Source organism: Gammaproteobacteria bacterium (assembly GCA_009845905.1).
GTDB lineage: Bacteria > Pseudomonadota > Gammaproteobacteria > Steroidobacterales > Foliamicaceae > Foliamicus.
On record VXYS01000003.1, the window covers coordinates 113,726 to 171,396 of the forward strand.

The 57,671-nt window shown below is 66.0% G+C and carries 48 protein-coding genes (2 of these 48 running past the window's edge); 33 read left to right on the forward strand and 15 right to left on the reverse strand.

The features are described 5' to 3' along the window. Window positions 1-765, forward strand: the 3' portion of a protein-coding gene (locus tag F4036_00615) for a formylglycine-generating enzyme family protein (GenBank protein ID MYK36244.1). It extends 135 nt beyond the left edge of the window; 765 of the gene's 900 nt are visible here — the last part of the coding sequence; its start codon lies off the left edge, out of view; its stop codon occupies window positions 763-765. Between the two features lie 179 nt (window positions 766-944). Here the strand turns inward: F4036_00615 and F4036_00620 are convergent, their stop codons facing one another. Then, a complete protein-coding gene (locus F4036_00620; protein ID MYK36245.1) occupies window positions 945-1,607 on the reverse strand; it encodes a hypothetical protein in 663 nt (220 codons plus the stop codon). Between F4036_00620 and F4036_00625 the strand changes: the two genes are divergently transcribed. The 3 genes from F4036_00625 to F4036_00635 all read left to right on the forward strand — a co-directional run bounded on the left by F4036_00625 (window position 1,555) and on the right by F4036_00635 (window position 6,763). Continuing rightward, complete coding sequence (locus F4036_00625) at window positions 1,555-3,276, forward strand: carboxylesterase family protein (protein ID MYK36246.1); 1,722 nt, start codon at window positions 1,555-1,557, stop codon at window positions 3,274-3,276. The two genes, F4036_00620 and F4036_00625, sit on opposite strands and share 53 nt — an antisense overlap. A gap of 31 nt (window positions 3,277-3,307) precedes the next feature. Continuing rightward, window positions 3,308-4,306: an alpha/beta hydrolase gene (locus tag F4036_00630; protein ID MYK36247.1), complete on the forward strand. Its 999-nt coding sequence runs from the start codon at window positions 3,308-3,310 to the stop codon at window positions 4,304-4,306. 63 nt (window positions 4,307-4,369) lie between these two features. Beyond that, the gene (locus tag F4036_00635) at window positions 4,370-6,763 is read left to right on the forward strand and encodes a TonB-dependent receptor plug domain-containing protein (protein ID MYK36248.1); all 2,394 of its coding nucleotides are present in this window, start codon (window positions 4,370-4,372) and stop codon (window positions 6,761-6,763) included. A gap of 7 nt (window positions 6,764-6,770) precedes the next feature. On the opposite strand, the gene arsC is transcribed toward F4036_00635, so the two are convergent. Continuing rightward, the gene (gene arsC, locus F4036_00640) at window positions 6,771-7,115 is read right to left on the reverse strand and encodes an arsenate reductase (glutaredoxin) (protein ID MYK36249.1); all 345 of its coding nucleotides are present in this window, start codon (window positions 7,113-7,115) and stop codon (window positions 6,771-6,773) included. A gap of 91 nt (window positions 7,116-7,206) precedes the next feature. Between arsC and F4036_00645 the strand changes: the two genes are divergently transcribed. From F4036_00645 to F4036_00660, 4 genes are read left to right on the forward strand one after another with little or no spacing between them, the layout of a single operon-like run. Further along, entirely contained in the window at window positions 7,207-8,253 is a 1,047-nt protein-coding gene (locus F4036_00645; GenBank protein MYK36250.1) for a hypothetical protein, read from the forward strand. Next, window positions 8,165-9,310 carry an amidohydrolase gene (locus tag F4036_00650; GenBank protein ID MYK36251.1) on the forward strand — a complete coding sequence of 382 codons (1,146 nt, stop codon included), beginning with the start codon at window positions 8,165-8,167 and terminating at the stop codon, window positions 9,308-9,310. The genes F4036_00645 and F4036_00650 overlap by 89 nt, the downstream gene beginning before the upstream one ends. Then, window positions 9,307-9,786 carry a hypothetical protein gene (locus F4036_00655; protein MYK36252.1) on the forward strand — a complete coding sequence of 160 codons (480 nt, stop codon included), beginning with the start codon at window positions 9,307-9,309 and terminating at the stop codon, window positions 9,784-9,786. The genes F4036_00650 and F4036_00655 overlap by 4 nt, the downstream gene beginning before the upstream one ends. 27 nt (window positions 9,787-9,813) lie before the next feature. Next, window positions 9,814-11,955: a TonB-dependent receptor gene (locus F4036_00660; GenBank protein MYK36253.1), complete on the forward strand. Its 2,142-nt coding sequence runs from the start codon at window positions 9,814-9,816 to the stop codon at window positions 11,953-11,955. Window positions 11,956-11,991: 36 nt separating this feature from the next. On the opposite strand, the gene F4036_00665 is transcribed toward F4036_00660, so the two are convergent. From F4036_00665 to smpB, 7 genes are all read right to left on the reverse strand, one after another. Then, window positions 11,992-15,198, reverse strand: a complete 3,207-nt coding sequence (locus F4036_00665) for an efflux RND transporter permease subunit (protein ID MYK36254.1) — start codon at window positions 15,196-15,198, stop codon at window positions 11,992-11,994. Window positions 15,199-15,201: 3 nt separating this feature from the next. Next, window positions 15,202-16,365: a hypothetical protein gene (locus tag F4036_00670; protein ID MYK36255.1), complete on the reverse strand. Its 1,164-nt coding sequence runs from the start codon at window positions 16,363-16,365 to the stop codon at window positions 15,202-15,204. A gap of 88 nt (window positions 16,366-16,453) precedes the next feature. After that, on the reverse strand, window positions 16,454-21,028 hold the full coding sequence (locus F4036_00675) for a hypothetical protein (protein MYK36256.1): 4,575 nt from the start codon (window positions 21,026-21,028) through the stop codon (window positions 16,454-16,456). Further along, window positions 21,025-22,209, reverse strand: a complete 1,185-nt coding sequence (locus F4036_00680; GenBank protein MYK36257.1) for an efflux RND transporter periplasmic adaptor subunit — start codon at window positions 22,207-22,209, stop codon at window positions 21,025-21,027. The genes F4036_00675 and F4036_00680 overlap by 4 nt, the downstream gene beginning before the upstream one ends. Further along, window positions 22,206-23,969 (reverse strand): hypothetical protein, encoded by a 1,764-nt coding sequence (locus F4036_00685; GenBank protein ID MYK36258.1) that lies wholly within the window; start codon window positions 23,967-23,969, stop codon window positions 22,206-22,208. Before F4036_00685 ends, F4036_00680 begins: the two co-directional genes overlap by 4 nt. 72 nt (window positions 23,970-24,041) lie before the next feature. After that, on the reverse strand, window positions 24,042-25,148 hold the full coding sequence (locus F4036_00690; protein ID MYK36259.1) for an outer membrane beta-barrel protein: 1,107 nt from the start codon (window positions 25,146-25,148) through the stop codon (window positions 24,042-24,044). Further along, complete coding sequence (gene smpB / locus F4036_00695; protein MYK36260.1) at window positions 25,016-25,495, reverse strand: SsrA-binding protein SmpB; 480 nt, start codon at window positions 25,493-25,495, stop codon at window positions 25,016-25,018. The genes F4036_00690 and smpB overlap by 133 nt, the downstream gene beginning before the upstream one ends. Window positions 25,496-25,602: 107 nt before the next feature. Between smpB and F4036_00700 the strand changes: the two genes are divergently transcribed. Then, window positions 25,603-26,040, forward strand: coding sequence for a type II toxin-antitoxin system RatA family toxin (locus tag F4036_00700; GenBank protein ID MYK36261.1), 438 nt, complete (start codon window positions 25,603-25,605; stop codon window positions 26,038-26,040). Next, a complete protein-coding gene (locus F4036_00705; protein MYK36262.1) occupies window positions 26,033-26,323 on the forward strand; it encodes an RnfH family protein in 291 nt (96 codons plus the stop codon). Before F4036_00700 ends, F4036_00705 begins: the two co-directional genes overlap by 8 nt. Here F4036_00705 and F4036_00710 read toward each other — a convergent pair. The 4 genes from F4036_00710 to F4036_00725 all read right to left on the reverse strand — a co-directional run bounded on the left by F4036_00710 (window position 26,301) and on the right by F4036_00725 (window position 29,848). After that, window positions 26,301-26,678 carry an outer membrane protein assembly factor BamE gene (locus F4036_00710; GenBank protein ID MYK36263.1) on the reverse strand — a complete coding sequence of 126 codons (378 nt, stop codon included), beginning with the start codon at window positions 26,676-26,678 and terminating at the stop codon, window positions 26,301-26,303. The genes F4036_00705 and F4036_00710 overlap by 23 nt on opposite strands. A gap of 113 nt (window positions 26,679-26,791) precedes the next feature. Then, on the reverse strand, window positions 26,792-27,205 hold the full coding sequence (gene fur, locus F4036_00715; GenBank protein ID MYK36264.1) for a ferric iron uptake transcriptional regulator: 414 nt from the start codon (window positions 27,203-27,205) through the stop codon (window positions 26,792-26,794). Further along, window positions 27,202-28,998, reverse strand: coding sequence for a DNA repair protein RecN (gene recN, locus F4036_00720; protein MYK36265.1), 1,797 nt, complete (start codon window positions 28,996-28,998; stop codon window positions 27,202-27,204). The genes fur and recN overlap by 4 nt, the downstream gene beginning before the upstream one ends. Continuing rightward, the gene (locus tag F4036_00725) at window positions 28,916-29,848 is read right to left on the reverse strand and encodes an NAD(+) kinase (GenBank protein ID MYK36266.1); all 933 of its coding nucleotides are present in this window, start codon (window positions 29,846-29,848) and stop codon (window positions 28,916-28,918) included. Before F4036_00725 ends, recN begins: the two co-directional genes overlap by 83 nt. Before the next feature lie 46 nt (window positions 29,849-29,894). Here F4036_00725 and F4036_00730 point away from each other — a divergent pair, with 46 nt between their 5' ends. The 10 genes from F4036_00730 to F4036_00775 all read left to right on the forward strand — a co-directional run bounded on the left by F4036_00730 (window position 29,895) and on the right by F4036_00775 (window position 42,976). After that, window positions 29,895-30,482: a nucleotide exchange factor GrpE gene (locus F4036_00730; GenBank protein ID MYK36267.1), complete on the forward strand. Its 588-nt coding sequence runs from the start codon at window positions 29,895-29,897 to the stop codon at window positions 30,480-30,482. A gap of 164 nt (window positions 30,483-30,646) precedes the next feature. Continuing rightward, window positions 30,647-32,587 (forward strand): molecular chaperone DnaK, encoded by a 1,941-nt coding sequence (gene dnaK / locus F4036_00735; GenBank protein ID MYK36268.1) that lies wholly within the window; start codon window positions 30,647-30,649, stop codon window positions 32,585-32,587. 146 nt (window positions 32,588-32,733) lie between these two features. Beyond that, a complete protein-coding gene (dnaJ, locus tag F4036_00740) occupies window positions 32,734-33,861 on the forward strand; it encodes a molecular chaperone DnaJ (GenBank protein MYK36269.1) in 1,128 nt (375 codons plus the stop codon). Continuing rightward, entirely contained in the window at window positions 33,858-34,664 is an 807-nt protein-coding gene (locus F4036_00745) for a 4-hydroxy-tetrahydrodipicolinate reductase (protein MYK36270.1), read from the forward strand. The genes dnaJ and F4036_00745 overlap by 4 nt, the downstream gene beginning before the upstream one ends. Then, window positions 34,664-35,788 carry a glutamine-hydrolyzing carbamoyl-phosphate synthase small subunit gene (gene carA / locus F4036_00750; GenBank protein ID MYK36271.1) on the forward strand — a complete coding sequence of 375 codons (1,125 nt, stop codon included), beginning with the start codon at window positions 34,664-34,666 and terminating at the stop codon, window positions 35,786-35,788. The genes F4036_00745 and carA overlap by 1 nt, the downstream gene beginning before the upstream one ends. A 4-nt stretch (window positions 35,789-35,792) precedes the next feature. Beyond that, entirely contained in the window at window positions 35,793-39,014 is a 3,222-nt protein-coding gene (gene carB, locus F4036_00755; GenBank protein MYK36272.1) for a carbamoyl-phosphate synthase large subunit, read from the forward strand. Further along, window positions 39,011-39,487 (forward strand): transcription elongation factor GreA, encoded by a 477-nt coding sequence (greA, locus tag F4036_00760; GenBank protein MYK36273.1) that lies wholly within the window; start codon window positions 39,011-39,013, stop codon window positions 39,485-39,487. The genes carB and greA overlap by 4 nt, the downstream gene beginning before the upstream one ends. Window positions 39,488-39,494: 7 nt before the next feature. Further along, complete coding sequence (locus tag F4036_00765) at window positions 39,495-40,076, forward strand: RlmE family RNA methyltransferase (GenBank protein MYK36274.1); 582 nt, start codon at window positions 39,495-39,497, stop codon at window positions 40,074-40,076. A gap of 318 nt (window positions 40,077-40,394) precedes the next feature. Then, the gene (locus tag F4036_00770) at window positions 40,395-41,054 is read left to right on the forward strand and encodes a peroxiredoxin (GenBank protein MYK36275.1); all 660 of its coding nucleotides are present in this window, start codon (window positions 40,395-40,397) and stop codon (window positions 41,052-41,054) included. Beyond that, complete coding sequence (locus F4036_00775; GenBank protein ID MYK36276.1) at window positions 41,051-42,976, forward strand: ATP-dependent metallopeptidase FtsH/Yme1/Tma family protein; 1,926 nt, start codon at window positions 41,051-41,053, stop codon at window positions 42,974-42,976. Before F4036_00770 ends, F4036_00775 begins: the two co-directional genes overlap by 4 nt. A gap of 72 nt (window positions 42,977-43,048) precedes the next feature. On the opposite strand, the gene F4036_00780 is transcribed toward F4036_00775, so the two are convergent. Together F4036_00780 and F4036_00785 are read right to left on the reverse strand one after the other, a co-directional pair. Further along, a complete protein-coding gene (locus F4036_00780; GenBank protein MYK36277.1) occupies window positions 43,049-44,440 on the reverse strand; it encodes an aminotransferase class V-fold PLP-dependent enzyme in 1,392 nt (463 codons plus the stop codon). A 4-nt stretch (window positions 44,441-44,444) separates the two neighbouring features. Beyond that, the gene (locus F4036_00785) at window positions 44,445-44,678 is read right to left on the reverse strand and encodes a hypothetical protein (protein MYK36278.1); all 234 of its coding nucleotides are present in this window, start codon (window positions 44,676-44,678) and stop codon (window positions 44,445-44,447) included. Window positions 44,679-44,737: 59 nt separating this feature from the next. On the opposite strand from F4036_00785, the gene F4036_00790 reads away from it, so the two are divergent. The 13 genes from F4036_00790 to F4036_00850 all read left to right on the forward strand — a co-directional run. Next, window positions 44,738-45,388 carry an O-methyltransferase gene (locus F4036_00790; GenBank protein ID MYK36279.1) on the forward strand — a complete coding sequence of 217 codons (651 nt, stop codon included), beginning with the start codon at window positions 44,738-44,740 and terminating at the stop codon, window positions 45,386-45,388. After that, window positions 45,385-46,680: an MBL fold metallo-hydrolase gene (locus F4036_00795; GenBank protein ID MYK36280.1), complete on the forward strand. Its 1,296-nt coding sequence runs from the start codon at window positions 45,385-45,387 to the stop codon at window positions 46,678-46,680. The genes F4036_00790 and F4036_00795 overlap by 4 nt, the downstream gene beginning before the upstream one ends. A 200-nt stretch (window positions 46,681-46,880) precedes the next feature. Continuing rightward, window positions 46,881-47,600, forward strand: coding sequence for a hypothetical protein (locus tag F4036_00800; GenBank protein ID MYK36281.1), 720 nt, complete (start codon window positions 46,881-46,883; stop codon window positions 47,598-47,600). Then, on the forward strand, window positions 47,536-48,912 hold the full coding sequence (locus tag F4036_00805) for a DNA polymerase Y family protein (GenBank protein MYK36282.1): 1,377 nt from the start codon (window positions 47,536-47,538) through the stop codon (window positions 48,910-48,912). Before F4036_00800 ends, F4036_00805 begins: the two co-directional genes overlap by 65 nt. A 19-nt stretch (window positions 48,913-48,931) precedes the next feature. Beyond that, window positions 48,932-52,063 (forward strand): DNA polymerase III subunit alpha, encoded by a 3,132-nt coding sequence (gene dnaE / locus F4036_00810; protein ID MYK36283.1) that lies wholly within the window; start codon window positions 48,932-48,934, stop codon window positions 52,061-52,063. 73 nt (window positions 52,064-52,136) lie between these two features. Beyond that, complete coding sequence (gene rpsP, locus F4036_00815) at window positions 52,137-52,826, forward strand: 30S ribosomal protein S16 (GenBank protein MYK36284.1); 690 nt, start codon at window positions 52,137-52,139, stop codon at window positions 52,824-52,826. Between the two features lie 46 nt (window positions 52,827-52,872). Continuing rightward, complete coding sequence (rimM, locus tag F4036_00820; GenBank protein ID MYK36285.1) at window positions 52,873-53,355, forward strand: 16S rRNA processing protein RimM; 483 nt, start codon at window positions 52,873-52,875, stop codon at window positions 53,353-53,355. 38 nt (window positions 53,356-53,393) lie between these two features. Beyond that, window positions 53,394-54,158, forward strand: coding sequence for a tRNA (guanosine(37)-N1)-methyltransferase TrmD (gene trmD, locus F4036_00825; GenBank protein ID MYK36286.1), 765 nt, complete (start codon window positions 53,394-53,396; stop codon window positions 54,156-54,158). Next, window positions 54,151-54,495: a 50S ribosomal protein L19 gene (locus F4036_00830; GenBank protein MYK36287.1), complete on the forward strand. Its 345-nt coding sequence runs from the start codon at window positions 54,151-54,153 to the stop codon at window positions 54,493-54,495. Before trmD ends, F4036_00830 begins: the two co-directional genes overlap by 8 nt. Beyond that, a complete protein-coding gene (locus tag F4036_00835) occupies window positions 54,492-55,337 on the forward strand; it encodes a hypothetical protein (GenBank protein ID MYK36288.1) in 846 nt (281 codons plus the stop codon). Before F4036_00830 ends, F4036_00835 begins: the two co-directional genes overlap by 4 nt. Next, window positions 55,324-56,349: a C4-dicarboxylate ABC transporter gene (locus F4036_00840; GenBank protein ID MYK36289.1), complete on the forward strand. Its 1,026-nt coding sequence runs from the start codon at window positions 55,324-55,326 to the stop codon at window positions 56,347-56,349. The genes F4036_00835 and F4036_00840 overlap by 14 nt, the downstream gene beginning before the upstream one ends. A gap of 35 nt (window positions 56,350-56,384) precedes the next feature. Beyond that, window positions 56,385-56,900, forward strand: a complete 516-nt coding sequence (locus tag F4036_00845) for a TRAP transporter small permease (GenBank protein MYK36290.1) — start codon at window positions 56,385-56,387, stop codon at window positions 56,898-56,900. A gap of 4 nt (window positions 56,901-56,904) precedes the next feature. Continuing rightward, on the forward strand, window positions 56,905-57,671 hold the 5' portion of the coding sequence (locus F4036_00850) for a TRAP transporter large permease subunit (GenBank protein ID MYK36291.1). Its footprint extends 487 nt past the window's final position; only the first 767 of its 1,254 coding nucleotides appear in the window; the start codon lies at window positions 56,905-56,907; its stop codon lies beyond the right edge, outside the window.

A 57,671-nucleotide genomic window follows, 5' to 3' on the forward strand; every position in this document is an offset into this window, starting at 1 on the left:
ATGGGCGCCAACGACGGCCTGCCTTACGAGGGTCCGGCGCACACGGTCGCGCTCGATGATTTCCTGCTGGACCGGCACGAGGTCACGAACGCCCAGTACGCCGAGTTCGCCGACGCCACCGGCCATGTCACGGAGTCCGAAAGGCTGGGCTGGTCCGGTGTCTTCGACCCGCGGCGCGGCGGGTGGACCCGGGGCGACGGCGCCGACTGGCGCCATCCTTCGGGACCCGGCTCCTCACATCGGGACATGGACGATTACCCGGTCGTGCACGTTTCCTGGTTCGACGCCGCCGCCTACTGCGAATGGCGCGGTGCCCGGCTTCCTACCGAAGCGGAATTCGAATACGCGGCGCGCGGCGGAGTGGCCGACGCCCGCTATGCCTGGGGAGACCAACTCACGCCCGGCGGAGCGCACCAGGCGAACCTCTGGCAGGGCGAGTTTCCGGTCCGGGACGGGGGACAAGACGGTTTTTCGGGCCTGGCGCCGGTCGGGACCTTTCCTCCCAACGGGTTCGGGTTCCTCGATCTGACAGGCAACGTCTGGGAGTGGGTCCAGGACTGGTACGCAGCGGATTATTTCCTGTATTCGCCGAGAAAGAATCCGAAGGGCCCCGCCGGCGGAACCCAGAAGGTGCATCGGGGCGGGAGCTGGCTGTGCAGCGAGAACTACTGTCGCGGATACCGCCTGGAGGCCCGGATGATGACTCCCCCCGACTCGGGCCTGAACAACCTGGGATTCCGTTGCGCGGCCGATCCGCGAAGCTGAGCCGGTGATACGGGTTCGCTCCGAGCCCGCCCTTCATTGCCCTCTTTCCTCCGGGGGACGCATGACTACTTGAAGCTTGCCCCGGAGGGCAAGAACCCATCCATGGGGCTCGGCGGCGGCTCCTGCCGCCGACGCCCCCGGAAGAAAGAGGGCAATGAAGGGCTCGCGTATGCGTGTTCCTACCAGGGTTTTGCGGTTCCCAGGTAGGCGGCGATCAGCACCATCGCGAGGATGCTGTGGCTGCCCCATTGGGCCCGGCGTAGCGTGGCGATCAGTTGCTGCGGGTCGGGACCCGATTCGGCGGCGGCGTCGACGGACGCGAACCGCACGGCCCGGGTCTGCCAGCGGATCCAGCCGCTCACGACCAGGACCAGTCCGAACAGCAGAACCTTGGCGGCCAGCCAGTTCGTCTGGATCATGCCCTCGCCGGTAAAGCCGACCACGGCGTCATAGACGTTGCCGAGGCCGATGACGATGCGCAGCACGCACTCGAACTTGTAGATGCGTTGAGCCAACTTCGAGGCACCGGTCAACTCGGACATCAGCGCGATGGCCAGCCAGACCAGGCCGACCACCCAGGTGGCGATCAGCCAGCTCGAGGACATCAGCGTGTAGACGCCGAGATCGGTGGCGATCTGAACGCCCAGGGGCAGGAGCAGGACCAGCATGATGGCGGAGACCGCGTCCGCGTAGCGCTTTACGCGCACCGCCAGGGAGCGGGTGGCCTGGCTGCCGGACGGCCCGCCGGCCAACCGCAACGCGTACAGCGCCGGGAGTTCGATACCGACGATGACCGCAAACACCAGTACGTGCAGAAAGTTGAAGATGCCGTATGCAATCATGTTCCGGTCCTGTTTTCTCGCTCGCCGGCATTGTAAGACGAAGTGGCGTTGCAATCGCTTCGGCGCCGTATCGGTTATCGTTTTGCATCGCCGCAGCTTTACGGCCGGGAACATGAACCCGATGAAACGACTCATACCGGCGCTCGCCCTGGCTCTCCTGAGCGCGCAGGCGCTCGCCCAGACGGGGCCCATCGCGGAGATCGGCCAGGGCCGGGTTCGCGGCTTCAGCGAAGACGGGATCCACAACTTCCGAAATATCCCGTTCGCCGCTCCGCCGGTTGGCGAGCTGCGCTGGCGCCGCGCCCAGCCCGCTCCGGGCTGGGCGGACATTAGGGACGCCACGGCTTTCGGCGCCGTGTGTCCGCAGCGCCTGATGCCCGGGCGGAATGCCGAGGGGGTGCAGGACCGGCCCATGAATGAGGATTGCCTGTATCTCAATGTCTGGACGCCGGACCTGAATCCGCCGGAGCCGCTGGCCGTCATGGTCTGGATCCTGCCGGGAGGGTTCACTTTCGGCGACGCGGGAATGCCCGTATATAACGGATCCGGGCTGGCCGGGCAGGGCGTGGTCGTGGTCACCTTCAACCAGCGTCTCGGCTTTCTCGGCCAGTTCGCGCACCCGGCCCTGAGCGCCCTGGAGCCGGACCACGCCATCGGCAACTTTTATCTTTCCGATCAGGTTGCGGCGCTCGAGTGGGTGCGCGACAACATTTCGGCTTTTGGCGGCGATCCCGACAACGTCACCATATTCGGAATGTCCGCGGGCGGCGTGGCGGTGAACTACCTGCTCGCATTGCCGGCCGCCGGGGGGCTGTTCCACAAGGCCGCTTCGCAGAGCTCGAACGTTCGGCCGTACCGGCCCAGACAACTATCCGACGATCGCGACGGACGGCCGTCGCTGGAGACTTCGGGCCAGGACATGGTCCGCAGTCTGGGCGTGGAAGGGTCCGGGGAAGAGGCCGTTACGGGGTTGAGAGCCCTTTCCTGGCGGAAGATATTCGATTACCAGGATCAACTCCCGCTCGGATCGATGAACCCGGCCGTGGACGGCAGGTTTCTGCCGGAAGCGCTGGGTCCCGTGTTCTCACAGGGGCGTCAGCATGACGTTCCGTACCTGACGGGCGCGACCAGCTGGGAAGGCAGCCTGCTCATGCGGATGAACAACGCCGACGTCCTGCTTGACGCGCTGGACATCAGCCGCGACGAGATTCGCGATCTGTACGGCGAAGTGGATGAGCGCACGATCCTGAACAACCTGGAATTCGACACGTTCTTCGGTTCGCAGCGCTGGCTGGCCAGGCAGCACGCCAGGGCCGGAAAGCCCACGTTTCTCTATCATTTCGACTACGTTTACGAGAAGCAGTACGGCAGCGTTCCAGGCGCCTTTCACGGCGCGGAGACCGCACACGTGTTCAAGACACTGGACACGCGGGCGCCGGATGGGCCGACCGAGCAGGATTGGGCGATGAGCGAACTGGTGAGCGCCTACTGGGTGAGCTTCGCTAAGACCGGCGATCCCAACGGCGGCGGACGGCCTGTCTGGCCGTTGCACACTACCGATTCGGACATTCTTCTGGACTTCGGCCAGGACGGCGTGAGACCGGTCATCGGGCTCGAACGGCGGCGTATGCAGTTCATGGAGAACCGCTACGATTCGGGCCGGATGTAATGTTTGCGCCGGGGGCGCGGGAGGGCCGCACATGAGATTTCTGAAACGCATATTGATCTGGACGGCCGGTTTCGTGGCCGCCGTGGCGCTGGCCGTCGCCGGGCTCGTAACCTGGTTCACCGTTCGCGGCGAACGACAGATCGCCGCGCAGGAGATCGTCGACCGGCATGCCGAGGCGCCGGGCCTGTTTCTGAATGTCGGCGGCCACGAGTACCACGTCGTTATACGCGGCGACCTGTTCGCCGATCCCACGGGCGCTCCCATCCTGCTCATTCATGGTTTCGGCCCTACCGGCAGCAATGTCATACTTCCGCTGGCGAATGACCTCGCCGCCACCCGTTCCGTGATCGTGCCGGACATGCTGGGTTTCGGCTATTCCGAGAAAGTGGCCGAACCGGGCGCCCATTTCACGGTCGAGGGCCGCGTAGCGGCGCTTCTGGGCCTGCTTGAGGCTCTTGGCGTGGACGAGTTCGACGTGGTGGGTCATTCCTATGGCGGTTCGGTTACGGGCCGTCTGGCGTTGACGGCGCCGGATCGGGTTCGGCGCATGGTGTTTGTGGGCCCGCAGATCTACCCGCAGACCACGCCGGGGAATTTCATCGCGTATCTTCCGAAGTCCGTGGCGCGCGTCGCCATCTGGGGGTCGCTGGGCGGCGGGCCCAGCAGCTTTACCGGCCGCGCATGCGCCGCCGATCCAGGCGCATGCGACGCACACCGCATCGCACGGGTTGAAGGTACGGTCGATGCCTTGTTCGCGATCAACAAGACGCCCAGGGCGCGAGCGCTTCCGGACGAACTGCCCAATGTGCAGCCTCCGGCTCTTGTGATCTGGGGGGACGACGACGCCATCGTGCCGCCGGAATCCATCGCCCGGGCCGCGGCCGCCATGGACGCCGACACCTTGATAGTCCCGGGCGGCGGCCATTGGCCTTTTGCGGTCGATCCGGCCGGCGTAACGGAGCGCATCCGGAGCTTCTTCGCCGCGGGCATCAACCCGGATGCCATGACACCGGCCGAATCAATGCCATAATCGGGGCCGTGTCCGACCAGGGCACTTTCATCGCGACTCTTGTCTGGGCCAAAAGGGGGGCTTATGTCAAAACGCGCAATCGTCAGCGTGGCCGCGCTCTGCGCCGCGCTCGCCGGTTCCTCGATAGTCATCGCGCAGGAAGCCGTTATCGAGGAAATCATCGTTACCGCCCGCAAGCGGGCCGAGAGTTTGCAGGAAATTCCGCTGTCGGTCACCGCGTTGTCGATCGACTCCATTCGGCAACGCAATATTCAGACCATCTACGACATCGCGGCCAACACGCCCAACTACCACGAGCGCAAGCAACTCGGCCGGCGGCTGGACGCCCCGATCATTCGGGGGCAGGCGGGTCCCAGCGTTTTCGGTGAACGCAACGCTTCCTACTTCGTGGACGGCGTTTATGTTTCCGGCAGCGTCACGTCGTCCACGTTTGCGGTCGTAGAGCGCGTGGAAGTGATCCGCGGTCCGCAGTCGGCGCTGTTCGGCCGCGCGACCTTTTCGGGCGCCGTGAACATGATTACGCGGCAGGCCTCCGACGAGCACGAGGGCAGTTTCAGCGGCCGTGTGGGTTCGCACGAGGACTACCAGGCCGCGGCCTGGTTTTCCGGCCCGATCATCGAGGACCGGCTTTACTACCTGGTTTCGGCCAACTGGGAGAACTATGGCGGTGAGTGGAACAACGGCCTGCTGGAGGGCGAGGCGCAGAATCCGCGGCTGTTTCCCTCCCCATTCGCGCCGCATATCTTCAGCAGCGCGCCCACCCGCGGGGACGACAGCCCGCTGGGCGGCGAATCGTCCTGGGACGGCACGCTCCGGCTGACCTTCCGGCCGAACGACAACCACGAGTTCAGTTTCAAGTACTCCTATCAGGGGAGCGAGGACGATCATTTCGCCGACCTGCTGTTTCCGCAATCCGGGCTGAACTGCTTTCGGCCCGGCGAACCGGGCGCGGGCCCGATGGCCCGCGGGTATTACTGCGGAACAATGGACCCGGCCGGCCTGGTGCCCAAGATCAACATTCCTGACTTCGAGGACGGCGTGACGACGTTTTTCGGCACGGCCGAGCCATCGCCCATTATCGGCAAGCGGCGCAACATCATTCGCAGCTATCTGCAATACGTCGGCAACTTCAATGGCTGGGAAGTCATGGGCCGTTATGCGCGCAACCGCGACCAGAACACGGACGGCCGCGATCTGGATCGCAGCCCTGCGCGCCCGGTCTTCGGTCTGTTCACGGCCCTGGAGGACAACCACGTCAGGGACTGGTCGCTGGAAGCGCGGCTGACTTCGCCTTCGGATCGGGCCCTGCGCTTCCTGGTGGGCGCCTACTGGCTGGACATCGAGGGCAAGGGCCGCGACCGCCGGTTCACAGGGCCGGGGTTCACCGGACATTTCTTCCATGACGACGGCGGCGACTTCGATGGCCGCGAAGTGCAGAACTCGGCGGTCTTCGGTCAGCTGGAGTATGACTTCGCCGACAACCTGACCCTGGCTGTGGAGGGGCGCTATTCGAAGGACGAGAAGTCCGTCTACAACTCCGGGCTGATCGAGGCGGGATTCGCCCAGGGTCTTGAAGAAGACACGACGGCCTTTACGCCGCGCTTCACCCTGACCTACAGGGCGAACGACGACGTGACGGTTTATGGCCTGGTGGCGAAGGGCGACAAGCCGCTGGACTTCAACCAGGCGTTCTTCGACGACGACACACCGGTCAGCACCATCGATGCGGCCATTGCCGACGGCCGGGCCATCATCCGGGAAGAGGAAGCCTGGACGTATGAGGTGGGCGTCAAGTCCACGCTGATGGAAGACCGGCTCCTGTTCAATGTGTCGGGGTTCTATATCGACTGGACCAATCAGTCCACCAATGGCCTGACAATCATCCAGACCGTCAATGGCCCGGAACCCAACAACGTCGTGCTGTCGGTGCCGGGGGCGGAAGTCTGGGGCTTGGAAGTGGAGAGCAGTTGGGCGGTCAACGAGAACCTCCTGCTCACGCTGGGTTACGGTCTTGCCGATCACGAATTTACCGACTATCTGGACCTGGAGGCGGCGGCCCAGTTCGGGAATGACGGCGACCTGAAGGGCAACACGACCGGCGGCACGCCCAAGCACTCAATGAACCTGGCGGCCACCTACCGGGATGAACTGACGGCGGATATGGACTGGTTCTTCCGCACGATCGCCAACTACCACTCCAGCGTCTATTCGGCGGCGTTCAACCTGGCCGAGACGGGCGCCCCGCTGATCGTCAACGCCAATCTGGGGATCGAGACCGACCGCTGGAACCTGACCCTGTACGTGGACAATGCGCTGGACGACGATACGCCGTTCAATATCGGCCGCTTTACGGACTTCTATGGACCGCTGCTGCCCAACAGGCAGTATGCGTTCCAGTTCGGGATGATCCCCCGGCGCGGCAGGGCCTTCGGCATCCGGGTCTATTATTCGTACTGAAGGCGCGCTAAATCAGCTCCAGCACGCGTTCGGGCGGCCGGCCCACCACGGCTTTCCCACGCGCGACGAATATGGGCCGTTCGATGAGAATGGGGTTCTCGGCCATCGCCCGGATTCGTTCGTCGTCGGAAACGTCGGCGGCCTTCAGTCCGAGCTCGCGGTAGCGGGCCTCGCCGCGGCGCATGAGTTCAAGCGGCGTAAAGCCCAGTTGGCCCAGCAGATCGCGCAGCGAGGCTTCGTCGGGCGGGTTTTCCAGGTAGCGCAGGACTTCAAGGTCAATGTCGCGCTCCTGAAGCAGCGCCAGGGCGGCGCGTGACTTGGAGCAACGGGGGTTGTGGTAGAGAACGGCCATGGCGAATCCGGTTGGTTGATTTCAGTGCGGGGCAATAGTACGCGATGCAGCGCGTTGTAGACTTCGCCGTACAGGGGAGGGACTTGAGTTCATGCAGCACTTGATGCGGCGGTTTGGCGCGGGCCGGCGACAGGCAGTCGCGGGCCGGATAGCGGTGTTTCTGGCTGTTGCCGCCGCCGCCGGCTGGCCGGCGGGCGCGTATGCGGAAAGTGAGCCGGCCGCCTACAAGACGGCATCGGGGCCGTTCGGCGTTCAGGTGATCGACAATCACGTCCTGCCGGCGGAAACCGGCCAGCGCAGCCTGCGCGCGCGCATCGCGTTTCCTCAAGGCGAGGGGCCGTTCCCGCTGGTCGTGTTCTCGCATGGCTTCGCCTGCTACCGCGAGAGCTATTCGGGATTGACGGACCACTGGGCCTCGCATGGCTACGTGGTGGTGCAGCCGGAACATCCCGACTGCCCTACTTCGCCGGTCAGGTTGAGACCGCAGGACGCCACACGCGTGCACTACATCCGGATTTCCGACGTCGAGCGCGTGCTCGACGCGCTGTTCGCGCCCGGCGAGGAGATACCGGGGCTGACCGGCAATATCGACTTCGGCCGAAAGGTTATGGCGGGTCATTCCTTCGGCGCCATGATCGCGCAGATCATCTGGGGGCAGCCGCTGAAGGACCCGGAGACCTCCGAGGCCGTGAGCCATGCGAGGGACTTCGATGCGGCCATCATCATGAGCGGGCCGGGGACGATGCCGCAGATGGCCGATGGCGCATTTGCCGCGATGCGCGGGCCGATGCTGGTCAGCGGCGGAACCCGGGATACCCGCAACGCCGGCGATGGCGTCATCTATCCCTGGGAGTGGCGCCTGCAGGCGTACGAGCGCAGCCCTCCGGGCAACAAGTACTCGGTGGTGCTCGAGGAAGGCGATCATTACCTGGGCGGGCTCATCTGCCGTGACGACCGGGGCGGCCCGCAGAACCGGGGCGGCGCGCCCGATGTCGAAGGCCAGACGATCCTGGCCGGCGTATCGACGGCATTCCTGGACGCCTGGCTGAATGAGGACGCGGCCGCACGGCGGTTCCTGGAAGAACTCGATCGGCATGCCGGAATCACCGGGGGCCGCGCCCGCTTCGCGCGGAAATAATCACTACCTAGGAGGAAGCGTAATGAAGTTCAGGCATTGCATCATTGCGACTGTCGCGTTCTGCGCCGCCGGATGGGCCAGCGGGCAGGAAAGCATGGGAGTTGCCGTCAAGGGCGAAAGGCTTGCCGTGATCGACATGCACCTGCATACCGGAACCTGGGCCGGGACGCCGCCCCGCTTCAGGAAACGCCTCACGGACCGCGTGCCGACGGGTTTCAAGTGGACCATGGGCGTTTTCATGAACAGCCGTCTTGACGGCGAGAGCATTCTCGGCACGCTGGACGACGCCGGCATCAGCGCCGGAGCGGTGTTCGCTCTATGGAGCCCGGCCACCACCGGCATCGCCACCAACGACCACGTCGCCGAACAGGTCGCGGTGAACCCCGACCGTCTGTTCGGTTTTGCGAGCCTGCGGGTCGACCACTGGAACCAGGACGGACCCGAGCAACTGCGGCAGATGGAAGAGGCGATCGAGAAGCACGGCATGGTCGGCATCAAGCTCGCGCATGGGCACCAGCAGGTTCGACTGGACGATGAGCGCTTGTACGGGGTTTACGAGATTGCGGCGCGGCAGGGCACGCCCATTTACCTGCACACGGGAACCAGCCCGAATCCGGGAACGCGCACCGAGCCGGCGTATTGCGATCCCGCCTACCTGGAGGAGGCCATCCGGCTCTATCCCGGCGCGATATTCATACTCGGCCATTCCGGCTACGACAGTTTCAACCGGGCGCTCACGCATACCGACGCGGCGATCGATCTCGCCCGGCGTTATTCCAACGTGTACCTGGAACCCGGCGCTCTGGGCGCCGAGCGGGCGGAACACGTGCTGAACGACTACCTGGAACGGATTCGGGCCGGCGGCGTCATCGAGAAGCTGATCTACGGATCCGACGGCCCGCAGCTTCCCGGCTATGTGCAATCGCATCTCGACGCGTTCGTGGCGGGGATGCAGGAGGTCGGTTACACGACCGACGAGATGCGCCTGATCCTGGCCGACAATTTCACGCGTGTCTTCGGCATGCCGAAGATCGTCCTGGAGGATCAGGGATCATGACCGCACGGATAAAAAAGACGATTCCGGTATACCTTGCCGCGCTGTGTTTCGGCTGCGCCGGCGAGGATCCGCCCCCGCCGCCGATTCCGGTGGACCTGTCGGTAGCGATAGGCGCACTCGAGGACGTGGATTCGGCGGCCACCGTTCACTTGTCCGTCTATCACGCCTGGACCGGCACCGGCGAACTGCGCTATCCGCTGGAAATCGTCGAGCGCTGGGAGACGAACCTGGGTTCCTCGAACTTCAGTTTCGACTACCCGGCGGAACTCGGCGAAGGCCTGATCGTCTACGCGTGGGTCGATTCGGACGGCGACGGAGCCAACTGCACGCCGACGGTACGCGGCGACCTGGCCGATCTGGTCGAGGTCGAGGCGTTTCCCTCGGAGCAGGTGTCGGTTTCGTTGCTGCTTGACGCGCCCTGCGCGGGGCCCGACTGGTTCTTCCCGGGACCTGAACCCGAAGGGGATGTCTGGTAGAGTGGCGGCTTCGACTGCGGGGGGGCTATGAATAAAGTCTACTTTTTCTGCCTGGCGCTTGCGTGCGCGCCAATGGCGCAGATGGCGACGGCCCAGGAAGAGAGCGGGGCCGTCATCGAGGACATTGTCGTTACCGCGCAGAAGCGGGAACAGTCGCTGCAGGAAGTGCCGATCGCCATTACCGGTATCGAAGGCGACGACCTGATCGCCAACGGGGCGGACAATCTGGGCGATCTGAGCGGAATAGCGCCGAATGTTTCGATCGGCGACCTGTTCGTTCCGAATGTCGCGCAATTCTCGATACGCGGAATCGCTTTCGGCGATCCGGACGCCAACGCCGAGTCGAAGACGGGCGTCATGGTGGACGGCGTGCCGCGCACCCGAACCATGGGGCTGCTGACCAACGCGTTCGACGTCGAACGGATCGAGATTCTCCGCGGTCCGCAGGGCACGCTGTTCGGACGCAACAACCTGGCGGGCACGGTCCGGATCGTCACGCGGCGGCCGGGAGAGGAATTCGGCGGTAATTTCAGGTTTGCGCTGGGCAATTACGACTTGCGGAAAGCCCATCTGGCGATCGATACCGGAGCGTTTGCCGGAGGGATGTTCAGAGCGCGGTTGGCGGGCGCAAGCGTGGACCGTGGCGGTTTCTACACCAACTCATTCAATGGCAACGAACTCGGCAGGAGGGATTCAAGAGGCATCAGGGCAACCCTGGATGCGGATTTCGGGGCGCTGGACGCCACGCTGATTCTGGATTCCGAGCAACAGGACAGCATTGGCGTTCCCCTCAATAATTTCGTGCTGGAGCCGGACGGCACGCGCCTCGACGGGGACCCCTACACCGTGCGCCACGATTACGACGGATACGGCGAATCCGACAGCAGCGGCGTTACTTTCCTGTCCAACTACGAAACGGAATTCGGGCTCTTCTCGCTGGTCGCTTCGGCCCGCGAACTGGATTTCGCGACCTACGCCGATTACGACGGCCGCGCTGGTTTTTCGCCGCCGCCCCCGCTGCCGCTACACGTGGGTTTCGTCACCGCGCACGAACAGCGAAGCGCCGAGGTGTATTTCAGCGATTCGCACAGCGAGCGATTCGACTATGTGCTGGGTCTTTACTTCGTCGAGGAGGACCACGTAACCGACATCCTGCAGGCCATCCTGATCCCGCCCTTCGACCGCATGGTCCCGGCCACCATCAACAGGCAGGACGCACGCTCGCTTGCGTTTTACGCACAGACGGACATCTGGCTCACCGACCGCCTCGCGGCCGTTCTCGGAGGCAGGCATACCCGCGACGAAAAGGACTTTGATTCCACGATATTTTTCCCGAGAAGGACGCAGGAGTTCGCCCGGCAGGCGGATTGGAGCGATTCGACCTGGAGGGCCGGCTTCAATTACTTCGCCAGGGAAGACCTGATGCTGTACGCGAATGTGTCAACCGGCTACAAGGGCGGGGGATTCAATTCCCGGGCCACGCTGCCGCAGAACCTGGGACCCTATGATCCCGAATACGTGACCAACTACGAAGCGGGCATCAAGGGCACCTTGCTGGAGGGGCGCCTTCGCGTCAATGCAGCCGCGTTCATGATCGAATACGAGGACGTCGCCGCGGTGATCCGACGGCCGGGGCTGACCCGCAGCGGCACGGACTCCATCCTGGAAAACCTGGGCGAGGCCGAAATGTCCGGCCTGGAACTGGAAGCGCAACTGGCGATCAACCGCAGACTGGCCGTCAGCTTCAACGCGGCATACCTGAAGTCCGAGTGGACCGAGTTCATGGCCGATCTGAACAACGACGGGGTCGTGACGGACAATTCGTTTTTCGAACTCCCCGCCGCGCCCGAATGGAGCTTTTTCGGTGCAGTGGACTTCCGTACACCGATGAACGCCGGCGTTCTCCACTGGCACCTGGAAGCGCGCTACAAGTCACGCCAGGCGATGCTGGCCCAGACCAATGCCGCATTTGCGCGCCGAGCCGCGCACACCCTGATCAACGGTAACGTTGCCTGGGCGCCGCAAAGCGGCCGTTACCGCGTGTCGGTCTATGGCAGAAACCTGACGGACGAACTCTTTCGCGGCTCCGCCTATCTTGGCCTGTTTCCGCTGAATACCTTCAGTGCGCCACGCACTTTCGGCGTGGAGGTGCAGTTCAACCTCTTCTAAGGTCCGGCTGATACCGCTTGCGCGGGCGGGTGCTTGTCAGGCCGTGAGGCCCGGTCCGACCTCGCCTTCGGAAGGTTCGCGCTGGCCGGGGCCCAGGATCGCCTCGCGGGTTCCGTCCACGATCAGCACCAGGGCGGGGACGAAGAACAGCAGGGCGGCGCTGGCCGCGATCAGTCCTCCCACCATGCTGATCACCATGGGCAGCAGGCCCTGGGTCACTTCGCTCTTTCCGTAAATCACGGGCATCAGGCCGACTATGGTCGTGATCGTGGTCAGGAAGATCGCGCGGAAGCGTTGCCGGGCGGCCGCGCTCACTGCGGCGATGGCCGGCGTGGCGGCGGATTCCGCCCGAATCCTGTTATACCGGTCCATGAGGACCAGCGTGTCGTTCACGACCACGCCGCCCACCGCAACCATGCCGAACACGGACGTTATCGACAGATCGTAGCCCAGCACCAGGTGAGCGAGCAGACCGCCGGCAATTGCGAAGGGCAGTCCGGCCAGCACCAGTGCGGGCTGCCAGTAGCTGCGCAGCTGCACCGCCATCAGGAAGTACATGAACAGCAGCGCCAGCGGGACCGTAAAGCGCAGGATCCTGTTGACCTCCGATTGCCCTTCTCCCCGCCCCTGGCGGACCACCCTCAGGCCCGGATACTTGCTTGACAAACGGGGAGCCACATCGTTCTCGACTTCCGCCATGACGGTGTTGGGTGAGGACAATCCACGATCGACGCGGCCGCTGACGGTTGCCGCACGAACGCCATCAATCCGCGTCAGGGTCGAATAGTCTCGGGTTTCCACGATACGGGCGACGGCGGACAGCGGAATCTGCGCGCCACCGGGCCGCAATATGCGTTCGTCCAGCAATTCACGGACGCTGCGGCGGCGCTCCTGCGGATAGCGCGCCATGACCCTGATTTCGTCGCGGCCGCGCTGAATGCGCTGTACCTCGGCGCCGTAGAAGCGGTTCCTGAGCTGCACGGCCAGTCCGGCGGGCGACAGTCCGGCGGCGATGCCGGCCTCGGTCAATTCCAGGTCGAACTGCCGCTTGCTCTCGCCCAGAGAATCCTCGACCTGGAACAGTGCGGGCATGTTGCCGAACGCGCTCCGCAGCTCGCCCGTCGCCGCGACGACGGTTTCTTCATCCGGATGCACGAGCGCGTACTGGATCTCGGCGTCGTTGGGGATCAGCGCCGTGTTGTAGCGGATGCTCTCCACGCCCCGGACCTGTCCGGCATTGAGGCGCCACATCGTCTCGAGTTCGGCCGGCCTGAGCGACCGCTGCGATTCGCCCCTGATGTGCATGGTCACGGAAGCCAGGTGGGTCCCGTAGGTCGATCTCTTCGAACCCTGGATCCGGTAGGCGCCGAAGTGATGGCCCACTACCGCTGCGACCGTGGTGACCGGATCGTCGCCGGCCTGCCTGTTGGTCGCATGGGCGGCCTCGATCAGCTGCTCCGCGGCGGCCCACGTGGTCTCGTAAGGCGTTCCGGTGGGAAAGACGATGTCCGCCTGAATGCGATTCGCGTCCGCCGTACGCAGGAACATCCACTGCGTTCCCGCCATGGCCACAAGCACCACTGCTACGACCAGTACGACGCTGGTGACTATGGTGAGGTAGGGTCGGCGCACGGCCGAAGCGATTGCGCCCACGACCCATCGGTCACGCAGGTTGTTCAGGCGGCTTCGCACGCTGCCCTGTATGCCGGTCAGGGGCGGCCTGCTCCATGGAGAACTGTGCGACAGGTGCGCAGGCAGAATCAGGAACGCCTCGATCAGTGAAACGGAGAGCACGAGGAAGATGATCAACGGCATCGTATTGAGCATTTGCCCGGTCGGGCCAAACGTGAATGCGAGCGGAACGAAGGCGATCATTGTCGTCAGCACGCCCACCGTGACCGGCGCCACGACCGCGTGCGCCCCCGCAATCGCCGCCCGGGACCCCCGCAGGCCGTTTTCCCGCTGCGTCGCGATGCTCTCGCCCACAACCACCGCGTCGTCCACGACGATGCCGACCGCGAGCAGCAGAGTGAACAACGTGACCACGTTCAGGGTCAGCCCGAAGGCCGGGAAGAACAGCAGCGCGCCCAGCATCGAAGTGGGGACGCCGATGGCTACCCAGACGGCTATCCGAAAGTCGAAGACCAGGGAAAGGAACAGGAATACCAGCGCGAACCCGAGCAGCCCGGCGCCGATCACCGTCCGGAACTGCACCCCGGTAAGCGCCGTGTTGTCATCCCAGACGAATACGCTGGTGCCCGCGGGAGGCTCGTAGTTCTCGATCAGGTTCCTCGCATCGGATGCGAGTTGCGTCATGTCATGAATGTCCGCGGCGCGGATGTTCAGGAACATCGCCGGAACGCCGTCCACTTCCCCGTCCACGTCCACGTCGGCGAAGCCGTCGATGACCGTCGCCACGTCCCGCAGCCTCACGATCGTGCCGTCGATGCTCGCGATCAGCACGACGTCCAGGAAGTCTTCGCCCACCATGCGTTTCTGGTCCGTGCGCAGGATCAGTCCGCCCGCATCCGTCCGCAGTTCTCCCGAGGACACGTTGAGCGAGGATTCGCGTATCGCCCGGGCCAGCTCTGAAATGGTCAGGTTGTTGCGCCGCAGCTGCTCCTCGCTAACGACAATCGAGATTTCCCGCTCCGCCGCCCCGAAAAGGGAAACCATGGACAGCGAGGGCAGCGCCAGCAGGTCTTCCTGGACCTGTTCGGCGGCGGCCCTCAGTTCCGTTCTGCCCAGCACCGTGGAGGTCACGGCAACGGTCATGATGATCCGGTGCGCCTTGGACAGGACGATTTCCGGTTGCTCGGCATTGAGAGGCGGGAATCCTTCGATGCGATCGACCGCCGACGTGACGTCGTCGAGCACGGTGACCGGATCCGCGAACGGTTCCAGTTGAACGGTGACGGTGGCCAATCCCTCGGTGGCCGTGGACGTTACCCGCCTCACCCCCTCGACGGCGATCAGGTTTTCCTCCAGCCGGCGGTTGACGCTTTCCTCGACTTCCGCGGGCGAGCTGCCCGGGAACGGGACCGTTATCGAGATCTGCCGCGAATCCAGGTCCGGATAGTCCTCGATTTCGAGATTCGAGGCGGCAAAAAGCCCGCCGCCCAGAAGCAGCAGCATCAGCAGATTGCCCGCTACGGTATTTCGCGCGAAAAAGGCGATGATGTCGTGGAAGGGGTTATTCCCCTCGGCGCCGGGACCGCCCGGCGTTTGCGCCGCCTGATTCACGCCTTATTCCCCCCGGAAGTTTCGTGAGGTATCTACAACCGTCACGGAAACCCCGGGTTCCGCCGCAGGGACGGCTCCCAGCACCACGCCATCCCCGGTATCGAAGTCCGAAACGATCCAGCCGGCCTCGGTGCGGCCCAGCGATCGGGGCGTCACGGCTTCAAGCACGCCGCCGCGAACCACCCACACCGTCCCGTTGGCTTGCTCCGCCGCTTTCGGAAGCAACAGCGAGTTCTCGAATGCCGGTCCCTCGATCGACAGGTTGACGAAGGTTCCCGGCGCCGGAATGTTTGCCAGCGGGACCGAATCGGCAAACTTTACGTATAGGCGCACGAGGCGGCTGCGCCGGTTGACGATCGGCGCCACGCGATCCACAAAGGCGGGGAAGAACTCCCCATTCGCGATAACCTGCACTGCTCGTCCCTCGGCCGGATCCAGGTAATCCAGGTCGTCCAGGGAAATGGGCGCCTCCACTTCCAGGGACTCTCTCGAAAACGCCAGGCCGAACGGCTCCAGCGGACCGACGAGTTGTCCCCGCATTGCGGTCGTCTCCACGATCCGCCCGTCGAAGGGCAGCGAGTAGCGGGTGCGCGCCAGGTTCAGTTCGGATTTCTCCACCGCCGCCCTGGCCGCGTCCACCCGGGCCTGGTAGCGTGCGATTTCGGTTTCGTTGTTGACCAGCGGCGGAACCGGCCGGCCCGGGTTCTGGCTCTGAAACTCTTCGCGTTTTTCCTCGGCCCGCAATTCCCGCCAGCGCAGGCGCGCCTCCTGCTGCTGCAGGAGGGCCCTATTGATCTTGAGGTCGATCTCGAAGTCCATCGGGTCGATCGTCAGCAGTGTCTGTCCGGCGCGAAAGGTACCGCCTCCCCGCAATGCGTCGGAAACGGAAAGCACACGCCCGGCAACCTGGGTACGCAGGCCCACCTTGCCCTGGGCCCGCACTTCGCCGGTCAGCGATACGTTGAGGGAATGTTGCCCCCTGACCGGATGCGCAACGCCGACCTCCGGATCCTGCAACTGGGATCGCGCGACGGATGTCTGCGGGCCGCCCATTTCGGGAGCCCGGGCAAAATATACGGCTACGGCGAAAACCGCCAGCACCAGGGCCGTCTGCGCTAATCCGGCGAAGCGCCGACGCCCGCCTGTATCGTTGCCGTTGCCGTTCATTGCCCAATCCCCCCGAGCTCAGGTGCCGGTTGATTCTATATGGGCGACCAACAGCTTTCAATTGCCGGCATTGGCGGCGCGCCACGCCTTACCCGGCGAATGTCCGATCCAGGATACGGGCGCTTACGAGGGCGGTTTCCGCGATCAGATCGCCCAGTTCGTCAAAATGGCCGACGCCGCATAGGTCCGCGATCCTGGCCTTCTGATCGTCGGAGGCGGATTCGGGATCGAAAGCTTCGCCGCTGGTCATCTGGAAAAACCCTTCCAGGTTTTGCCATAGCGTGGCGGCCTCGACCAGCCCGGATGCGGCTCGCGCGTCGATAAGCTCATGCTTGCCTGCAGCTTCGAATGTCGGAATAAGGCCACGCACCAGCACTTCGGGGGTATGGCGGGCATGCATGAGCTGCAGGAATTCGGCCGCCAGCTCCAGTTCGGCCAGGCCGCCCGTTCGGCGCCGTATCTCCCAGGTATCGCTGTCCTTGTGCCGTTGCGCCAGGCTGCTGCGGACCGCGGCGATGTCGGCGGCGATGGCGCCGGCGTCATGTGAGCGTGTCAGCACCGAACGCCGGAACGTCTCGAACCGGTCGCCGAGGTCGCCTTCGGCCTCGAAGACACGTGCGTGGACCAGCATGCGCAGATCGGCCGAATCCGCGGATTCGTCGAAGTGCCGGCCGGCGGCTGCCAGTGTCGGGGCGAATGTTTCGCGACCTGCGCTTTGCAGGGCGTAGGGGGGCACAGGCCTGAGCAGGATGCCTTCGGCGGAGAATTCACGAATCAGCCGCGTGAAGAACTGCACGAACTGTGCGTGCCAGGCAGTGGGATTGAGTGTTGCGGTGGTCGATGCCCGGTCTTCCCGGTCGCAGACGAACAGCAGTTCCAGCGGGCCGCCGGCCACGAACTCGCGCCGGCCCGCGGGGCCCAGCGCCACCAGCGCTATGCGGCTGCCGGAAATTTCGCCGTGCTGCGTGGTGAATTCGGACCTGGCCGCGGGCAACAGCGACGCAAGGCAGGTCTCCAGGATGTCGGTCAGCGGTCCGGCGGCTTCCACGGGTGCCATCGTCCCGCCGGCAATGTGGGCGCCGAGCTGGAAGGTGCGCTCTTCCGCCCAGGTTCGGGCCTCGCTGACGGCATCGCTGACGTTCGGCGCCCTGGCGGCGACGTCGCCGAGCTGCGCGCGCATTTCCCCGATGTCGAACTCGCGCTGGTAGTACACGCGCACCAGGCCCTGGCGTGCGATCTTCTCCATCTCCGGATCCAGGTCGAGGTCTTCCGGCAACTGGAGGTCGGTGAATTCCTGCGCTCTCAGGCTTTCCTGCACGTAGGGATAGCGCGCCATCCATTGGGACAGTCGTGGCGAAGCGCCGATCACGCCGGCCACAACCCTGTCCGTGACGCGCCGGGTGCCGCCGGAAATGTCCAGCAGGACCAGCCACAGGGCCGGGACGAACAGCAGCGCGGCGACCGAGGAAAACACGACGCCGAAGGCCAGCGAGGCAGCCATCGGCACGAGCGGCTGAGCCGGAACGCTGTTGCTCAGCATAAGGGGCGCAACGCCGGCAAAAGTGGTGACCGTGGTAATCAGTATCGGACGGAACCGGGAAACGGCGGCGTTCAGCAGGGCGTCCTCCATACCGTCGCCGGCGGCCCGGAAACGGTTGACACCGTGAATCAGGACCAGCGTCGAGTTCACGACCACGCCGGAGGCGGCCACGATCCCGAAAACCGAAGCCATCGAAAGACCCACGACGGGCCCGAACAGTTTCAGAATCACGTGTCCCCATACCGCCCCCACGAAAGCGAACGGCAGCACCGCCATGATGATCAACGGCTGCGAATAGGAACGCAGGGGCAGGGCCAGCAGCGCGAATATCGCGAACAGGGCCAGGAGAAACAGCGGTCCGACCGTGGCGACCGTTTCCTGCTGCTCGCGGGCGCTTTCGACGGTGAATGAAACGCCGTCGTAGCGGCGCAGGACCTGGCTCAGGAACCCGGCGTTCAGCTCGGCCATGACGGCTTCCGCGGATGTGAGCCGGGGATCCACTTCGGCCGATACGTCCACGGTGCGCGACCCGTTGGTTCGCTGGATCTCCGCCAGTCCCCGCCCGCCGCTCACTTCGGCCACCGTTGCGAAAGGAACTTCCCCGCCCTCGGGCGTCCGGACCCTCAGCGAGAAAAGCGAATCCAGCGAGCGCCTTTGCTCTTCGGGGTAACGCACCATCAGGCGGACGTCGTCCCGGCCACGCTGTATCCGCTGGGCCTCTTCGCCGTAGAACGCCTGCCTTACCTGGCGGCCCAGATCGGCCAGGGTTATCCCCAGGGCTTCGCCGGCCGGAGTGACCGAGAGCTCCAGTTCGGCCTTGCCGTCGCGCAACGAATCGGCGATGCCGAACACGCCCGGGTACTGAAGCAGCTCGCCGCGAAACTCGTCGGCGATGCGTCTCAGGTCGCCGATGTTCTCGCCCGCGAACCGGATCCATATTTCCGGATCTCTCTCGATCCGCTCCGTAATGAAGCTGAGCTGGTCCGAGGCGGCAGAGGAACCCGCGGCCTCGCGCCACATCCTGCCCACTTCCTCGGTCCGGATGTCGCGCTCCTCGCTCGGATTCAGTTGTATCGTGACTTCGCCGAGGTGTGCTCCGGACGGCGCCGGAATGGCGCTGCCGGGCTGCGCCGTGGAAGGGTGCCCGCCCATGGCTTCCACAATGTGCAGCACGATCGGCTTTTCCTGGTCCTCGGCCAGTTGCTCCCTCAAGTCCCGGGCGGAATCGGCGAGTTGCTCGATGATCCCCTGCGTCGTCGCCTCGCTGGTTCCCAGCGGCATCCGCAAGCGGGCGGTGACCGTGTCTCCCTGTATCGGGGTGAAGAACGTGAACGGCAGGTGCCCGCTGAGAACGATGCTGATCGAGACGATCAGGGCAGCCAGCGAAATGGCCAGCGTCAGGACACGGTTCCGGTATGCGGCGCGGGCCAGTTCGCGGAAACGACCCTGGACAAGCGCCTCCAGCGCCGATTCGAACATGACCTGCACGCGCGCGAAACGGGCCCCCAGCCGGCCGAGAGCACCGGTTATGTGAGCCGCGTAAACCAGCGACACGCCGCCGATGGCGACGCCGACGGCGGTACGCGGATCGGGTGTGATTGCAAACGCCCCGATCACGACGGCCGCCAGGACGGTCATCCCGAACTCGCCCAGCGGCATCCGTGTCCGGCGGTGTCCGAGATGCGCCGGCAGGACCATCTGGCATTCGATCAGGGAGAAGGCGAGGCAGCAGATGACGGTGCCGGAGATCACGCTGAATATCTGCCCGAGCCTGCCGACGGAGAACAACAGCGGCATGAATGCCGCCACGGTGGTCAGAACGCCGAACGTGACCGGAACCATGACCTGCTGCGTTCCCTGAATCGCTCCGGCAAGCTGGCCGGCTCCCCGCCGGTGCGCGACATAGGTGCTTTCTCCGACCACGACGGCATCGTCCACCAGCATGCCCAGAGCGAGGATGAAGCCGATCACCGAGATGGAGTCGATCGAAAAGCCGAGCGAATACATGAGGAACAGGGCGCCGAGGAAGGCGATGGGGATGCCTGCCGCCACCCACAGCGCGAGGTGCGGGCGAAGGAAAAGGGCCAGCAGGAGCAACACCAGCAGAAGGCCCTGGACGCCGCTGTCCACCAGGGCCCCGAGGCGGCCGGTCACGAGTTTCGATTCGTCTTTCCATACCTGCACCTGCACCCCTTCGGGATACCGGGAGGAGGACCGGGCGACAAAGTCCTTGACGGTCTCGGTGATCAGGCGAATGTCCTGCTCGCCCATTCTGCTGACCTGGACCAGTGCGGCCGGCCTGTCGTTGAACGTGAGGCTCTGGCTGGTGTCTTCGAAGCCGTCCACGACCCGGGCGACATCCTTCACGAGCACCCGGGTGCCGTCGTTGCGGGTGGTCACGAGCAGGTTCTCAATTTCACGGCCCCAATAGGCCTGGCCGCTGGTTCGCAGCAGCACTTCGCCTTCGCGGGTCTTCACGGTGCCGCCCGGCAGGTCCAGCGAACGTTGGCGCAGCGCGTTGGCGACGTCGTCGAAGGTCAGGTTGTTGCGCGACAGCGACAGTTCCGAGACCTCGACGGAAATCTCGTACGGCCGCGCATTGGTGACTTCGGCATGCGTGACGCCGTCAAGTCTCAGGATGTCGTCGCGCACGCGGCGGGCCATTTCCTTGAGCGCGCGTTCGTCGGCAGGGCCGGTAACGGCAATTTCCATGACCACGCTCGACGGCGTGACGAGCTGAATGATCGGCTTTTCCGCTTCCTGCGGAAACGTGTCGATAGCGTTGATCTGCGCATCGACGTCGTCCAGCACCAGGAACCGGTCGGCGTCGTGGAAGAGCTCCACCACGACGTTGCAGCGACCCTCCATCGCGGTCGAGCGCACTTCCTTGATGCCGTTGATTCCTTCGATCTGCTCCTCGATCCGGGTGCAGATTCCGGACTCCACTTCCTCGGGCGCGGCCCCCAGGTACGGGACGGTGACGGTAATGACCGGCAGGTCGAAGTCGGGATAGAGCTTGACCGGTATCTGGCCGAGCGACGCAAGACCGGCCAGAACGGCAAATCCCATCAGGAGGTTGGCCGCCACACTGTTGGTGGCGAACCAGGCGATCATCGCCTTCATCCGGGTGTGGCGGGAACGGGCGGAGCGGGCACCGGGCGAACGCTCTGACCCTCGATGGCGTCGTCCAGGGCCGTTACGCAGATCCGCTCCCCGTCCGAGACGTCAACCCGAAGGTAGGCGGTTTCCGCGGTCAGACGCACTACTTCCGCGTCACGAAAGGAAAGCCGGTTGTTCGTGTCCACGACGTAGAGCCGGTTTCCGGCCTGCAGCGCCGTGCCGGGTACCACGAGGACGTCTTCAACGTGCTTGCCCACGATGTCGGCTTCCACGAACAACCCGATGGTCAGTGGCGGCGCGCCTTCTTCCGGTTCATATGGATCGGCCACCTGCGCGATTACGTTGACGACCCGGCTCAAGGGGTCCAGTTCGCCCTCGGTCCGGACCACGTCGGCCTCCCAGGCATGCATGCCGCCGGCGAATTCTGCGCGCAATATCGCCCTGGTCTTCACGGCGGACGGCGGATCGGTGCGCGCGAGGGAAAAGGGCAGAAAGGCGAGGTCCTGGTCCTTGACCGGCAGGCGCACCTCGGCGTAATCGGTGGAGTATAGGGTGGCGATGGACTCGCCGCGCGATACGAACTGCCCGGTATCCACGCTCTCGGAGCGCACGCGCCCGTCATATGGCGCGGTCACGCGGGTCCGTTCCAGATCGCGTTCGGCCTGCGCAAGGGCGGCCGACGCCTGGCGTAAGGCCGCGCGGGCCACATTGAGCTGGTTCAGGGCCATGTCGAGATCCGCCTGGCTGACCGACTGGGTGGCCGCCAGTTCCTCCGCCCGATTGAAGGTGAGTTCGGCGTTGGCGAGTTCGCTTTCGGCGGAGGCGAGCGCGGCCCGCGCCTGTTCCAGGGCGGCTTCGTAGTCGATCCGCTCGATTTCGATCAGCACGTCGCCCTTTGAGAAAAAGCCCCCGGAGACCATGGACGGCGATACCGCGACGACCCTTCCTGAGACTTCCGCGACCAGGTTGCTCTCGGTCTTGGGAACAACGGTTCCGTGCGCCGTGACGGTCAGTTGCGCGGTTCTCTTGACCGCCTCCACGGTCTGAACCGAGGGGGCGTCCGGCGGCCGCGCCTGACGGTCCGGCCTGGGCCCCGTTGCAATGATGACGATCGCCAGCAGGAAGCCTCCCGCCACGATGAGTACGGGGCCGATATAGCGCTTCAAGAGGGCCAGGAAGCTCATCCGGCGGCTCCCGCTGCGGCTCTTGGCGCGTCCACGCGCACGGTCACGATGTCCGTGTCGTGGTATTGCTGGTGGTGCACGGACGAGGCCAGGCCGCGCAGCAACCGCAGCGAGACTTCATGTTCCGGCGCCTGGCTGGAGCTCTGTTCCACCAGCAGGGCCATCCGGTCCTCCACGTTGCCTTCGCCGGGCGCCGCGATGAGTTCCAGCACCGCGCCGTCGCCTTCCTTGTGCGCTACCAGCAATAGCCGCCGTTTTGCCTGGTTATCGTCGTCCTGGTGATCGAGCAGGGTCAGGAGGGTCTCCTCGCTCGCGGCCTGAAGCCGGCCGGCCATCGCGTCGGACCAGCCGCTGCGCCTTGTGAACGACTCCAGAAATTCCTGGATCCGGGGCAGGGCGGACACTGCGAACTCCGCCTCGAGCCTTCGGCGGCGCGGCGCCGTGAGTTCGAGGAAGAGGGTCATGAGCACCGCCGTGAGTCCGCCGGCCGTCATGCCGTTCTCCATCATCCCGCCGGCAAACTCCGAGAAGAACTCCGGGAATATGACGCCGGCCTGGAATCCGGTGCCGATCCAGAAGGACACGCCGCAGATCAGGCCGTTGCGGGCGTTCATGCCGTCCTGGATCACCAGTTTTATCCCGACCATGAACAGCATCGCCATGAGCACGATGACGTAGGCCGCCACCACCGGTCCGGGTATGGCCAGGATCATCGCAAGCGCCTTGGGCAGAAATGCGACCGCCAGGAAGATCGCTCCCACCGCGATTCCGACCCTGCGCGCCCCGACGCCGGTCAGCTCGGTCACCGAAACACTGGTGGAGTAGGTCGTGTTGGGTACCGTGCCGGCGAGGCCCGACAACAGGTTGCCGACGCCGTCGGCCGCCACCGCGCCCTGGACCGCCCGGAAATCGGGCGCGCGCGGTTTGCGCCAGGAAACGCGCTGAATCGCGAGACCGTCGCCTATGGTCTCGATGGCGCCCACCAGGGTGGCGAAGATGAAGGCCGGAAGCAGGCTCCAGAACACCGGGCCGAAGTCGAGATTCAGCCCCGGCCAGCTCCCGGCGGGAAGCCCGATCCAGCCGGCTTCCGCAACCAGTTGCGTGTTGTAGAGGCCGTAGAAGCCTGCCAGAATCGATCCCGCCACAACGCCGATCAACGGCGCCCACAGGCGCAGCACGGCGTTTCCCCTGAGCGCGATTGCCACGATGATCACGAGGGTCATGACGACGGTGAGCGGGGTGGCGAAGGACGGCGCGCCCTCGGGGAGGTCCTTCAGCATGTCGAAGGCCACCGGCATCACGGTCACGGCAATCAGCATGATCACGGTGCCCGATACGGTCGGGGTCAGCACCCGGCGCAGCAACGAAAGCCGCCCGGACAGCAGGAACTGGAACAGGGAGGCAATGATGACCAGCGTGCCCAGCATGGCGGGTCCACCCTTGGAAATGGCGGCGATGCAGACCGCGATGAAGGTCGCCGAAGTGCCCATGACCAGCACGTAGCCGGATCCGAAGCGTCCGACCCGGACGGCCTGAAGGATGGTCGTGACGCCGCTGACGGCAACGGCGGCGAAGACCGCCCAGGAGAGATAGGACTCCCCGCCGCCCGCGGCCCGGATCACGATCGCCGGCGTCAGGACGATGCCGGCAATACAAAGCACCGCGAACTGCAGGCCGAGCCCGAAGGACAGCGGTTTCGGCAGCTTGTCGTTCGGCTCGTAGCGAACGTTGGCGACGGATTCGGGCGTATCGGCCATCATGCAGCTCCGGTTGAGTGGGGGGCGCAGCCGGCTCGTTCAGTTTCCATTGGGCTTGCTCGTCGGGCGCCGCGATCAGTTGCCGATCAGGCGCTTGACCGTCAGCATGAGCGTCCAGCTGCGCGTTCCGCTGAAGGTATTGGTGTTGGTCAGGTCGGGATCCAGTTGGTGCATGGGGTGGTATTCGTAATCGCCCATGTCCTCGAAGTCGCCGGTGGCCGACCAGGTCAGTTTCAGGCCCACGCGCACCTTGCCTCCCGGGTTGTAGTCGGCCCCGGCGTGCAGGCGCCAGACCACGACCGTGTCGTTCAGATCATTGTTCTGGGCGCTGTTGTAGAACGAAAGCGGCGGATCGTACGTCTCGCCGCCGCCCGAGGTGTCCTGGTAATCGCTGGCGTAAAAGACGTCGGCGAACTCCACCGACGCCATTCCCAGGCCCGCTCCCGCGTATGGTGTGATCGCGCCCCATGCGCCGGGGAAGTCGTAATACGCATCCAGCGAGACGGAGCGCACGCGCAGGTGGTCGATCGTGGCGCGTCCGTTGGCCTCGACCGTGCCGCCGGGTCGCGGCCGGATGGCGGTCCCGTCGTAGTAGGTGATGTCCCGGAACATCTGGCTCGTGTCGTGCCTCTGTTGCGCCAGAGCCAGCTCCAGGCGGGTCCGGCCGAAAAAGCGCCCGGCGGAAAGCTCGAAGGCGGCGCCGCCGTCCAGACCGACGTCGTATTGCCAGCGGTATCCGGGCGCCAGGGGGACCGGGTCCTGATCGAAGCAGGCGGCGTCGGGATAACAGAAGCTCTCCCGGTTCCAGCCCTCCTGATCCAGCGTGGAGCCCCGACCGGCTCCGAGGCCGGCCCCGATATACCAACCGGCGTCCAGGCTGTCCCGGCCGGAGTCCTGCGCAGCCGCCGGGCAGGCAAGCGCGACCAGCGCCGCGACGCCCGCGACCGGAGCAAGGAACAACTTGCGACGCCCTGAATTCAGTTTTCCAACCCCCGCCGGAACCCGACCGCGAAGTATGCTATCAAAATTGGGTGCCGCGCATCCCCGGCTCAGGAGCGGCCCTGAGCCCTGTGCCGGGCAAGTCGCTGTTTTTCTCGCTGCCAGTCGCGTTCCTGGTCCAGCCGGCGCTTGTCGTACTGCTTGCGCCCCCTTCCCAGTCCGATGCGCAGCTTTACCTTCGATCCGCTCCAGTACAAGGCCAGCGGAATCAGGGTGAGCCCTCGCTGCTGCACCTTTCCGGCCAGCCGGTCGATCTGGTTGCGGTGCAGGAGCAGCTTGCGGCTGCGGTCGGGCACCGGGGGCGGGTGGGCGCTGGCGTGCGGCAGCGGCGCGAAGTTGGCGCCGGTCAGCCAGGCTTCGCGATCGCGGATGGCCACGAAGGCTTCCGCCAGGCTGGCGCGGTTGGCGCGCAGGGCCTTGACCTCCCAGCCGAGCAGCGCAAGACCGGCGTCGAGTTCCTCGAGGATCTCGAAGTTACGGTAGGCGCGGCGATTTGCCGCGATTCGTCCCGGTTGTGGTTTGCGCGCCATGTCTTCGGATTCGGTGTCGCAGGGCGCAAAGGGCGCCCCGGCCAGTGCACGAGTGCCGTGTCAGGCTCATATTGTCGCATCAGCGCGCAGGCGGCATCATAAAACGAATGCGTGAAATATCGCGAGAGGCCCTGACGCCGGGTTCGCCCGAGACTGTTTTCGATCTCGTGGCCGCGGTGGAGGACTACCCGCGTTTTCTTCGCGGCTGCGCCGGCGCCGAGATTCATCGTCAGGACGAGCGCGAGGCGCTGGCCAGCCTGGACCTCAAGGGCGGTGTGTTCAAGCAGCGCCTGACCACGCTGAACCGGATGGAACGGCCGCGCCGGCTGGTCATGAACCTGAGCGAAGGGCCTTTTCGTTATTTGCGCGGGGAGTGGCGGTTCGAACCGGCCGGCTCGGGCTGCAGGGTATCGCTGCGGATCGAGTTCGAGTTTTCCAGCCGGGCCCAGGACCTGTTGCTGCGGCCGAGCTTCGAGGCCTTGTGCGACCGCCTGGTCCAGGACTTTCTCAGGCGCGCGAGGGAGAACGCCTCCCGTCATGGCTGACGAAATCGCCATCGAAGTGAGCTACGCCCTTCCGGGCGCACAGCGCGTCCTGACGCTGCGCGTGCCCGCCGGTTCGACGGCGCGGCGCGCGGTCGTGCTTTCCTGCATCGACGCGCTTTTCCCGGAAATCGAAGCCGCGAGCTGTCCGCTCGGCGTGTTCGGCGCGGCGGTGGCCGACGATTACCGGCTGCAGCACGGCGACCGGCTGGAGGTCTATCGGCCGCTTGAAAACGACCCGATGGAGGCGCGACGCCTGGGCGCTAGCCGGCGGGCAGGGGCGTGATTTCGATCGAGCTTACACCTTCGTCCGAGAATTCGATCATGACGATGCGGCGCTCGCCTTCCAGGGTCCCGGGCGTGAACACGTAGTCCCAGCGATCGGCGTGAAACGGGTCGCGCACCGTCGGTGTGCCCAGCAGATAGGCGACCTGCTCGCGGGTCATCCCCATTTCCACCTTGTCGATATCGCCGGGATCGGTGATCCATCCCTGGTAGATGTTGACCTTGTAGACGCAGCCCGCCAGCAGCGCGCCGGCTGCGGCAATCACCACCAGACGGCGCAAATAAATACAAGGCTTCATCGCGGAGCCGGAGTATATCAGCGGGGCTCTGCGGTAGCCCGTTCTTGCCCCCTGCATTCGGGGGCTTGTGAGCCAGGGATGGCGGAGCAAGCTACAGGGATGTATTCATGCGTCTCCCGGAAGAAGGAAGCGAAGAGAAGGCGGGATTGAAGCGCTTTGGTCGTTTCGGGTCAGTGCCGTTTCCGCACGTACAGGACCAGGCTGTGGTCGATCAGTTCGTAACCCGCCGACCGCACGACTTCTTCCTGCAGGCGCTCGATGTCCTCGTTGACGAATTCAATGACCTCCCCGGTGTCGATGCAGATCATGTGGTCGTGGTGATCGCCCGAGTCGAGCTCGAACACGGAATGGCCGCTCTCGAAGTTGTGCCGCGTGACCAGGCCCGCCTGTTCGAACTGTGTCAACACCCGGTAGATCGTCGCCAAGGGAATTTCGTTGTCGTCCGCCGCCAGCTTCAGGTGGATGTCGTCGGCGCTCAGGTGGCGTTCGCTGCTTTGCGCCAGCACGCGAAAGATGCTGAGCCTGGGCTGGGTGACCTTCAGGCCAACAGCCTGCAGGTTCTTGCGCGGTACGTTCCTGGTCACTTGACTGCCGCCGCCCCGCCCGCATGCGATCCCGCGCCCGGCGTCTGCCTGATGCGCCCGCGCGCGAGCATCTCCTCGGCGTGGGCCAGGGTCCGGGGCGTGATCTCCACACCCCCAAGCATACGCGCTACTTCCCGTATCCGTTCGCTTTCGGCCAGTTGCGCGGACACCGTTCGCGTGCCGCCGTCGCGCACGATCTTGCTCACCCGGATCTGCCGGCCGGCCTGGCTGGCGACCTGCGGGAGATGGGTCACGCAGAGCACCTGGCCGCGCTCGCCGAGTTCCGCCAGGCCGGCGCCCACCACTTCGGCTACCCGGCCGCCGATTCCCGAGTCCACTTCATCGAAAACCATGGTCGGCGGCTGTCGGGCGCCGACCGCCGCAAGCTGGATCGCCAGCCCGATCCGGGCCAGTTCGCCGCCCGAGGCGCAACGCGCCAGCGGACGCGCGGCCTGACCGGGATTGAGCGCCACCAGGAATTCCACCCGGTCGCGTCCCCTGCGTCCCAAAGCGCCGGTCTCGCCGAAGCGCACGGAAAGCGATCCGCCTTCCATCGCCAGGCCCTGCATGCGATCGGATACCGCGCGGGCAAACTCCGTTGCCGCCCGCCTGCGGGCCTTGGACAGGCTGGCGGCGCCGTCGTCCGTTTTCCGCCGCAGGTCGTCGCGGCGCTGGAGCGCCTGCGAAAGCCGTTCGTCCAGCGATTCCAGGCCTTCCTTCTCGTCTTTCAGTTCCGCGGCCAGCCCGGGCAGTTCCTCCTGGCCGCGGCCGTGCTTGCGGGCCACGGCCAGCAACGCCTGCCGCCGTTGCTGGACTTCGTCAAGATTGCCGTCCTCTTCTTCCAGGTCCATGCCGACATTCTGAATGGAGGCCACCGCTTCATCGACCAGCACTTCCGATTCGCTGAGCAGGCGGGCCGCCTCCCTGAGGCCGGGCTCGAATTGGCCCGCGCTCTCGAGCGCCTGGCGGGCGGACGCCAGCGCACTGCCGGCGGAGTGCTCGCTCTCGCGAAGCGCATCAAGGGCGCCGCCTGCCGTTTCGAGCAGGCGCGCCCGGTTGGCCAGGCGCATGCGAATGCGGTCCAGTTCTTCCATTTCGCCCGCCTGGGGATTCAGCGCCTCGAGTTCGCCGATCCAGCTGTTCAGCAGGTCCCGGCGAGCGGCCCGCTCGCCGGCGCGCTGATTCAGGGAGTCGCATTCGCGCTCCGCGTCGCGCAGTTCCTGGTAGCGCGCCGAAAACTCTTCCACGGATTCGGACAGCCCTCCGAACTCGTCCAGGATGCGCAGTTGCGCCCCGGTGTGAAGCAATGCCTGGTGCGCCTTCTGCCCGGAGATGTCCACGATGCAGGCGCCCAGCTCGCGCAAGCGGCGGGCGGGGACCGGCACGCCGTTCAGGGAGCCGCGCGAGCGCCCGTCGGCGCGGATGACCCGCCGCATGATGCACTCGCCGGCGAGGTCGTAATCGCCGGCCCAGGAAGGCAGCGGCGTTGACTCGGGGACCTCGAAACAGGCGGTCACGTCCGCCTGCGTTTCGCCGGTGCGCACCTGGTTCGAGTCGGCGCGCTCGCCGGTGGCCAGCGACAGCGCCTCCACCAGAATGGACTTTCCCGCGCCGGTCTCCCCGGTCAGCGCGGTGAATCCCGGCTCCATGTCCAGTTCGGCGGAATCGACCACAGCCAGGTTGCGGATGGCCAGGTGGGTCAGCACGAATCTAGCCGGCGTCTTGCGTCGCGGGCCCCTTGGCCCAGTTGAGCTTCTCGCGAAGCACCGAGAAATAGTTGTAGTCGGACGGATGGATCAGCTTGAGCCGGCGCGAGGAGCGGGACACGTGCAGCGTCTGGCCGTATTCCAGGACGCCCAGATCGACGCCGTCGCAACTCACGGCCGCGGTAATTCCGGTGTCCGCCGGGATCGCCAGCGCCAGCTTCGCGGCGCCCGGAATCACCAGCGGACGGTCGTCCAGTTTGTGCGGGCAGATCGGCACCAGCACGGTGGCATCGAGGCGCGGATCGACAATGGGCCCCCCGCAACTCATCGCGTAGGCGGTGGAGCCGGTGGGCGTGGCGGCGATGAACCCGTCGCCGCGGTGGGTGGCGATATGGCGCCCGTCCACCGTGGTCGAAAGCTCAAGGATCCGGGCGCCGCCGCTGCGATGCGCGACCACATCGTTGACCGCCGTGGCGCGCAGGGCCTTGCCCTTCCTGCGGGTCAGCCGGGCGCTCAGCAGCATGCGGCGTTCCGAAAAGTACTGGCCTGCCAGCAGCGCGGAAAGTTCCGATTCGAATCGTTCCTGACCCAGGTCGGCCAGGAACCCGAGCCGGCCCAGGTTGACGCCCAGCAGGGGAGTGTCTCGCTGCACGGCGACCTGCGCCGCGCGCAGCATGGCGCCGTCCCCACCCATCGCGATGATCAACTGGGCCTCCTGCGCAGTCGCCGGTTTCTCCTGGCCGTGCGCGAGCGTTGCCGAGCATCCGAGTTCGGTCAGATGGGCCGCCAGTTCGCCGGCCGCCTGCGCGATGGCGTCGTGCCCGTCTCGGGCAAGAATCGCCACCCTTTGGAACTGGATTTTCGGCATTTGCGGAACCTCTGTTCGGCGGCAGTCCAACAGGCTGTTGCGGCTTGAAAAAGAGGAATAATGCACCATAGTACCCCCGCATGGAATACACGGGCGAGCAAAGGGGAAACTGCCAATGAGCAAGCGCAAGCAATCCGAAGAGCCGGAAGCCGAAGGTACGGCGGATGCGGCTGTCAGCGCCGATGCCGCCGAATCCGCCGAACCGGAAGATCCCGCGAAGCAGATCGAGGGCCTCAAGGCCGCGCTCAACGAACAGCATGAGGCTCATTTACGGGCGGTGGCCGAGGCCGAGAACGTTCGCCGGCGCGCGCAAAGGGAAATCAGCAATGCGTACGGGCGCGGTCAGCGGCAGATCGCGCGCGAATTCCTGGCGTCCATCGACGCACTGGAGTTGGGCCTGAGTTCCGCCGACGGCGCCACCGCGGAAACCCTCCTGGAAGGGCAGCAGGCCACGCTCCGCCAGCTACTGAAGGCGCTGGAGCAGTTCGGCGTCGAGGCGGTGGACCCCGAGGGCGAGCCCTTCGATCCGGAGCGCCACGAGGCGGTGAGCATGCAGCCGTCCGATTCGGTGGCTGCCGACAGCGTGATCGCCGTCATGCAGAAGGGTTATCTCATGCAGGGCAGCCTGCTGCGCGCCGCGCGCGTCGTGGTATGTTCCGGCCCCCCCGAGGCTGCGGAGCCGGCGAACGACGCAGACGACTAAAGCGCGGTGATGCACCCTTCCTGGCAGGAGCGTCGCGAAGTGGCTCCAGAAGGAAGGGTGCATCACCGCGCGAAGGGAAAGCTCCCCGCCCGTTGAATTGCGGGCCCTGAATCCTCATATCGGGTATTGGTAACAAATGTGTTGAAGTTCATGGAGAAACACGCATGAGCAAGATAATCGGAATCGATCTGGGGACCACCAATTCCTGCGTGGCCGTCATGGACGGCAAGCAGGGCAAGGTGATCGAGAATTCCGAAGGCGACCGCACCACGCCTTCGATCGTCGCTTTCGCAAAGGACGACCAGGTCCTGGTGGGCCAGTCCGCCAAGCGCCAGGCCATCACCAATCCCACCAACACGCTGTACGCGATCAAGCGTCTGATCGGGCGCAGGTTCAAGGACAGCGTCGTGCAGCGCGATGCCGAGATGGTGCCGTACAAGCTGGTGGAATCGGACAACGGCGACGCCTGGGTGGAGGTCAAGGGGCGCAAGATCGCACCGCCCGAGATTTCCGCGCGCGTTCTCCAGAAGATGAAGAAGACGGCCGAGGATTTCCTGGGTGAGGACGTGACCGAAGCCGTGATCACGGTCCCGGCCTATTTCAACGACTCCCAGCGCCAGGCCACCAAGGACGCCGGCAAGATCGCCGGGCTCGAGGTCAAGCGCATCATCAACGAGCCTACCGCGGCCGCGCTGGCCTACGGCATGGGCCAGCAGCGCGGCGACCGCAAGATTGCCGTATACGACCTGGGCGGCGGCACCTTCGATATCTCGATCATCGAGATTGCCGAGATCGACGGCGAGACGCAGTTCGAAGTGCTGGCCACCAACGGCGACACTTTCCTGGGCGGAGAGGACTTCGACAACCGGCTGATCGACTACCTCGCCGGCGAGTTCGAGAAGGAGCAGGGAGTGGACATCCGCAAGGACCCGCTGGCCATGCAGCGCCTGAAGGAGGCCGCGGAGAAGGCCAAGATCGAACTGTCCACGCAGCAACAGACGGAGATCAACCTGCCGTTCATCACCGCCGACGCGGACGGGCCCAAGCACATGAACATCCGGGTCACCCGCGCCAAGCTCGAGGCCCTGGTGGAGGACCTCATCAGCCGCACGATCGGGCCCTGCCGCACGGCGCTGTCCGACGCCGGCCTTTCCGTGGGCGACATCAACGACGTGATCCTGGTGGGCGGGCAGATCCGCATGCCCAAGGTCCAGGAAGCCGTGCGCGACTTCTTCGGCCGCGATCCGCGCAAGGACGTGAATCCCGACGAGGCCGTGGCGCTGGGCGCCGCCATCCAGGCCGGCGTCCTTTCCGGGAGCGTCAAGGACGTATTGCTCCTCGACGTGACCCCGCTGTCCCTGGGCATCGAGACGCTGGGGCAGGTCATGACCCGTCTGATCGACAAGAACACGACGATTCCGACCCGCGCCAACCAGGTGTTCTCGACCGCCGAGGACGGCCAGTCCGCGGTGACGATCCACGTGCTGCAGGGCGAGCGCCAGCGGGCCGCGGACAACAAGTCGCTGGGACGCTTCGACCTCACCGACATTCCGCCGGCGCCGCGCGGCGTGCCGCAGATCGAGGTGACCTTCGATATCGACGCCAACGGCATCCTGAACGTGTCGGCCAAGGACAAGGCCACCGGTCGCGAGCAGAAGATCGTGATCAAGGCCTCCAGCGGGCTGTCCGACAAGGAGATCGACCAGATGGTCCAGGAAGCCGAGATGCATGCCGAGGAGGACCGCAAGTTCCGCGAACTGGTGGACGTGCGCAACCAGGCCGACGGGCTGGTGCACTCCAGCGAGAAGGCGCTGTCCGACCTGGGCGAAAAGGTGCAGCCGGACGAGCGGGCGGCCATCGAATCGGCTGTGGCCGACCTGAAGACGGCGCTGCAGGGCGACGACAAGTCGGTCATCGAAGCCAAGAGCCGGGCGCTGTCCGAGGCGGCCGCGGGCCTTGCCCAGCGGGTCTACCAGGAGCAGGCGCAGGCCGAGCAGGGCGCCGCAGGCGCGGAGCCGGAAATGGACTCCGGCGGCGATGACGCCGACGTCACCGACGCGGAGTTCGAGGACGTTACGCCGGACGACCAGAAGAAGTCCGCCTGATTGCTACGCACACCGTAGCCGTCTCTTCGCCTCCTCCGTCCGGGAGTATTGGAGGCAGGGATGCCGGAGCAAGCTACAGGGATGTATTCATGCGTCTCCCGGACGGAGGAGGCGAAGAGACGGCGGACTCGAAGGGAGTAACCTGAATGGCCGAGCGGGACTACTACGAGGTCCTCGGCGTGGACCGCAACGCGTCGGAAGCGGATGTCAAGAAGGCATTCCGGCGCCTGGCCATGCGCTATCACCCGGACCGCAATCCCGACCAGGGCGAGGAAGCCGCGAACCGCTTCAAGGAGGCCAAGCGCGCCTACGAGATCCTGAGCGACGAGCAAAAGCGCGCCGCCTACGATCAGTTCGGCCATGCAGGCGTCGAAGCGGGCGCCGGCGCCGGCGCGTCCGCAGACCCTTTCAACACGATCTTCGGCGACATCTTCGGCGAAGTCTTCGGCGGCCGGCGCGGCGGCGCACAACAGTCCCGCCGCGGCGCCAACCTGCGCTACCGGCTCGACCTGGACTTTACCCAGGCCATATTCGGCGCCGATGTGCGGATCACCATTCCGCGCACCGTGGCCTGTTCCACCTGTTCCGGCTCCGGGGCCCGGCCCGGGACCGGGTTGAGCACCTGCGGACGCTGCGGAGGCGCCGGGCAGACCCAGGTGCGCCAGGGCATCTTTTCCATCCGGCAGACTTGCGGCGCATGCGGCGGCGAGGGGCGCGTCGTGTCCGATCCCTGCGGGGACTGCTCCGGCAACGGTGCGGTCCGCAAGAGCGAGGAGATTTCGCTCAAGGTGCCGCCGGGCGTGGACACCGGCGACCGTTCCCGCGTGCGCGGCAAGGGCAACGCAGGAAAACGCGGCGGCCCGGCCGGCGACCTGCTGGTGGAAATGAACGTCCGGCCCCATCCCTTCTTTGAGCGGGACGGGGCCAATCTGCACTGCCGCTTTCCATTAAGCTTTACCACCGCTGCCCTGGGTGGAGAGGTGGAAGTGCCGACACTGACCGGAAACGTGAAACTGAAGATCCCCGCCGGCACCCAATCCGGGCGCACCTTCCGCCTGCGCAATCGCGGCGTCAAGCCGGCCCGCGGCGGACGCAAGGGGGACCTCTTCTGCCATATCGAAGTCGAAACGCCCGTGGGGCTGAACGGCGCACAGAAGCGGCTGCTCAAGGAGTTTGCCCGGGAGCTTGAGAGCCAGGGCGACCGCCAGCAGCCCCGCCGGGCGCGCTGGCTCGAGTGGGCGCGGGGCAAGGGAAGCGAGCGGCGCGCATCATGAAGATCAGCCTGCTGGGAGCCAGCGGCCGCATGGGTCGCGAACTGATGACACGGGTGGCCGCGGCCGGCGACCTGGAGCTTGCGGGCGCCCTGGCGGTGCCCGACGATGCCTGGATCGGTCAGGACGCCGGGCTGGCCGCCAACCTTCCCGCCGCCGGTGTCGAGGTCACGGATTCGCCGGCCGAATGCGTTGCCGGCGCCGATGTGGCGATCGATTTTTCCTCCGCTGCCGTGACAGCGGAGATCGCATCCGCCTGCGCCGAAGCCGGCTGCGCGCTGGTGGAGGGCGTGACCGGAATCGGCGAGGCGGGCCAGGCGGCCCTCGAAAGGGTTGCCGGGCGGATCGCCGTCCTGCAGGCCAGCAACATGAGCCTGGGCGTGTACGTGCTGAATGAACTGCTCAGGGTGGCGGCGGGGCAGCTCGGTGAGGACTACGACCTCGAAATCGTCGAGACCCACCATCGCGGCAAGGCCGACGCCCCGTCGGGGACGGCGCTGCAACTCGGCAGGACGGCCGCCGCGGCGCGCGGACGGGAGTTCTCCGAGGTTGCCGTTTTCCAGCGCCATGGTCAGACCGGTGCACGGGAGAAGGGCTCCATAGGGTTCAGCGCGGTGCGCGGAGGGGGTTATTCCGGCAATCATTCCGTGTTGCTGGCCGGCAACGAGGAAGTGCTGGAATTGCGGCACCAGAGCCTGAGCCGCGGCGTATTCGCCGCCGGAGCGCTGCGCGCCGCACGCTGGCTTGCCGGCCGGCCGCCCGGGCTGTACGATTTGTCCTCCGTAATGGCGGCTTCCGCGAACTAGTGACTCCCGCGGTGCTAGCCCTGGCGGGCGGGGCCGTGTTCCGTGGCTGGTCGATCGGCGCCGATGGAGAGACCGTCGGCGAGGTGGTGTTCAACACCGCCATGACCGGCTACCAGGAAATCCTCACCGATCCGTCCTATTGCCGGCAGATCGTGACCCTGACTGTGCCCCACGTGGGCAACACCGGCGCTAACTGCGAAGACTACGAGTCCGACCGTGTCTATGCGGCGGGTCTGATCATCCGCGATTTGCCGGTAGTCGAAAGCAATTGGCGCAAGGACACGCCGTTCACGGATTTTCTTCGTGACGAAGGCACGGTTGCGATCGCCGGGATCGATACCCGACGGCTGACGCGCATCCTGAGAGAAGAGGGCGCGCAGCAGGGCTGCATCCTCACCGGTTCGGATCGGTCCGACGAGGCGCTGGCCAGGGCCCGCGCCGCACCGGGCATGGTGGGCATGGACCTGGCCCGAGTCGTGAGCGTCGACTCGGCCTATGAGTGGCCGGTGGACACCGGAGGTCCGGAAATCGCCTGGACCGGCGGCACTGAAGGCCGGAGGTTCGACCGGATCGTGGCCTACGACTACGGCGTCAAGCGGAACATTCTCCGCTCGCTGGCCCGTCTGGCCCGGCGCGTGACCGTGCTGCCCGCCGAGGCGCCGGCAAGCGAGGCCCTTTCGCTGAAGCCGGACGGCATTTTCCTGTCAAACGGACCCGGCGACCCCGAGCCCTGCACCTACGCGATCGAGGCGGTAAAGGAGATTCTGGACACGGGAACGCCCGTCCTGGGCATCTGCCTGGGCCACCAGATCCTGGGTCTGGCCTGCGGTGCACGCACAATGAAGATGAAATTTGGACATCACGGGGCCAATCATCCTATTGTGGACCTCGAAAGCGGGGAGGTGGCCATCAGCAGCCAGAACCACGGCTTTGCCGTGGAAGAGGAGAGCCTGCCCCATAGTCTGCGGGCCACCCATCGCTCGCTGTTCGATGGAACCCTGCAGGGCCTGGCGCACCGTAGTCGACCCGCCATCGGCTTTCAGGGCCACCCCGAGGCCAGCCCGGGCCCGCATGATCTTGGCTACGCCTTCGAACGCTTCGCCGGACTGATCAGGACCTCTTGACCCGATGCCTCGCAGGGACGATCTCGAAAGCGTGCTGATCATCGGCGCGGGACCGATCGTGATCGGTCAGGCCTGCGAATTCGACTATTCCGGCGTTCAGGCTTGCAAGGCGCTGCGCGAGGAGGGTTATCGCGTGGTTCTGGCCAACTCGAATCCGGCCACCATCATGACCGACCCGGAAACCGCCGACGCGGTATATATCGAGCCGGTGAACGCACGCTCCCTGGCCGCGGTGATCGAGCGCGAGCGTCCGGACGCACTGCTTCCCACCATGGGCGGACAGACTGGCCTGAATACGTCGCTGGAACTGGAGCGCCTGGGCGTTCTCGAGCAGTTCGGCGTGGAACTGATAGGGGCCCGCGGCGACGTCATCGACAAGGCCGAGGATCGCGAGCGCTTTCGCGACGCGATGCTGTCCATTGGCCTGGAAACGCCCCGCTCCTGGATGGTCCGCAGCGTTTCCGAGGCGCTGGAGGTGATCGGCGAGATCGGTTATCCGGCCATCATCCGCCCCTCGTTCACCCTGGGTGGCGTGGGCGGCGGCATTGCCCGCGACGCGGCCGAGTTCGAATCGGCGATGGCGCGGGCGTTGGACGCGTCCCCCAGCCACTCGGCGCTGGTCGAGGAATCGGTGCTGGGCTGGAAGGAATTCGAGATGGAGGTGGTTCGCGACGGACGCGACAACTGCATCATCGTTTGCTCGATCGAGAACGTCGATCCCATGGGTATACACACGGGCGACTCGATTACCGTGGCGCCTGCGCTGACCCTGACCGACAAGGAATATCAGCGTATGCGCGACGCATCGATCGCGGTGCTGCGGGAGATCGGCGTGGACACGGGTGGCTCCAACGTGCAGTTTGCGATTCATCCCGATGACGGCCGCATGGTGGTGATCGAGATGAATCCTCGGGTATCGCGCTCCTCGGCCCTGGCTTCCAAGGCCACCGGCTTCCCCATCGCCAAGGTGGCGGCCAAGCTGGCGATCGGCTATACGCTGGACGAGCTCAGGAACGAGATCACCGCCGGGCGCACGCCGGCCTCCTTCGAGCCGGCGATCGACTACATCGTGACCAAGGCGCCGCGTTTCGCCTTCGAGAAGTTCCCGCGCGCCGATGCGCGGCTGACCACCCAGATGAAGTCGGTAGGCGAGGCGATGTCGCTGGGCAGGACGTTTCAGGAGTCGCTGCAGAAGGCCCTGCGGAGCCTGGAGATCGGCATCGACGGGCTGTGCGAACGCGTGGACTCCTCCAGTCCCGATGCGCGGGCGCTGGTGGGAGAGGAACTGCGCACCGCGGGCGCGGAACGCCTGCTGTACGTGGCCGATGCCCTGCGCCTTGGGATGTCCGAGCGGGAAGTTTTCGAACTGTGCCGGATCGATCCGTGGTTCATCGGCCAGATCGCCGACCTGGTGCGCGAGGAAGAGGCACTGAAGACCGCCGGACTGGAGGACTTGAGCGAAGACCGGCTCGTGCAACTGAAGCGCAAGGGCTTTGCCGACAGCCGCCTTGCGCATCTGCTCGGCGTGAGCGAGCAGCAGGTTACGGAGCGGCGGCGGGCGGCGGGGATAGGGCCGGTCTTCAAGCGCGTCGACAGTTGCGCAGCGGAATTTCCCACGTCCACGGCCTACATGTATTCCAGCTACGAGGAGGAATGCGAGGCGGAGCCCTCCGAGCGGGCCAAGATCATGATCCTGGGCGGCGGGCCCAACCGGATCGGGCAGGGCATCGAGTTCGACTATTGCTGCGTGCACGCGGCGCTGGCGCTGCGCGAAGCCGGTTACGAGACGATCATGGTGAACTGCAACCCCGAGACCGTTTCCACCGACTACGACACCTCCGACAAGCTGTATTTCGAGCCCCTGACGGTCGAGGACGTCATGGAGATCGTCCGGCGAGAGGAGCCCCGGGGCGTGATCGTTCAGTACGGCGGCCAGACGCCGCTTCGGATCACGCGGGACCTGGACCGCGCCGGCGCCCCGATTATCGGAACGCCCCCGGACGCCATCGACCGGGCCGAGGATCGCGAGCGTTTCAAGGACCTGCTCCGGGAACTGGGCCTGAGGCAGCCGGAGAACCGCACCGCGCGCTCGGTGGACGAGGCGGTGCGAATGGCAAGGGAACTCAAGTACCCGCTGATGCTCAGGCCTTCCTACGTCCTGGGCGGGCGCGCGATGGACGTGATGCACGGCGAGGAGGAATTGCGGCGCTACATGGCCGAGGCCGTGTCCGTGTCGAACGAGAGCCCGGTGCTGCTGGACGAGTTTCTGCCCCGGGCGGTGGAATTCGACGTTGACGCGATCTACGACGGCGAACGGGTCCTGATCGGCGGAATCATGGAGCACATCGAACAGGCCGGGGTCCACTCCGGGGACTCGGCCTGCTGCCTGCCGCCCGCAACCGCCGGAGAGGACGTGCAGACGGAGCTGGCGCGCCAGACCGGGCTTATGGCCGAGGCGCTGGGCGTGCGCGGGCTGATGAACGTGCAGTTCGCGATCCAGGACGGCGACATCTATGTCCTGGAGGTGAATCCCCGAGCCTCGCGCAGCGTGCCCTACGTCTCCAAGGCCGTCGGCATACAGCTCGCCAAGGTCGCCGCGCTGGTCATGGCGGGGCGCACCCTCGACCAACAGGGGGTCGGCGATCCTCCGCGGCCGGCGTATTTCTCGGTCAAGCAATCGGTCTTTCCGTTCTCCCGGTTCCCCGGCGCGGACCCGATACTCGGTCCGGAAATGAAATCCACCGGCGAAGTCATGGGCGTGGGAACCAGCTTTGCCGAGGCATACGCCCGCGCTCAGGAAGGCGCCGGCGTGGACCTCAAGCGGGGCGGCGCGGCCCTTTTGTCGCTGCGCGATCCGGACAAGGAAGAGTCGGTGGAACTGGCGCGCATGCTGCAACTGAAGGGATTCGACCTGGTGGCCACGCACGGGACCGCCAGCTTCCTGGCCCGCCGCGGGGTTTCCTGCCGGCGCATCAACAAGGTGCGCGAGGGCCGCCCGCATATCGTGGACCTGATCTGCAACGGCGAGGTGGACCTGATCGTGAACACGACGGAGGGGCGCGCCTCGATCCTGGAATCGCACGAAATCCGGGAGCAGGCCGTTCGCAACAACGTCACCTACTTCACCACGCTGGCGGCTGCCGACGCGGCCTGCCGGGCCATCGACTACTACGGAGCAGGCGCGGTATCGCGGCTGCAGGATCTGCACGAGGCAATGGCCACATGACCCAGGTTCCGATGACCCGCGCCGGCGAACAGGCGCTGCGCGAGGAGTTGAAGCGGCTGAGGAACGAGGACCGTCCGCGCCTGGCGCGCGCCATAGGAGAGGCCCGCGAGCACGGCGACCTGCGCGAGAACGCCGAGTATCACGCGGCCAAGGAGCAGCAGGGACTGGTCGAGGCCCGCATCCGCGATATCGAAGGGCGCCTGGCCCACGCCCGCGTGATCGACCTGGACCGGATTCCGCATGACGGGCGGGTCGTCTTCGGCGTTACCGTGGATCTGAGGAGTCTGGACGGAGGCGGGCAGGTCAGTTACCAGATCGTGGGCGAGGACGAGGCCAGGGTGCGGGACGACGCGATTTCATTCGTCTCGCCGATGGCCCGTTCATTGATCGGCAAGTACGAAGGCGACGAGATTTCACTCAGCACGCCGGGGGGCCTTCGAAGCTTCGAAATCCTGGCCGTGAACTACGAATAAGGCCAGGATGAAAACAGGCGCCTGGGCGGACCACTGGACCCGGCGCGCGCGGGCGGAAGGATGGCGGTCCCGGGCGGTATACAAGCTTCGGGAACTCGATCGCCGCGAGCGCCTTTTCGGCCGTGGCGGCAGGATCGTCGATCTGGGCGCAGCGCCCGGGGGATGGAGCCAGTACGCAGCGCGAAAGGTGGCGCCGGGCGGACGGGTCGTGGCGATAGACATCGAGCCGATGGAGCCGATCAAGGGCGTTGAGGTCGTGCAGGGCGACATTGCCGATACTGCGGTCGTTGCGGACCTCCGGCGGGCCCTGGGCGGGCCGGCGGACGCGGTCCTTTCGGACCTTGCGCCGAAGCTGAGCGGCAACCGGGACCGGGACCAGGCGGTATCGATGGAACTGGCCGCCATGGCCCTCGAAGCGGCTCTTGAACTTTTGCGGCCGGGGGGCGTGTTCGTGACCAAGCTCTTTCAGGGCGCCGGTTTCGAGGAATTCGTCGCCACGGCCCGCGCCGGCTTGCGCAAGGCGCGGCTTCGCACGCCGGCGGCTTCGAGAAAGGCGAGCCGCGAAACATACCTGGTCGGCCGCACCTGACTCGGTGCTTCGATCTCGCCGTTCTTCGCTTCCCTACTTCCGGGAGACGCTGTGAGCGCCGGGTCATCGGCGCTCACTGGCTTGGTTCCACTCTGACGGCAGTGCCGCCAGTGGCTCCAACACTCTGGGAAGTAGGGAAGCAAAGAACGGCTATAGCAGCCACTTGAAGAAGCGCTTTGTCGCCCTCAAGTCCCGTGTAGAAGAAAAAACTCCCGTACGTGTCAACGTTTTGTCCACGGCAAGAACACCTGTTTGCTACAATCGGTCGGCTAATCCGGACCTCACTGCAGGGGTCCGTACTCATCAAGGAGGCACGCGATGAGCCTGAGAATCAACGATGTGGCGCCGGACTTCACGGTCGAGACGACCGAAGGCGCAATTCGTTTCCACGAGTGGATCGGCGACGGCTGGGCCATTCTGTTTTCTCACCCCAAGGATTTCACGCCGGTGTGTACCACCGAGCTGGGCTACATGGCGGGGCTCATGCCGGAGTTCTCGAAGCGCAATGCCAAGGTCATCGGACTGAGCGTCGATCCGGTAAGCGATCACAACGAGTGGGTCAAGGACATCGAGGAAACGCAGGGACACGCCGTCACCTATCCGTTGATCGGCGATCCCAACCTCGAGATCGCCAAGTTGTACGACATGCTGCCGGCAGGCGCCGGCGACACCTCCGAAGGCCGCACCGCGGTGGATAACCTCACCGTGCGCTCGGTTTTCGTCGTCGGCCCGGACAAGCGGATCAAGGCCATGCTGACCTACCCGATGAGCACGGGGCGCAATTTCGACGAAGTGCTGCGGCTGCTGGATTCCTGCCAGCTCACCGCGTCGCACCAGGTCGCGACCCCGGTGAACTGGAAGTGGGGCGAGGACGTCATCATCGTGCCCGCGGTCTCGAACGAACAGGCCAGGGAAAAGTTCCCCGACGGTTGGGAAGCGCCCAAGCCCTATCTGAGGATCGTGCCGCAGCCCGAATGAACAAGTTCACCAAGAATATCTTCCTGTGGCTGGTCATAGCGCTGGCCCTGATGATGTTGCTGCAGCCCCTGAACAACCGGGGCACTCAGGCCGAGGAGATCAATTTCTCGCAGTTCCTCGAGTTGGTGGGCAACGGCGGCATCAAGGAAGTCGAAATCCTGGAAGACCGCACGATTCGCGGCGAACAGGTCGGCGGACAGAAATTCGTAACCTACAGCCCACCCTCCACCGACAATTCCGAACTGGTGCGCGAGCTCACTGTGAGCGGTGCGGAGGTGCATTCGCCCAAACCGAAGACGGAGAGCGCCTGGGTTTCATTCCTGCTTAACCTGCTGCCGTTTCTGCTGCTGATTGGCATCTGGCTGTATTTCATGCGGCAGATGCAGGGCGGCGTGGGCGGCCGTGGCGGGGCCATGTCTTTCGGCCGCAGCCGCGCCCGCCTGCTCAATCCGGACCAGACCCCCGTGACTTTCGAGGACGTCGCCGGAATCGAGGAGGCCAAGGAGGAGGTTGCCGAAGTGGTCGAGTTCCTGAAGGACCCCTCCAAATTCCAGCGACTCGGCGGAAAGATCCCCAAGGGCGTGCTCATGGTGGGCCCGCCCGGCACCGGCAAGACCCTGCTGGCGCGCGCGATCGCCGGCGAGGCGGAGGCTCCTTTCTTCACCATCTCCGGTTCGGATTTCGTCGAGATGTTCGTGGGCGTGGGCGCATCGAGAGTGCGCGACATGTTCGAGCAGGCCAAGAAACAGGCGCCCTGCATCATCTTCATCGACGAGATCGACGCGGTCGGACGCCACCGGGGCGCCGGCCTGGGCGGCGGTCATGACGAGCGCGAGCAGACGCTGAACCAGCTCCTGGTGGAGATGGACGGGTTCGCCGGCAGCGAGGGCATCATCGTCATCGCCGCCACCAACCGGCCCGACGTGCTGGATCCGGCGCTGCTGCGCCCCGGCCGCTTCGACCGCCAGGTGGTGGTGCCCTTGCCGGACATTCGCGGACGGGAGTTGATTCTCAAGGTCCACATGCGCAAGGTCCCGGTCCACGACAGCGTTTCCGCCAGCACGCTGGCGCGCGGAACGCCCGGTTTCTCCGGCGCCGACCTCGCCAACCTGGTCAATGAGGCGGCCCTGCTGGCCGGGCGGGTCGGGAACAAGTCCGTGACCATGGAGCAGTTCGAGAAGGCCAAGGACAAGATCCTGATGGGCACCGAACGCAAGTCCATGGTGATGAGCCCGGAGGAGCGCAAGCTCACCGCTTATCACGAATCAGGGCATGCCATCGTGGGCCTGAGCGTGCCGGAACACGACCCGGTGCACAAGGTCACGATCATTCCGCGCGGCCGTGCGCTGGGCGTGACGATGTTTCTGCCGGAAGTCGACCGCCACAGCCATTCGAAGCAGCGCCTGACCAGCCAGATCACCAGCCTGTTCGGCGGACGCGTTGCCGAGGAGCTGATCTTCGGCAAGGACGCGGTGACCACCGGGGCCTCGAACGATATCGAACGCGCCACCGCGATCGCGCGAAACATGGTCACCAAGTGGGGCCTGTCCAGCCGCCTGGGTCCGCTGACTTACAGCGAGGAGGACGGCGAGGTGTTCCTGGGTCGCACGGTCACCCAGCACAAGCAGGTGTCCGACGCCACGGTGCACGCGATCGACAAGGAAGTGCGCGAAATCATCGACACCGCCTACGAGCGGGCGCGGACCATTCTTGTCGACAACATTGAGCGCCTGCACGCCATGGCCGACGCGCTGCTCAAGTACGAAACGATCGAGCAGCTGCAGATCGGCGAGATCATGGAAGGAGAGGAGCCCACCCCGCCGCCGGGCTGGGGCAAGACGGGCAAGAAGAAGAAAAAGGCCGCCAGCAGAAAACGCAAGCGCCCAGCCGCCGATATCGGCAAGCCCGCCGAACAGCACTAGATATCTTTTTTTAAGATAGTTAGAGTCTTTTTTAAGATAGTTAGAATCTTTTCAGATAGTTCACTATCTATATCAGATAGATAACGCGATTTCCTGAATCGTTTTCCAGGCCGAGCGCACGTGCCCGGCCTCGGTGCGGGTCTGGCCGACGGAAAAGCGGATGACCATGCGGCCGTTCACCGAACCCCGCGTCAGGTACAGGCGGCCGTCGTCGTTGATCGCCTGCAGCAAACGCTCGTTGAGTTCGTCCAGCGCAACTCCGCTTACGCCCTCGGGGGCATAGCGCCAGGTTATGAGCGCGAGGTTGGGGCCGGTGACCAGTTCGAAGTCCTCGGCGGCCTCGACCTCCCTGGCGAGCTCTCCGGTCCACTCGATGTGCGAGCGAATCTTTTCGCGCAGGCCGTCGGCGCCGAAGGCGCGAATCACGAACCAAAGCTTCAGCGCGCGGAACCTGCGGCCGAGAGAGACGCCGAAATCGCGGTACTCGGTGATCTGCTCGTCGCTGGTGTTCTGCAGGTAAACGGGATTGATCGACAGCGAACGCTGCAGCGATTCGGGGTCCCTGAGAAAGTGCGCCGAGCAGTCGAAGTTGGTGAACATCCACTTGTGCGGATTGAACACGAAGGAATCGGCGTCCTGAATGCCGTTCAGCAGGTGGCGGTATTCAGGCAGTATCAGGGCGCTGCCGGCCCAGGCGGCGTCGACGTGCAGATAGACGCCCTCGCGCCGGCAAATCCCACCGATATCCGCCAGCGGATCCATCGCTCCGGTGCCGGTCGTGCCGAGCGTGATTACCACGCAGGCCGGTGTCAGCCCCGCCGCCCGGTCGGCCTCGATCGCCTGCGCGAGCGCATCCGGCTTCATTGCCTGGTGCTCGTCCGTGTCGACGCTGCGGATGCAGTCCAGCGGGAACCCGGCGATGCGCGCGCCCTTGTGGACCGAGGAATTGGCTTCGTCGGAGGTATAGAACGCAAGCCTGTCGACCACCGTGTTCTCTCTCGCCCGCTCTCGCGCCGCAAGCATTGCGCACAGCGTGGCCCCCGAGGCGGAGTCCTGGATCACTCCCCGCCAGGCGCGGGGCAGGCCGAGCAACTCCTGGAGCCATTCCATCATGCGGGCTTCCAGTTCGTTGGCGGCGGGACAGGTTTCCCACAGCATGCACTGGGCCGCCATGCCGGCGGTCAGCATCTCCGCCAGCACCGATGGCGGGCTCGAGTTGGCGGGGAAAAACGCAAAGAAGGACGGATGCTGCCAGTGCGTCATGCCCGGCGGGATCAACTGCCGGAAGTCCGCCAGGATGCGCTCCATCGGCTCGGGCCGTTCGGGCGCGCTGGAGGGCAGGGCGGCAAGGAGGTCGCCGGGTTGCGCCTGCGAGCGCACCGGGAATCCTTCGACTTCCTCGAAATAGTCGGCAATCCAGTCCGCCACTTCGTGCGCGTGCCGGCGGAATGCGCCGGTCTCCAGGCTTTCAGTCATCGTCGAACCAGTCGTCGAGCTCCGAGCCTTTCAGCTCCGTGATCGCGTGCTCATTGAACGCGCGATAGGCCACCCAGTGGCTGATCCTGTCCTGAATCGCGAGGTCCTGCTCGTCGTCCGCCCCTGTCAGGGCCGCGCGGTACTTCCGAAGTTTGTTGTCGGAATAGTCGTTGCAGCGCTTGAGAAAATCCTCAACGATGCGCTTCTTCTCCGAGGCTGTAGCCATTCGATCCTCCTTTCCCGGCTGGCCGATATACTACGCCGTGCCCGCAAAGTTGCCAGCCCATGACCGCCTATCCCGACCTCGACACCTATCGCCGCAGCCTCTTCGACCACGAGGACGAACTGCTGGCCGGGATCATGCCCGCGGCGGTCGCGCGCGGCATGCCCGACATCTCGGTGAACGCCGAAACAGGGCAGGCGCTGAATCTCCTCGCGCGGCTGATCGGCGCGCGCAGGATCCTGGAATTCGGCACCCTGGCCGGTTATTCGGGAATCTGGCTGGCGCGCGCGCTGCCCCCGGGCGGCCTGCTGGTGACCAACGAGTTCGAACCGCTGCACGCCGAAGTCGCGGGCGAGAACTTTCGCCGCGCCGGGGTGGAGGACAAAGTTCGCATCGTACTGGGCAGCGCGCTGGACGTGCAGCCCAAACTGGCCGAGCACGGGCCCTACGACCTGATGTTCATCGACACGGGCAAGGAGGTTTACTCCGACGCGCTCGATTTCGCCCTTGAGCACACCCGGCCGGGCGGCCTGATCCTGGGCGACAACACCAACTGCTTCGGCGAGGGCCACAAGGAACTGGCGCCCGATCATCCGGCCTACGGGATCCAGGTCTTCAATCAGCGCATCGCAACCGAAAAAAGGCTGCAATCGATGATCATTCCGGTCGGTTCCTGGCTTTCCGTATCGCGCGTGCTCGAAAACCCCGAATGACCGACGTCCGCTGGCGGGCGCGCGCTGCCGCCGTCCTTGCAGCGCTGGCGTTTCTTCCCGCCCCCCGCGCCTGGGCCGGGGAGGTGATCGAGGTCGCCGATGGCGTCTACCTGGCAACCGGTTTCGGCCCGTCGAACTCCACCCTGATCGCCGGCGAGGACGCGGCCATCCTGGTCGACGCGCACCACTCCGGCGCCGCGGCCGAAAGGGCCGCCTCCGCCTACCGGCAACGCGTGGAACTGCCTTTCGCCGCAGTCATCTATACCCACGGCGACCGGTCTCACGTGGCCGGCGCGGCGGCGTTCACCGGAAGTTACTTCGCACCCAATGTGTACGCGCGCTCCAACTTCATGCTCAGGCGCAGCGTGACCGGCGTGGAGGCGCGAAAGCGGCGCCAGCGGCAGAAGGGCCTGCTTCTCGGACAGGAGCAGCGCGCCGTCGCGGTGATCGACCCGCTGCCGGCGGAAGAGGACACGGGGGATCGCTACCTGCCTCCCGACAGCCTGTTTTACGGCGACCGCTACCGGCTGCGGATCTCGGGAGTGATGGTGGAACTGGTCGCGGCTCCGGGCGAGACCCAGGACCAGCTCTACGTCTGGCTGCCCGAACGCAAGGTGCTGATTGCCGGAGGCAACTTCTACCAGGCCTTTCCCGGCGACCTGGATGGGATCGGCGACCAGGCGGCGGATTTCGAGCAATGGGCGCGCAGCCTGGACCGGATGCGGGCGGAGAAGGCCGAAGTGCTGATTGCCGGGCACCTTGAGCCCCTGTTCGGCGCGGCCGCGATCGACCGGGCGCTGGCCGACTATGCCGCGGCGCTTCGTTTCGTCCTCGACGAGACCCTGCGAGGTATCGACGCGGGCCTGGCCCCCGGGGAACTGGCCGCTGCAATCCGCCTGCCGCCGAATCTGGCCTCCAGCCCGGTCCTGGCGCAGTCGCACGGCACGCTGGGCTGGGCCGTGCGCTCCGTATACGCGCGCCATATGGGCTGGTTCGACGGCAAGCCCGGCAGCCTGGTACCGTTCGCTCCGCGCACGCTGGCCTGGCGATTGCACGAACTGGCTTCCGGCGCCATCTCGCTGGACGCGGCGCTGGACAACGCGCTGCTGCTGAGGGATTACCGCTGGGCGGCCTGGCTCGCGGACCAGTTGATGCTGATCGAGCCTCAGGAGATGCGCCACGCCGAGCGCAAGGCCAGGGCGCTCGAGGGCATGGCCCGGGACCTGGAGAACCCGCAGGCGCGCAACTACCTGCTGTCCGCCGCCAGAGAACTCCGCCTCAACGGCCCCTAGCAGCTAAAGCCTTTTTCCTCCCCGTCCTATCGGGGAGACGCCATCCTGGCTCGATTCTCGCTGTCCCTGCTCCAACGCTCCCCAATAGGACGGGGAGGAAAAAGGCGAGGGCAGCACGGCGAGGGCAGCACATTAACGGCTACGGTGGCAGACCATCCCTGGGGCGCTAAACTTGGGGGTCCGATTGAACGAATACGAAGATGGTAGAGCAGAGCCTGCGCGATGCTGTGACGACCCTCGACCGGGCTGCCTCCCGCGAGGAGCGGGGATGGCCGCTGGCAGTGCTGGAACGGTCCGGCATTCACGAGTTTCTGGGAGAGCGGGGCGCGAATCGGGCGGCGGCGCTGTCGCTGCTTCTGTGCGCCGCCGCGTCCCTGCCGGGCGCCGCCGAAGGGCGCCTGGTATGGGTGCAGACCAGCGCCGCCACGCGCCGCTGGGGGATGCCTTGCGGCGAGGGCCTGAACGCTATCGGGCTGAACCCCCGCAACGTGCTTTTCGTTGAGCCGGAGAACGAGCGCGAGTTGCTATGGGCGCTGGAGCAGGCGCTGGATTGCCCCGGTCTGCTGGCGGTAGCGGGCTGCCTGCCCGGAGCGGAGCGGCATTACGGATTTACCGCGTCGCGGCGCCTGTCGTTGCGGGCGCTGCGCAACGGATCGAGAATCTTTCTGGCGCGCGGCGCCCGGATTCGTGAGGCCACCTCCGCGCAGACCCGCTGGCGGGTGGAGCCGGCGTCCAGCGCGCCTTCCGGACTCGCCTGGCGCGGCTTTGAACTGCCCGGCGCGCGAAGCTGGCGCCTGGGGCTGGAGCGGGCCCCCGGCTGGACGCCCGGCGCCTGGAACATCGAATGGAGCGAGCATGAGAATCGCCTGCGTCTGGCTGCATCGCCTGCACGAGCGAACCCCGTCCGGGCCGCCGGCTGAGTCCGCGCAGCGATTGCTCGCGGAACGCCTGGCGCGCCTGGCGCATGCCTGCTGGCGTTTCACCCCAAGGATCGCCCTGGCGCCCGGCGACAGCCTGTTCCTGGACGTTTCCGGCTCCATCGGCCTGTTCGGCGGAGAACGCCGGCTGCTTCGCGAGGTTCTGGCCGAGCTTGAGGAGCGGGGTGAAGCGGGACGGATCTGCCTCGCGGACACGCCCGGCGCCGCCTGGGCCGGGGCCCGGGCCGCTTCGGGGCCTGTGACCATACTTCCGCCGGGCAGCGGTCTTGAGCCCATGAGCGCATGGCCGGTCGAGGCGCTGCGGCTGGATGCGGAGGATTGCGGCCTGTTGCGGGAGCTGGGCCTGGACACGATCGGCGCTCTCGGCGGCATTGCCCCCGGGTCCCTTCAGGCCAGGTTCGGCGCCGGAACGGCCTTGCGCCTGAAGCAGGCCGCAGGCCAGGCTCCCGAACCCCTGGACTACCTGCCGCCGCCGCGGGAATTCAGGGCGCGGATGGACTTTGAAAGCCCCGTGGTGCTGCGGCAGCCCATTGCCGCGGCGGTTGCCGAACTGGCCGTTCGGCTTTGCGGTCAACTGGCCGCGGCGGGCATGGGTTCGCGGCGTTTCGAGTTGATCCTGCACCGCTCGGACGGCAAACGCGTGGCGTATGGCCTGCGCACGGCCCGGCTCATTCAGCCGGCGCCGCAACTGACCGAACTTCTGGACGAAAAGCTGCAGGCGGGCGCGCCGGGCAGGGAGCGCGGAGTGGGCTACGACGCGGTCAGCCTGGTTGCCCGCGACGCCGAAGACGTAATGGCCGAACAGGCGGATTGGCTCTCCGGCGCTTCCGCGGGCAACCTCAAGGGCGATTTCGCGCGCCTGGTGGACCGGCTTTGCAGCCGCCTGGGGGCCGATGCCGTGCGCGTCCCGACGCCGGAAGACAGTTACCTGCCCGAGCGGCGGTGGCGTTTTGTCTCGGCGCTGGACAGCGCTGCGCCGGAGCATCGATTCGAGGCGCCGCACGAGGTCATGCGCGCCCCGCTGCTGTTGCTGGAGCAGGCCGAGCCCGTGGAGGCTGCTGCTGCGGAGGCCGGCGGACCGCCGGCCTGGATACGCTGGCGCCGCAAGCGGCTGTCGCTGCGGCGTGCGCAAGGTCCCAGGCGCGTGCTGGCGGAGTGGTGGCGCAGCGCGGAACGCGGCGGCCGGGAATACTGGCTGGTGGAGGATGAGCAGGGGCGCTCCCTGTGTCTGTACCGTAAACAGCCGACCGCCGATGAGGCCTCTCGATGGTATGTCCAGGCGTTGGCTGCCTGAGGGCATGGGCCGCTGACCCATGAGGCCGTCCTACGCCGAACTGGCGGCGGCAAGCAACTACTCTTTTCTTCGCGGCGCCTCACACCCGGCGGAAATGGTCGCCCGGGCCGCCGAATTGGGCCTTGCGGCGATCGGGCTGGCGGATTGCAACAGCGTTGCGGGCGTGGTTCGGGCCCATGTTGCGGCCCGCGAGGCGGGCATACGCTTCCTGCCCGGGGCGCGTCTTCAGCCCCGCGACGGCCCGGACGTTCTTTGCTATCCCGGCGACCGCGCGGCCTGGGGACGGCTGTGCCGGCTGCTTACCCTCGGCAAGCGCCGCGCGGCGAAGGGCGAGTGCGATTTCAGTCTCAGGGAACTGTGCGCGCATGCCGCCGGGCAGGTCCTGCTGGTGGCGCCGCCGCGCACCCCAGCTGACATTCCCGGCCTGTCCCGCCTGGCCAACGCCGGCGCCGAACAGTTGGGTCTGGCCGCGCCGCTTTGTTTCGACGGACAGGACGCAGGCCGGCTAAAACGGCTTGAGGCCATCGCCGGGCAATGGTCGATTCCGCTGGTCGCCGTGGCGGACGCCTGGATGCACGCGCCCGACCGCAAGCAGCTGGCCGACGTGCTGACTTGCGTGCGCGAGGGCGTGACCATCGATACCGCGGGGTTCCGGCTCGACGCCAATGCCGAACGCCACTTGCGCGGCGCGGAGGAAATGCTGGGCCTCTACGAAGGCTACGAACACGCCGTTGCCCGCAGCCTGGAAATCGCGGAAGGTCTGTCCTTCAGCCTGGACGAACTGCGCTACGAGTACCCCGAAGAGCAGGTCCCCGAAGGCCATTCGCGCCAGGAATGGCTGGAGCGCCTGACCTGGGAGTCGGCGGCCGAGCGCTACCCGGAAGGAATTCCCCCGCGGGTCCGGGAGATGGTTACGCGCGAGCTGAAGCTGATCGCCGAACTGGATTACGCCCCGTATTTCCTGACGATCTACGACCTGGTCCGGCATGCCCGAAAGGAGGACATTCTCTGCCAGGGCCGCGGCAGCGCGGCCAATTCGGCCGTCTGCTTCTGCCTGGGCATCACGGCGGTGGACCCCGCGAAGATCGATCTTCTGTTCGAGCGCTTCATTTCCAGCGATCGCGGCGAGCCGCCGGACATCGATGTGGACTTCGAGCACGAGCGGCGCGAGGAAGTCATTCAATACGTGTATCGGCGCTACGGCAGGGAGCGCGCGGGAATGACCGCCACGGTTATCCACTATCGGCCGCGCAGCGCGCTGCGCGAGACCGGCAAGGCGCTGGGATTGCCGCAGGCGACGCTGGATGCCCTGGCCGGACGGATCTGGGGCGGGGGCGGCTGGCCCGACGAGGCGCGCCTAAGGGCTCTCGGCCTGGACCCGGAACACCCGCGGCTGAAGGCGTCGCTGGCCCTGGCCGCGGAGCTGGTCGGGTTTCCGCGGCATCTGTCCCAGCACCCCGGCGGAATGATCATGACCAGCGGACGGCTGGATGAGGCAGTGCCCATAGCCAATGCCGCGATGGCCGATCGGACCATGATCGAGTGGGACAAGAACGATCTCGACGACCTGGGAATGCTCAAGGTGGACGTGCTGGCCCTGGGCATGCTCACCTGTCTGAGGAAGTGCCTGGACCTGCTCGCGCGGCATCATGGCCGGCCGTTGACGCTGGCGTCCATACCGGCGGAAGATCCCGAGGTGTACGACATGCTCTGCCGGGCCGACGCCGTGGGCGTGTTTCAGGTTGAGAGCCGGGCGCAGATGAACTTTCTTCCGCGCATGCGGCCGCGCTGCTTCTACGACCTGGTCATCGAGGTGGCCATCGTTCGCCCCGGCCCGATACAGGGCGATATGGTCCACCCGTATCTGCGCCGCAGGCACGGCAAGGAGCCGGTGGAATATCCGTCGGAGGAACTGCGCAAGGTCCTTGCCAACACGCTGGGCGTGCCGCTGTTCCAGGAGCAGGCGATGCGGATCGCGGTGGTCGCCGCCGGTTTTACGCCGGCGCAGGCGGATGCCCTGCGCCGCTCCATGGCCACGTTCCGGAACACCGGAACCGTAAAGGCGTTTCGCGAGAGATTCGTTGCCGGAATGACCGGCCGCGGCTATTCCCCGGAGTTTGCCGAACGCTGCTTCAGCCAGATTGAGGGCTTTGGGGAATACGGCTTTCCGGAAAGCCACGCAGCCTCGTTTGCGATCCTGGTCTACGCCTCGGCGTGGTTCAAGCGTCACTACCCGGAGGTGTTCGCCTGCGCCCTGCTCAACAGCCAGCCGATGGGCTTTTACGCGCCCGCGCAAATCGTGCGCGACGCGCGCGAACACGGCGTGAACGTCCTGCCGGTGGACGTCAACTCGAGCGACGTGGACTGCACGCTGACCCCGGACGACGGCGGGCGGCCTGCCCTGAGGCTGGGTCTGCGGCAGGTGCGGGGCCTGGGCGCCGCGGCGGCCGAGCGCCTGGTGGCGGAGAGGGAAGGCGGCTACGCGGACATTCCTTCACTCAGGCGGCGGGCCGTCCTGGACAAGGGGGCGCTGCGCTGCCTGGCGCGCGCCGACGCCTTCTCTTCCATGGAATTGACCGGGCGGCGTGCCTTGTGGGAAGTGGAACGGCTGCCGGTCGGCAGGCCCTTGCCGCTGTTTTCCGCCGCCGGCCTGGACGAGTTGCCGGACGAGGAGTGCGCGCGACTCCCGGTCGAGCCTCCCGGCGAGCGGGTGCTGCGCGACTACGGTGCGCTGGGCCTCAGTCTCAAGGGGCATCCGCTGGCCTTTGCCCGGACGCAACTGGGAGAACTGGGGTATGGCGCCGCGGCGATGGTGGCGGAAGCCAACCACGGCGATCCGTGCGCCGCCGCCGGGCTGGTCCTGGTCCGGCAGGCGCCCCAAAGCGCCGAAGGCGTCGTGTTTCTGACGCTGGAAGACGAGACCGGCGTCGTGAACGTCGTGGTCTGGCGCGACGTATTCGAACGCAATCGGGACGTGCTGATGTCGTCCATCCTGCTGGGCGTGCGCGGCGAAGTGCAGCGGGAAAACGACGTCATCCACCTGGTGTCCCGGCGCATGGAAGACCTTTCCGACCTGCTGGGCGCGCTGGCGTCCTCGCAGGTCGCGGCGCCGCATACGGCCCGCTTCACCCCGCGCCTGGGCCGGGCCTGACGTGGCGGTTGCGGCACCATCTTTGGTACAATTCGCGGGTTTGGCGAGCGGCCTGGCCGCGGGATCACTTTCAATGGTAGGCATACGGCTATCCCGGCATGGGGCCAAGAAGCGGCCCTTCTATCACATTGTCGTTACCGACCGGCGCAACAAGCGCAACGGCCGGTTCATCGAGCGGCTGGGTTTCTACAACCCCATAGCGACCGGCGGCGAGCAGCCCCTGAAGCTGGCCCTGGATCGCGTCGATTACTGGCTGGGACAGGGCGCACAGCCTTCCGAACGTGTGCGGCAACTGATTCGCCGGCGCCGCATGGAAGGCGACCTGGCGGCGAAAGCGGCCGAGGAAGCAGCCGCTGCGACGGAGCCCCCGGAGCAAGACGCTGCGGAGGAAGAGGCGGCGGCCGAAGAGGTTGCGGCGGAGACGGCTCCGGCTGAAGAAGTCGAGGCCGACGAAGCTCCCGCGGAAGAGGCTGTGGCCGAAGAGGCGCCTGCGGAAGAGTCCGCCGTGGAAAAGACGGCCGAGGCGGACGGCGAACCCGAAGAGAGTGCCGCCGAGGCGGAAGCGGCGAGCGAGGAAACCGCCGAAGAGTCCGCTGCGCCTGCAGAAGCCGAAGAAACTGCCGCGGCCGAGGCGGAAGGCGAGGGCGAATCCGAACAGGCTGCGGCGGACGACGCAGCAGAACCCGACGAGGCAGCGCCTGATGACGACGGCGCCGAGGAAGATGGCGAAGACGCCACCGCGACCGAGAAGGACTCCGGCTGAGCCGGAACCGCCGGAGAACCCAACGCCGGAAGCGAAACTGATTCCCATGGGCCGGCTGGGCGCCGCCCGGGGACTGCAAGGCTGGCTCAGGGTGAAGTCCTTTGCCGATCCGCCGGAGCAACTTGAGAATTACCGTACCTGGAATCTGCTCGTGAACGATCAGTGCAGGGAAATGACCTTGCGGCGCTTGCGGATCACGCCCCGGGGCCTGGAATGCCGTCTGGACGGGATAGAGACGCGCGATGCGGCGGAAGAGCTGCGCGGCGCGGAAATCCGGGTGAAACGCGCGGATTTGCCGCCGGCCGGCGAGAAGGAGTGGTATTGGGCCGACCTGGAGGGTCTGGAAGTGCGTAACCTCGAGGGCCGGCCCCTGGGCCGGGTGCGCGGCCTGATGGCCACCGGCGCCAACGACGTGCTGATCGTGCAGGGTGAACGCAGGCGGCTGATCCCCTTCGTGCAGGGCAGCCGGGTACGCGAGGTCGACCTTCAGGCGCGCCGGCTGATCGTGGACTGGGACCCGGCGGATTAGGGTCTGCGAACAGGTCCCAGGAGCGCGGCAGGCCCCCGATGCATATCACTACCGTATGCCTGCACCCGGAGATGGTGCTGGACGCCTTCAAGGGCGGCGTTTGCGGCCGGGCGCTGGAAGCCGGCGTGGCCAGTCTGCGCTGCGTGAACCCGAGGAATTTCGCCGCCGGACCTCATCGCAACGTGGACGACCGCCCCTACGGCGGAGGCCCCGGCATGGTCCTGAGCCCCGAGCCCCTGCTGGCGGCGGTAAGGGCGGCCCGCGCCAGTGCGCCCGGCGGCGCGCCGGTCATCTTCCTCACTCCGCAGGGCGGGCGCTTTACCCAGCGGCGCGCAAGGGAACTGGCGGCCGGCCTCGGCATGGTGCTGGTCGCCGGGCGCTACGAGGGGATCGACGAACGCGTGGTGGAACTGGAAGCCGACGAGGAGCTGTCGCTGGGCGATTTCGTCCTGAGCGGCGGCGAACTGGCCGCTTGCGCGGTGATCGATGCGGTGGTGCGGCTGTTGCCCGGGGCGCTGGGGGACGATCGCTCGGCCGAGGAAGACTCGTTTTCCGTTGGCCTTCTGGATTTTCCGCAGTACACTCGGCCCGCCGTGGTCGAAGGCCGGGCGGCGCCGGAGGTGTTGCTGAGCGGCGATCACGAGCAGGTGCGGACGTGGCGCCTGAAGCAGTCGCTGGGCCGCACCTGGGCGCGCCGGCCGGAATTGCTCTCCGGGCGGACCCTGAATGAACGGGAAAGCCGGCTGCTGGCGGAGTTCCAGGCGGAATACGACATTAAAATACGGGACGCGAAAGATGACTAACCTCATTGAACAACTTGAAGCGGAACAAATCCGCACCGACCTGCCCGATTTTTCTCCGGGAGACACGGTGGTGGTGCAGGTGCGCGTGCGCGAGGGGCAGCGGCAGCGTTTGCAGGCTTTTGAAGGCGTCGTGATCGCCAAGCGCAACCGGGGACTCAACTCCTCCTTTACCGTGCGCAAGATCTCGCACGGCGAAGGCGTCGAGCGGGTGTTTCAGACCCACAGCCCGATGATCGCCGGGGTCAAGGTCAAACGCCGCGGCGACGTGCGGCGCGCCAAGCTCTACTACCTTCGACAGCGGCGCGGGCGGAGCGCGAGAATTCGCGAGAAGCTATGAGGCTTAAGGGCCTGGCGCTTGCTGTCGCGGCGATGGGCCTTTCCGGCTGCGGTTCGCTGATTCAATCCGCCACCAGCGGCCTGACCGAACAACTCGGTGACGCCGTTCTGGGGCACGACGACCCCGAACTCGTTCGCGACGCCACCCCCACGCTGCTGATCCTGATCGACAGCCTGGCCGGCGAGGATGCCGGCCCCGCGGTCCTGGGTTCCGCCGCGCAGTTGTACGCCGCCTACGGCGTGGTTTTCGTCAACGATCCCGAACGCGCCCACAAGCTGACCGAGCGGGCCTACGGTTACGGCCGCAGGGCACTGTGCGCCGCCGACGGGGCTGGATGCGGCGTGCAGGAACTGGGTTTCGAGGAATACGAGGCCCGTATCGGCGCGTATCCCGCCGCGAAGGCGCAGGCCCTCTATGACTACCTGATCGGCTACCTGTCCTGGATCCAGTCCCGCGGCGACTATGAGGCGCTGGCCCGGCTTCCGCGGCTGCAGGTGGCGCTGGACCGGCTGCTGGAGGTTGCGCCGGCGGACATTCGCGGGCGCGCGCATATGTACATGGGCATCCTGCAATGCCTGCGGCCGGCCTCGCTGGGCGGCGAACCGGAAGCGGGCATGCGGAATTTCGAAGAGGCCGTGCGCCTGACCGGGCGCAAGGACCTGAGCGTGCTGGTGGAGTACGCAAGAAACTGCGCCCGTTTGCTCTATGATCGCGAACTGCATGACAGGCTGCTTGAAGAGGTGCTCGACGCCCCCGCCGACCAGCCGGGTCTTACGCTGTTCAACAACCTTGCCAAGGCCGACGCCCGGGAATTGCTGAGTACTGCCGATGATTACTTCTGAGTACGTTCCGCTGCGGTCCGCCGCGTTGATCGTGGCCGCACTGTTGGCGGCCGGTCCGCTTTCGGCGCAGACGCTGAAGATCGCGACCGTTACGCCTGAGGGGTCGGCCTGGATGCGGGACATGCGCGCCGCGGCCGCGGAAATCCGCGAGCGCACCGGCGGACAGGTGCAGGTGAAGTTCTACGGTGGTGGTACGCAGGGCGACGACCTCAGGGTGCTGCGCAAGATTCGCGTCGGCCAGTTGCAGGGGGCGGTACTCACTTCAAGCGCACTGGCCGGCAGGTATCCGGACGTGCTTCAGTACGGGCTTCCGCTGTTGTTCCGTTCGCGCGACGAGATGCTGTTCGTGCGCGAGCGGTTTGACCCCGTTCTGGCGGACGGCCTGCTCGACAGCGGATACGAGACTTTCGGCTTCGGCAGCCTGGGCTTCGCCCGCATCATGTCGGGCAGGAATCCGGTGGTCCGGCTGGAGGACGCGCGCGGGCTGAAGATCTGGGTGCCCGAGGGCGACGACATCGGCCTGCGCTCGATGCGTTCGGTGGGCCTGGCCCCCGTCCAGCTTCCGATCTCCGACGTGCTGGTCGGGCTGCAGACGGGGTTGGTGGAGGTCATTGTGACGCCGCCTTCGGGCGCCATTCTGCTGCAATGGCACACACGCCTGCGCTACGTCACGGACTTCCCCGTGGTGTTCGCCTTCGGCTTGCTGGCGATGGACAGGAGGGCTTTCGGTCGGCTGTCCGAGCCCAACCAGGCGATAGTCCGCCAGGTCTTCGGCGCGCTGGCCGCCCAGCTAGACCGTCGCGACGCCCAGGACAACCTGGAAGCCGGGCAGGCGCTGAAGAACTCCGGGCTCGAATACCTGGCTCCGACGTCCGACGAGGTTCTCCGCTGGCGCCGGGCCTTCACGCGGATCTACCCCGAACTGGTGCGCGAAGCCGGAATGTCGCGCGGCATGCACGAGGAAATCGTGCATGCGCTTGACGAATTCCGCGGCGAATCGGGATCCGGCTGATCCACGTGCCGCACCGCCGCTGACGGGAGTTCCCGGTGCCGGACACGGCGGGAAGGATGGCCGGGCGGCTGCTGACCGGCCTGCTGGCCACTTTTCTGGGCGCCATGCTCCTTCTGGCGGCCGCTCAGATCCTCTGGCGCAACGTCTTCCGCATGTCGATTCCGTACAGCGAGCAGTTGCTGGAATGGCTGGTGCTCTGGATCGCCATGCTGGGCGCGATGGCGGCCAGCGTCGGCAGCCGCCACATCACGATCGACGCGCTCTCGCAGGTGCTTTCGAAGCCGGCCCGCAGGTGGGCCGGTGTCACCGCGCAGTTCTTCGCACTGGTCGCTTGCCTGGCGCTGTTCCTGATCTGCGGGTCCTACTGGCTGGACACGATGAGCTATGGCGAAACCACGCTGGGCGGACTGCCGCGATGGGCATTCGAGGCCATTCTGCCGGTCGCCTTTGCCGTGATGGCGGGCGCCCACCTGGCTCACATGGTTTCGCTGCTACGGCACGGCCGCCTCGCCGGGGGCGCGGAAACCGCCGGCCCTCCGACGGCGGACTGAACCCATGCACTGGATCGTTCTCGGGCTGCTGGCCGTTCTGGGCGTGCCGCTTTTCGCGGTCATCGCGGGCGGAGCGATGCTCGGTTACCTGGGCGCAGACATTCCCCTGGCCTCCATAGCTATCGAAATACTGGGCGTGGCGACGCTGCCCGCGCTGGTCGCCATCCCCCTGTTCTGCTTCGCCGGTTACGTGCTGGCGGAGAGCCCGGCGCCGAGGCTGCTGGTGCGCCTGAGCGAGGCCCTGGTGGGGTGGATGCCCGGGGGACTGGCGGTCTTCGCATTGGCCATCTGCGCGCTGTTCACCGCCTTCACCGGCGCGTCGGGCATCACCATCATCGCGATGGGCGCCTTGCTCTATCCGGCGCTGAAACAGGCGCGCTACCCGGAAGGGTTTTCTCTTGGGCTGGTCACCACCGGCGGCAGCCTGGGGCTCTTGTTCGCGCCTTCGCTGCCGCTGATTCTTTACGGCGTCGTGTCCGAAACCCGCATCGATTCGCTGTTCAGGGCCGGCGTGCTGCCCGGCCTGGCGATGATCGTTCTCCTTGCGGCGTACTGCCTTTGGGTCAACCGCAGCGAACGCCGGCCGCTGTCCAGCTTCGATTGGCGCGAAGTCGCCGGCGCCGTCAGGGCCGCGGGCTGGGAGCTGCCGTTGCCGGTCATCGTGCTGGGCGGCATCTATTCCGGCTACTTTGCGATTTCCGAGGCGGCGGCGGTAACGGCGCTCTACGTCGTGATCGTGGAAGTGTTCATACGCCGCGCCATCCCGCTTTC

What these genes read in the sequence shown, in the direction of transcription:
- F4036_00625 (MYK36246.1), top strand. Translation starts at nt 1,555, where the DNA reads ATGACCGCAAACACCAGTACGTGCAGAAAGTTGAAGATGCCGTATGCA.
- F4036_00620 (MYK36245.1), bottom strand. Translation starts at nt 1,607, where the DNA reads ATGATTGCATACGGCATCTTCAACTTTCTGCACGTACTGGTGTTTGCG.
- F4036_00630 (MYK36247.1), top strand. Translation starts at nt 3,308, where the DNA reads ATGAGATTTCTGAAACGCATATTGATCTGGACGGCCGGTTTCGTGGCC.
- F4036_00635 (MYK36248.1), top strand. Translation starts at nt 4,370, where the DNA reads ATGTCAAAACGCGCAATCGTCAGCGTGGCCGCGCTCTGCGCCGCGCTC.
- arsC (MYK36249.1), bottom strand. Translation starts at nt 7,115, where the DNA reads ATGGCCGTTCTCTACCACAACCCCCGTTGCTCCAAGTCACGCGCCGCC.
- F4036_00645 (MYK36250.1), top strand. Translation starts at nt 7,207, where the DNA reads ATGCAGCACTTGATGCGGCGGTTTGGCGCGGGCCGGCGACAGGCAGTC.
- F4036_00650 (MYK36251.1), top strand. Translation starts at nt 8,165, where the DNA reads ATGAGGACGCGGCCGCACGGCGGTTCCTGGAAGAACTCGATCGGCATG.
- F4036_00655 (MYK36252.1), top strand. Translation starts at nt 9,307, where the DNA reads ATGACCGCACGGATAAAAAAGACGATTCCGGTATACCTTGCCGCGCTG.
- F4036_00660 (MYK36253.1), top strand. Translation starts at nt 9,814, where the DNA reads ATGAATAAAGTCTACTTTTTCTGCCTGGCGCTTGCGTGCGCGCCAATG.
- F4036_00670 (MYK36255.1), bottom strand. Translation starts at nt 16,365, where the DNA reads ATGAACGGCAACGGCAACGATACAGGCGGGCGTCGGCGCTTCGCCGGA.
- F4036_00675 (MYK36256.1), bottom strand. Translation starts at nt 21,028, where the DNA reads ATGAAGGCGATGATCGCCTGGTTCGCCACCAACAGTGTGGCGGCCAAC.
- F4036_00680 (MYK36257.1), bottom strand. Translation starts at nt 22,209, where the DNA reads ATGAGCTTCCTGGCCCTCTTGAAGCGCTATATCGGCCCCGTACTCATC.
- F4036_00685 (MYK36258.1), bottom strand. Translation starts at nt 23,969, where the DNA reads ATGATGGCCGATACGCCCGAATCCGTCGCCAACGTTCGCTACGAGCCG.
- smpB (MYK36260.1), bottom strand. Translation starts at nt 25,495, where the DNA reads ATGGCGCGCAAACCACAACCGGGACGAATCGCGGCAAATCGCCGCGCC.
- F4036_00700 (MYK36261.1), top strand. Translation starts at nt 25,603, where the DNA reads ATGCGTGAAATATCGCGAGAGGCCCTGACGCCGGGTTCGCCCGAGACT.
- F4036_00705 (MYK36262.1), top strand. Translation starts at nt 26,033, where the DNA reads ATGGCTGACGAAATCGCCATCGAAGTGAGCTACGCCCTTCCGGGCGCA.
- F4036_00710 (MYK36263.1), bottom strand. Translation starts at nt 26,678, where the DNA reads ATGCAGGGGGCAAGAACGGGCTACCGCAGAGCCCCGCTGATATACTCC.
- F4036_00725 (MYK36266.1), bottom strand. Translation starts at nt 29,848, where the DNA reads ATGGTGCATTATTCCTCTTTTTCAAGCCGCAACAGCCTGTTGGACTGC.
- F4036_00730 (MYK36267.1), top strand. Translation starts at nt 29,895, where the DNA reads ATGAGCAAGCGCAAGCAATCCGAAGAGCCGGAAGCCGAAGGTACGGCG.
- dnaK (MYK36268.1), top strand. Translation starts at nt 30,647, where the DNA reads ATGAGCAAGATAATCGGAATCGATCTGGGGACCACCAATTCCTGCGTG.
- dnaJ (MYK36269.1), top strand. Translation starts at nt 32,734, where the DNA reads ATGGCCGAGCGGGACTACTACGAGGTCCTCGGCGTGGACCGCAACGCG.
- F4036_00745 (MYK36270.1), top strand. Translation starts at nt 33,858, where the DNA reads ATGAAGATCAGCCTGCTGGGAGCCAGCGGCCGCATGGGTCGCGAACTG.
- carB (MYK36272.1), top strand. Translation starts at nt 35,793, where the DNA reads ATGCCTCGCAGGGACGATCTCGAAAGCGTGCTGATCATCGGCGCGGGA.
- greA (MYK36273.1), top strand. Translation starts at nt 39,011, where the DNA reads ATGACCCAGGTTCCGATGACCCGCGCCGGCGAACAGGCGCTGCGCGAG.
- F4036_00765 (MYK36274.1), top strand. Translation starts at nt 39,495, where the DNA reads ATGAAAACAGGCGCCTGGGCGGACCACTGGACCCGGCGCGCGCGGGCG.
- F4036_00770 (MYK36275.1), top strand. Translation starts at nt 40,395, where the DNA reads ATGAGCCTGAGAATCAACGATGTGGCGCCGGACTTCACGGTCGAGACG.
- F4036_00775 (MYK36276.1), top strand. Translation starts at nt 41,051, where the DNA reads ATGAACAAGTTCACCAAGAATATCTTCCTGTGGCTGGTCATAGCGCTG.
- F4036_00785 (MYK36278.1), bottom strand. Translation starts at nt 44,678, where the DNA reads ATGGCTACAGCCTCGGAGAAGAAGCGCATCGTTGAGGATTTTCTCAAG.
- F4036_00790 (MYK36279.1), top strand. Translation starts at nt 44,738, where the DNA reads ATGACCGCCTATCCCGACCTCGACACCTATCGCCGCAGCCTCTTCGAC.
- F4036_00795 (MYK36280.1), top strand. Translation starts at nt 45,385, where the DNA reads ATGACCGACGTCCGCTGGCGGGCGCGCGCTGCCGCCGTCCTTGCAGCG.
- F4036_00800 (MYK36281.1), top strand. Translation starts at nt 46,881, where the DNA reads ATGGTAGAGCAGAGCCTGCGCGATGCTGTGACGACCCTCGACCGGGCT.
- F4036_00805 (MYK36282.1), top strand. Translation starts at nt 47,536, where the DNA reads ATGAGAATCGCCTGCGTCTGGCTGCATCGCCTGCACGAGCGAACCCCG.
- dnaE (MYK36283.1), top strand. Translation starts at nt 48,932, where the DNA reads ATGAGGCCGTCCTACGCCGAACTGGCGGCGGCAAGCAACTACTCTTTT.
- rpsP (MYK36284.1), top strand. Translation starts at nt 52,137, where the DNA reads ATGGTAGGCATACGGCTATCCCGGCATGGGGCCAAGAAGCGGCCCTTC.
- rimM (MYK36285.1), top strand. Translation starts at nt 52,873, where the DNA reads ATGGGCCGGCTGGGCGCCGCCCGGGGACTGCAAGGCTGGCTCAGGGTG.
- trmD (MYK36286.1), top strand. Translation starts at nt 53,394, where the DNA reads ATGCATATCACTACCGTATGCCTGCACCCGGAGATGGTGCTGGACGCC.
- F4036_00830 (MYK36287.1), top strand. Translation starts at nt 54,151, where the DNA reads ATGACTAACCTCATTGAACAACTTGAAGCGGAACAAATCCGCACCGAC.
- F4036_00835 (MYK36288.1), top strand. Translation starts at nt 54,492, where the DNA reads ATGAGGCTTAAGGGCCTGGCGCTTGCTGTCGCGGCGATGGGCCTTTCC.
- F4036_00840 (MYK36289.1), top strand. Translation starts at nt 55,324, where the DNA reads ATGATTACTTCTGAGTACGTTCCGCTGCGGTCCGCCGCGTTGATCGTG.